This window comes from Sphingomonas rosea (assembly GCF_039538065.1).
In the GTDB taxonomy this organism is placed as follows: Bacteria; Pseudomonadota; Alphaproteobacteria; order Sphingomonadales; family Sphingomonadaceae; genus Sphingomicrobium; species Sphingomicrobium rosea.
Genome location: NZ_BAABBR010000001.1, coordinates 2621963 through 2675604, shown reverse-complemented (window position 1 = coordinate 2675604; position 53642 = coordinate 2621963). Strand labels below are relative to the sequence as shown.

Below are 53642 nucleotides of genomic sequence, written 5' to 3'. Positions count from 1 at the left end.
CTCGAGCCCGCTCGTCTACAATCCGGACTTTTCGGTCGTGAAGTCGGTGGCCTCGATCACCGGCGGCACCTATGACGCGGGGACCAAGCTGTGGACCGCCGACAGCGCGGGCGACAAGGTCAACTACACGATCGCCGTGCAGAACCTCGGCAACATCACGCTGACCGGCTTCACCTACAGCGATCCCAATGCCGACGGCGGCACGATCACCTACGTCAGCGGCGACACCGACGGCGACAATGCGCTCGACGTGGGCGAGACGTGGACCTTCTCGGCGGTGCACACCGTCACCCAAGGCGAACTCAACTCGAAGGGGACGAACGACGCGGGCGCGCTCGACACCGACGGCGACACCGACAACAAGGTCACCGTCGACTTCGCCGAGACCAGCGAGAAGAGCGCCTCGACCGTCAGCCTGCTGAGCTACGCGCCCGGCATCGACCTCGTGAAATATGTGTCGGTGACGGGCAAGGACGGAAGCTACGTCGACGCCAACACGGCCGCGCTCGGGCCGCAGAACGTCAACATCGGCGCGCCGGTGTTCTTCCAGGTGACGGTCGAGAACAAGGGCATCATCGACCTCACCAACGTCAAGATCACCGACCTCAACACGTCGAACGGGGGCAATGTCTCGGTCACCCTGTTCGAGAACAAGACCCTGCTCGCGGGCGCGATCCTCGCGGGCGATACCGACAGCGACGGCATCCTCGACGTCGGCGAGAAGTGGACGATCACCTACAGCCAGCCGTTCGACAGTGGCCAGCACGTCAACACCGCGACCGTGACCACCGCGGAAAATGTCACCGACAGCGATGCGGCCTATTACTACAGCATCGTCAACACCGGGCCGGGTGTGCGGACGCCGGGCTTCTGGGGCTCACCCAATGGCCTCGAATTCTGGGACGGGGTCGCAAACAACGAGAGCAAGGGCGGGATGACCGGCTTCGCCAAGGGCGAGCTCACCTATCTCGTCGACAGCAACAACGACGGGGTGCTCGACAGCAAGGGTCTGCTGCTCGGCGACCTCGACAAGGACGGCATCACCGACCTTGGCGAGAACACCTTCTACGTCAGCCTGTCGGACGCCAAGGCGCTCATCAATGCGTCGAGCAAGCTCGAGAACAGCGATGGCGCGGTGAAGATCGGGCGCGACGCGGTGGCGACCTGGCTCAACTATCTCGCCGGCAACAGCCTCGGCACCGACAGCGACGCCAAGAGCCCGCTCACCTACCTCAACGACGGCATCGACTTCCTGCAGGCTTGGGCCGGCAAGGCGGGGCCGGTCGGCGGGGGCGGCGAGGTCTTCGACGCGTGGGACAGCAACCACAAGGCGGTGAAGACCAACAGCAGCGCCTGGACGGGCGCGGGCGAGGGCGGCAACTACAGCGGCGACGCCATCCACAATGCGCTCGATTACTACAACAACTTCGGTCAGACCTCGTACGGCGGGTTCAAATATGCCGACGATGGGGACGATGGCGGCTTCCTCAAGGCGCTCGCCGCCTCGCAGTCGACGCTGCACATCATCTGACCCGGTAGGCGGGTAACGCGCCGCCGATCCATCAAGGTCGGCGGCGCGTCAGTCCGATCAGGCCGCTTTCTCGCGGGGGGCGGCCACCCAGATGGCACTGCGGGCGACGGTGACCGTCACCGGGGTCTTGGTCGACAGTTCACCGTCGATCGAGATCTTCTGCCGCGGCCGGGCTTCGACGTAGAGCTTGCGACCGCGATATTCGGTGTAGGTCTGGTCGCGCGAACGAAGCTTGAAGAGGGTTGCGAACCAACTCCAGCCAAGGCCGAACAGGCTCTTGCCCGTCACGGCCTGAACCACGATGTCGCCCGACTGGAGGCCGGCGTTCTCGATCAGTTCGACCCCGCCATGGTAGTTGCCGTTGGCAATCCTGACCTCGGTCGCCCATGCCTTGTGCACTGTGGTGCCGTCATCGACGCGGAGACGGAAGGGGCGGAAATTGAAGGCGACCTTCATCGCCCACATCATGTAACCGACGACCCCCAGGTAGCGCTTGAGATTGTGCGGGACGGTTTCGGCGATCATCGGCGACAGGCCCATGGCGGCGGCATTGACGAAATAGTCACCGTCGATCGCGCCGAGGTCGATCCGCAGCTTGCGTCCGTTGGCGATGGTGTCGATCGCGGCATCAAGGTCGGGGCCGAAGCCGAGGGTGCGCGAAAAGCTGTTGGCGGTGCCGAGGGGAAGGATCGCGAACACCGTCTCGGTGCCGAGGAAGTCGTCGACGGTCGACGAAAGACTCCCGTCGCCCCCGCCGACGATGATCATCGGCGGCTTCTTGGCCAGTGCATCGCGGACCTTGTCGCCCATCGTCGTCGGATCTTCGACCGCATGGGCGTCGATGAGTTCGACGCCTTTGGCGGAAAGCGTCGCACAGGCCTTTTCAAATGCGTCCGCGCCGCGCCGGCTCTTGGTGTTGACGATGAGAATGGCCTGTTTCGGCAGCGTATCGTTGGACATGGCCTCCTCAATGCTTGGAAGTCGGCTGTGGTGCCGCCATAAACCGCGCATGACCGCAACTTTTCCCGCGCTGCGCCTGCGCCGTGGCCGTTCCTCGCCTTGGATGCGGGCCATGCTCGCCGAGCACCGGCTTCATCCGAGCGACTTCATCCTGCCCCTGTTCATCTGCGAAGGGCAGGGTTGCGAGGAACCGATCAAGGCGCTTCCGGGCGTCAGCCGCTGGACGGTCGACCGGATCGGGGCGCAGGCGAGGGCCGCCGCGGCCCTCGGCATTCCCGTGGTGGCGCTGTTTCCGAACACGCCGGGACACCTGAGGACGATGGGCGCGGAGGAAGCGCTCAACCCCGACAATCTCATCTGCCGGGCGGTCAAGGCGGTGAAGGACGCCTGCCCCGAAATCGGGGTCCTCACCGACGTCGCGCTCGATCCCTATACAGAGCACGGGCATGACGGGCTGGTCGACGAGGCGGGCTATGTGCTGAACGACGACACCAGCCGGATGCTCACCCAGCAGGCGCTGGTCCAGGCCGAGGCGGGCGCAGACATCGTCGCGCCGTCGGACATGATGGATGGGCGGATCGGCGCCATCCGGGCCGCGCTCGAGGACGCGGGCAAGCACAATACCGCGATCATGGCCTATGCCGCTAAATATGCCTCGGCCTTCTACGGCCCATTCCGCGAGGCGGTCGGGAGCGGCGGACGGCTCAAGGGCGACAAGCGCACCTACCAGATGGATCCGGCCAATGCCGCCGAGGCGCTGCGCGAGGTGGCGATGGACATCGCCGAGGGCGCGGACATGGTGATGGTGAAGCCGGGACTTCCCTATCTCGACATCGTGTCGGCGGTTCGCAAGCGCTTCGAGGTGCCGACCTTCGCCTACCAGGTGAGCGGGGAATATGCGATGATCGAGCATATGGCGGCGGCCGGCGGGGGCGAGCGCGACGCGCTGATCCTCGAGACGTTGCTCGCCTTCAAGCGGGCGGGGGCGAGCGGGATCCTGACCTATCACGCGATGGATGCGGCCCGCCTGATCGGCTGACGAACACTTTTGGTTAACGGGTCGTCAGCCATGCTTGCGCGGTAAAGGTGGGGGATGAATTGGCGACGATCGCGACACAGATGACGACTGGCAGCCGGACCGCGCCGCGCTGGCTGTTCACCGCGACCATCTTTCTCGGCTCGTTCCTGCTGTTCCTCGTCCAGCCGATGCTGGCGCGGATGGCGCTGCCCAAGCTCGGCGGCGCGCCCGCGGTGTGGAACAGCGCGATGCTGGTCTATCAGGCGCTGCTGCTCGCGGGTTACGCCTACGCCCACTGGCTCGGCCGGTTCGGCTCGCGGACGCAGGTCGTGGTCCATCTCGCGGTGCTGGCGATCGCGGCGCTGACCTTGCCCCTGTCCCTGAACGGCGCGACTCCGCCCGCGACGGCCGAGCCGCTTCTGTGGGTGCCGTGGCTGCTGCTGATCTCGGTCGGGCCCCTGTTCTTCGCCGTGTCCGCGCAGGCGCCGCTGATGCAGCGCTGGCTGGGCTTGGGGGGCGGCGATCCCTATCCGCTCTACGTCGCTTCGAACCTCGGCAGCTTCTGCGGGCTGCTCGCCTATCCTCTGCTGCTCGAGCCGCTGATCGGGGTCGCGGCGAACAGCCTGTGGTGGTCGTTAGGCTATGGCGGGCTGATGCTGCTCGTCGCGGCCTGCGGGATCCCGCTCATCCGCAGCGACCTCGCGCCCATCGCCGCCGCGCCCGGCACGCGTCCAGGCTTCCGCCGCCTCGCCCGCTGGGCGCTGATCGCGGCGGTGCCCTCGGGGCTGATGCTCTCGACGACACAGCACCTGACCACCGACGTCGCGCCCATGCCCCTGCTGTGGGTCATCCCGCTCGGCCTCTACCTCCTGAGCTTCAGCATCGCCTTTTCCGAAAAGCGTGCCGGCGCCGAACTCGCCCGCATGGCGGCGCCGCTCGCGGTGGTCGCGGCGGTCAGCACCATGTTCATCTCGGGCGGCTGGCTGCTGCTCGCCTCGGTGCTGCTCGCGATCCTCGCCATGTTCATCATCGCGACCGCGCTCCACGCCCGCCTCTACGAAGAGCGGCCCGAGCCGGCGCAGCTCACCATCTTCTACCTCGCACTGTCGGTCGGCGGCGTGCTCGGCGGCCTGTTCTGCGCGCTCCTCGCGCCGCTCGTCTTCAACTGGACGTGGGAGCATCCGCTGCTGCTCCTCGCTGCTGCTTTCCTCCTCGGCAAATGGCAGCCGCTCCCGACGCTGCGCGAGAAGCTCGCCAGCCCGAAGGCCGGCAACATGATCGCCCTGCTGGCGCTTGGCCTGATGGTGGTCGCGGCGGTGCTGATCATGACCGGCAAGCCCGCGCTCCTGCCGATGGTCGCCGCGCTCCTGACCGGCGTCTCGATCCTAGCGCTTGGCCGTCGCACCCTGTTCGTCGCCGCGGTGGCGCTGACCTTCCTCGTCGCCGGCGGGCTCGAGCGATTGTCGGAGAGCTTCACCCCCGGCCGCCTGACGCGCAGCTATTTCGGAATCTACCGCGTCACCGATACGCCGGGCGCGCGGCTCATGGCGCACGGCACCACCCTCCATGGCGTCCAGCTCACCGGGTCGCGCGAGCGCGAGCGCACGCCCACCACCTACTACTGGCGCGGCTCGGGTGTCGGGCGGGTGATGGCGAACGTGCCCGCGATCGCCGGCGCCAATGCCCGCGTCGGAGTCGTCGGCGTCGGGCTCGGCACGCTCGGCTGCTATGCGACGCCGGGCCAGCGCTGGACCCTGTTCGACATCGACCCGACCGTGGTCGACATCGCCAGATCCTCCTCCTTCCGCTTCCTGTCGGACTGCCTGCCCGACGCGCCGGTGGTGATCGGCGACGCGCGACTCCGGCTCGCCACCGTCGCGCCGGCAAGCTTCGACGTGCTGGTGATCGACGCCTTCTCGTCCGACGCCATCCCGATGCACCTTCTCACCCGCGAGGCCTTCGCGGTCTATGCGCGCGCGCTCCAGCCGGGCGGGCTGCTCATGGTCCACATCTCGAACCGCCACCTCGACCTCAGGCCCGTGATACGCGGCGGCGGTGCGAGCGCGGGCATGAAGGGCATGATCGCCATCGTGCCGGGTGACCGGACCGTCTACGGCGCCAACTCGGTGTGGACCGCGCTGTCGGCCGATCCGGCGGTGCTCGAGCGGGTCAAGGCGACCGGACCCGACGTCTGGACTCCGCTTCCGACCAATCGCGACATCACCTGGACCGACGACCATGCCTCGATCCTCCCGCTCCTCGGCAAGCCGCAATGACGCAGGTCATCGCGACCACCGACCGACTGCGCCTGCGCGAATGGGGTGAGAGCGACGAAGGGCGCTTCTATGCCGTGATGAACGATCCGGCGGTGATGCGCTGGCTCGGCGGCGTGCAGACGCCCGAGCAATGGCATGCCGTCGTCGAGCGGCTGCTCGGTTACCAGCGCGAGCTCGGCTTCACCTTCTGGATCGTCGAGCGACTCGAGGACGACGCGCTGCTCGGCTGGTGCGGCTTGAAGCGGATCAACTATCCCGGCGCGCCCAATGCCGGCGAGATGGAAGTGGGCTGGCGCTACCGCGAAGACGCGTGGGGGCAGGGGATCGCCAAGGAGGCGGCCATCGCCGCGCTCGACCTCGCTTTCGGCCGTTTCGCGAGCCCGTCGGTGGTAGCGGTCACTTTCCGCGAGAACGAAGGCAGCTGGGGGCTGATGGAGCGGCTCGGCATGACCTACGAGCCGGCGCTCGACTTCGTCGACCCGCGTTACGCCAATTACGGCCCGACCAAGCAGTGGCGGATCGAAGCCGCGGACTGGCCGGCGGCGCGGGCCGCGGCCTTGGCGCCGCGCGCGGGCTAGCGCAGCCGCGCCTGGAGGACGCTCAGCTCTTCGCCCTGGCGTCGATCGAGCTCCGACAGGCTGGCGGCCGCCTCGCGCGCCGCCGCGATATCGCGCGGCACGAGCCGCCCGCCGCTAACGATCCGAGCTGAGATCAACCGATCGAAATCGCCCAGAGCGGTGGTGAAGGGCTCGCGGGCCGCGACCGCGACCGAGACCAGCTGCTGCGCCGAGATCCAGCTTTCGCTGTCCCGCGCACCGGCGCTGCCCACGGCCGAGCGCGCGGTCGCGATCGCCGGCTCGGCCCGTCCCGCCGCCGCCCGGGCGCGCGCAAGCGCGTCCTGCAACTGGGCAAGCAGCGCCGGATCGGCCGGCAGTTCACCCGACCGGTCGATGATCGGCAGGCGCGGGTCGATCGCCTCGGCCGCGCGCGGGGCCAGCGAGGGCGGGCTTCGCCCGTCGGAAGCGCAGCCGGCGAGGGCGGCGGCCAGGAGCAGGGCGGGGAGGGCAAGGCGCATCAATTCCCATTAACAGCGCCAAGCGGCTCAACAAGGGGTTGCGCGGCCGCGAACCTCTCTCTAGGAGGCCCCTCGGCAGGCGCCCGTAGCTCAGCTGGATAGAGCATCAGACTACGAATCTGAGGGTCGGACGTTCGAATCGTTCCGGGCGCGCCATTACAAAGGGGTTCTCTTCGGAGGGCCCCTTTTTCGTATCGCTTCTCTCCGTGCCCGTTCCACGTTAGCGTTTTGCAACGAAGCAGCCCGGGAGACTCGCCATGGCCGACGCCGATCCGACCAAGCCGCCTTCCGCCGAGCTGGCCGCGATGCGCGCGGCCTTCGATCGTCTTCATGCCGCGTCGCGCCGTGAACCGCCGGCCGACCTCGACCTTCGCCGCGACCGGCTCGAACGGCTGAAGATCATGGTGCGCACCCGCGCCGACCAGTTCGTTTCCGCGATTGCCGACGATTTCGGGACGCGCGCGCGGATCGAGACCGAGCTGATGGAGCTGGTGCCGACGCTCGGAGCGGTCGACCACGCGCTCAAGAATCTCGCGAAATGGATGCGCCCGGAGAAGCGCAAGGTCGGCCTCAACTTCCAGCCTGGCCGCGCCTTCATCCAATATGAGCCGCTTGGCGTCATCGGCATCATCTCGCCGTGGAATTATCCGCTGAACCTCGCGCTGTCGCCGCTGGTGGACGCGCTGGCGGCGGGCAACCGCGTGATGATCAAGCCGTCCGAACTCACCCCGGCCTTCAGCGCCGCGCTGGCCGAGGCGATCGGCGAAGCCTTCGACGCGGACGAGGTGGTGGTCGCGACCGGCGGGGTCGAGGTCGGCCGTGCCTTCGCCTCGCTGCCGTTCGACCATCTGCTCTTCACCGGCTCCACCGCGGTCGGGCGAGAGGTCTACAAGGCGGCTGCGGCCAATCTCGTGCCGGTGACGCTCGAGCTCGGCGGCAAGTCGCCGGTGATCCTCGCCGACGATTATCCGCTCACTAAGGCCGCGCGCTCGATCGCGTTCGGCAAGTTCCTCAACGCGGGCCAGACCTGCATCGCGCCCGATTATGTGCTGGTGCCCGAAGCCAAGGCGGATGCCCTGGCCGAGGCGCTGCTGGCCGAGGTCCGCAAATCCTATCCCGACCCCGCGCGCGATCCCGATTATTCCGGCGTGATCAGCAAGCGGCACCGCGACCGCCTGGTCGGCGCGATCGCCGCGGCGCGGGCCAAGGGCGCGAAGGTCATGGCGCACGGCGAGGAGGCGGCCCAGAACGCCGGCAAGGTCGCGCCGACGATCGTCATCGGTGCGCCAGAGGAGACGATCCTCGCGTCCGAGGAAATCTTCGGACCCTTGCTCCCGATCGTGCCCTATCACCGGCTCGAGGACGCCATCGCCTTCGTCAACGCGCGCGACCGGCCGCTCGCACTCTACTGCTTCAGCAAGAACCCCGAGACGCAGGCGCATGTCCTTCGCCACACCGTGTCTGGCGGCGCGACGATCAACGGGACCTTGCTCCACATCGCGCAGGAGAGCCTGCCGTTCGGCGGCGTGGGGCCAAGCGGGATCGGCGCCTATCACGGCGTGGAAGGCTTCAAGCGCTTCAGCCATGCGCGCGGCGTCTACCGGGCGGGGCCCTTCATCGCCTTCGAGCGCCTCGGGCCGCCGTGGGGCAAGCTCGCGCGGCGGATGGCCAAGGCGATGCTGAAGCGGTGAGCGGCGCGGCGTTTCGCTTTGCGCGACCGAGCGGCTATGCGGTGCGGCCATGAGCCTGATCCTCGCCGCCGCGTTTCTCGCCGCTCAGCCGCAGCCCGCCGCCGACACGCCGTCGCCCCCGGCGGCGCTGATGGTCTTCTTCGACAGCGGAAAGGCGCACTTCCGCCGCGACTCGGACAAGGCGCTCGAGGCCGCGGCGGCGGCGGCGGGCGCGGGCGCGCGGCTGCGCCTCGTCGGGCATACCGACCGGCCTGGAAGCGAGGCGGTCAATCGCCGCATGTCGCTCGCCCGGGCCAGGGCCGTCGCCGCCGCCCTTGTCGCCCGCGGCGTACCGGGCGCCAGCATCAGCACCGCGGGCGAGGGCGAGGACCGGCCCTATCTCCCGACCGCCGACGGCGTCATGGAAATCCAGAACCGCCGCGTCGACATCATCGTCGAGCGCTAGGACAAGCGCCCGGGCGATGCCCGGGACGGCATCACCGATCCCCTAGAACTTGACGCCCACCGACACGCCGTAGCGACGCGGCTCGAGTGTGAAGACGTTGGTGTAGATGCCCGAGGACTGGTCGCCGGTGTAAAGGCCGGTGACCGCGTCGCTGTTGGTCAGGTTCTGCACGAAGGCGCGCACGTTCCAGCGGTCGCCCGGCGCGTTCAACTGGACCTGCGCGTTGATCACCGTGAAGGCGTCGATGCGGTCGATCGGGTTGTTGAAGCTGCGCGCGTAATAGCGGCCGGTGTAGGCGATGTCGGCGCGGGGGACGAGCGTCCAGCGGCCGAGGCGCGCGGTATATTGCGCACCCGCCGAGAACTTCCAGTTGGGCGATTGCGGAAGTTCGTTGCCGTTGACGTTGATCGCGACGCCCTCGGTGACGGTGAAGGGCAGCGGCCCGGTCGCGACCCCGAAGGCCGCACGCAGCGCCGCGGGCGGATTGGCGATGGTGTCGGACAGCGAGCCGGCGCCGTAACAGATGCTGTAGGCGCCCGTGGCGTTGGTCCCGGGCACGGGCACCGGTGCGGCGAGGTTGTTTCCGGTCGCGGCGTTGACGCCCGCGTTGAACGCGCCGACCAGTCCCGCCGCGGCGCCGGCCGGAAGCGTCGTCGTGGGCACCACCGCGCAGTTCGATCCGTCGGTGAGGTTCTTGATGATGACCGCGTCGGCGCGTCCCCCCGAGGGATCGCGCGGATCGACCAGGCTCAGCCCCTTGATCTTGCTCTTGAGGTAGGAGCCCGAGAAATTGAGGAGGAGGTCGTTGGTCGGGCGAAGGACGCCCTCGACCTCGACCCCGTAGATCTGCGCGTCGGTGTTGTCGTTGACGCTCGTGCGCGCGACGATCCGGCTCAGCTGCAAGCCCTTGTAGTCGTAGTAGAAGGCCGAGGCGTTGAGCCGCAGCACGCCGCCGAACAATGTGTTCTTGGTGCCCACCTCGAAGGCGTTGATTGCCTCGGGCGCGAAGGTCGGCGAGATGTTGAAGGTGGGATCGATCGGCGGGTTGAGGCCGCCCGCCTTGTAGCCGCGCGAATAGGAGGCATAGACGAGGTTGTTGCGGGTCAGCTGGTAGTCGAGCACCAGCCGCCCGGTCAGCCGCGAGAAGCTGACCTTGCCGATCGCGAACACCTGGCTGCCGGCGACCGCGGGGTCGGCGTCATAGGCGGCGAGGAAGGGCGAGGTATTGGCGTCGGCCACGCCGACGATGGCGGGAAACTTGAGTAGCGGCGCGCGCGCGACCTGGCGCTTGGCGTCGTGGCTCCAGCGCAGGCCGCCCGAAATCTTGAACTTGTCGCTGACCTCGAAGGTCGCGTCGCCGAAGATGCCGCTGCTCTTCAATCGGAAGTCGGTGACTTGCGAATCGTAGAATGGGGGCGCGAGATAGACCTGCGGGAAGGTCGCGTTCCCGCCGAGGCGTTGGGCGAGCGTGGTCGCCGCGCCGAGGATTCCCGCCGCATAATCGAGCCCGCTCGAGACCACGTAATAGTTGGAGTCGGTAAAGCGGCCGTCGGTGTAGATCCCGCCGACGATGAAATTGAGCGGCCCGTCGAAGTTGCTGTCGACATGACCCTCGAGCGAATATTGCCGATAGTGTGAATTGGAGCGGTCGAACTCGCCGCCCGCCGCGGTGCATTGCGCAACATTGCCGCCGTAGATGCCGCTGAACTGCGGGTTGGGCTCGGAAATGCAGGCCGCGCCGGCCGGGCCGTTCGGAATGAAGCGCTGCGCCACCGGCGTGAAGAACTGGTAGGGATTCACACCGCCCGTCTGCGGGAAGAAGGCGCCGGGCAGGCTGGGCAGGGTGGCGAGATTCACGAGGCCGGGATTGTTGGCGAGGCTCGACCCGGCGGTGAGCGAATAATCGGTGCGGCTGTCGACGAGCGACTTGGCGTAGCCGCCGGTCAGCGTCAGGCTGAACTGCTGCCCGAGTTCCTGCTCGATCCGGGCCTGGAGGATCGTCTCCTTCGCCTTGTACGTCGGATTGAAGTCGGTGTTGACGGTGCGCAGGTCCGCCGGATTGATCGCATTGCCGAAGAAGGTGTCCGGGCCGTTCAAGTCGCTCAGTGCGAGCGGCGCGAGGACGGGGCTGTTGAGCGTGAAGAATTGCCGGGAGGTCAGGATCCCAGCGAGCGTCGCATTGGCGTTGACCGTGCCGTTTTCGAGGCGGTCGGGGCGGCAGCCGAGGATGCCCGTATTGTCGCGGGCGCAAAGCTGCTTCTGGATGCGGCTGCGGTCGTCGTCCTCGCGGAAGATGTAGCCGATGAGGTCGACCGTGGTCCCGCTGGTCGGACGAAGGCGAAGCGTTCCGCGCAGGGCGTAGAGGTCGCGCCCGTCGATCTTGCTGCCGTCGAAGAGGTTCTTGGTATAGCCGCCGCGGGTCAGCGAATAGCCGGCGAGCCGGAGCGCGGCGAAATCGGTGACCGGCACATTGAGCGCGCCGGTGAACTTGCGCGATTCGTAATTCCCGAATTCGGCGGTGGCGTTGCCGCTCCACTCGCCGATCTTGGGCCGGGCGGTGATGAAGTTGACCACGCCCGACGTCGCGTTGCGGCCATAGAGCGTGCCTTGCGGTCCGCGCAGCACCTCGACCCGCTCGAGGTCGAAATATTCGGTCTCGAACAGGCGGTTCTCGACCAGCGGCATGTCGTTGAAGTGGATGCCGGTCGCGCGGTCGCAGCTGAAGCCGACGCACAGGTCGCCGATGCCTCGGATGGTGAAGCTCGACGAGGTGAAGTTGGTCTTGGTGAAGGTGACGTTGGGCAGGCTGAGCTGCAGGTCGGTGGCGTTCGAGATCTGCTGCTTCTGAAGCGCGTCGGCGTTGAAGGCCGAGACCGAGATCGGCACCGACTGCAGCGCTTCGGCGCGGCGCTGGGCGGTGACGACGATGTCCGTTCCGTCGCCCTGCGCCGCGGCCTGCGTGGTCCCGCTCGGCGCGTCGCCGGCCTGGTCCGACGCGCCTGCACCGGTCTGGATCTTGCCGTCGTTCGCGGGCGGTGTCGGCACCGTCTGGGCGATGGCGGGCGCGGCAAGGGACATGGCCGAGAGCGAGGCTCCGGCCAGCAGCAGGCACGAACGGTTCATGAATGTCTCCCCCCTGTGGCGAGGAGCCGCCGAAACCAGGCGAACCCACGCTTCAGAAGGCGCGAGTTTCCGCTTGCTTACCGTGGCCTGTCAAGCGCAGCATGAACGTTGATGGAAAGCGGCGATGAAGCGAACGACGTCGACGTTCTGGTGATCGGCGCCGGACTGTCGGGGATCGGCACAGCCTGGCACCTTCAGCACCATTGTCCCGATCGCAGCTATGCGATCCTCGAGGCACGCGAGACGATAGGCGGGACGTGGGACCTGTTCCGCTATCCCGGGATCCGCTCCGACAGCGACATGTACACGCTCGGCTACAGCTTCGAGCCCTGGACCAGCGACAAGGCGATCGCCGACGGGCCGTCGATCCTCGCCTACGTCAACATGGTCGCGGACAAGTATGACATCCGCCGCCGGATCCGCTTCGGACAGCGGCTCGTCGCGGCAGCGTTCGACAGCGCGAGCGCGCGCTGGACGGTGACGATCGAGACCGCCGAGGGGCAAGGGACCATGACCTGCCGCTGGCTGCACATGTGCACCGGCTATTATGATTATGCGCAAGCCTATCTGCCCGACTTTCCGGGTCGCGACACCTACGCAGGCACCTTCTTCCACGCGCAATTCTGGCCCGAGCAACTCGACTATCGCGGCAAGCGGGTGGTGGTGATCGGAAGCGGCGCGACCGCGGTGACGATCGTCCCCGAGATGGTCGCGGACGGGGCGGCGCAGGTAACGATGCTGCAGCGCTCGCCGACCTACATGGTCAGTCGCCCGGCGGTCGACAAAGTCGCCAACAGCTTGCGCTGGTTGCTCGGCGACAAGGCGAGCTATTCGGTCGTGCGCTGGCGCAACGTGCTCATGCAGCAGGCCTTCTTCCAGTTCGCCCGGCGCCGGCCGCAGGCGATGAAGAAGATGATCCGCAAGGGGCTGCTCAAGGAATTGCCGCCCGACTACGAGATCGAGACGCATTTCAACCCGGCCTACAATCCCTGGGACCAGCGACTCTGCCTTGTCCCCGATGCCGACCTGTTCGCCGCCATCCGATCCGGCAAGGCGGAAGTCGTGACCGACCATGTCGAACGCTTCGAGCCCGATGGAATCCTTCTCCGCTCGGGCCGCGAGCTCAAGGCCGACGTGATCGTCGCGGCGACCGGTCTCAAGCTCCAGTTGCTCGGCGATGTCGCCTTCACCGTCGACGGCGAGACGCGCAAGCTGAGCGGCGCCATGACCTACAAGGGCATGATGTTCGGCGACGTGCCCAACCTCAGCTACAGCTTCGGCTACACCAACGCCTCGTGGACGCTGAAGGCGGACCTGACGAGCTTCTACGTTTGCCGGCTGCTCAATCATCTCGCCGTAACCGGCAAGGGCATTGCGGTGCCGCGCGTGCAGCCCGACGTCCGGCCGGTCGACTTCCTCGACTTCAGCTCGGGCTATGTGCAGCGCGCCAAGGACATCCTGCCCGTGCAGGGCGACCGCGCGCCGTGGAAGCTCCACCAGAATTACATCCGTGATCTGCGATCGCTCAAGCATGGAAAGCTCGAGGACGGGGTGATGGCGTTCAGCGGCGACACCGACTGGAAGCGGGGGCGGATGCCGCCCGCGCTCAGCCTTGCGGGGGCGGAGGCATGAAACTCGAGGGACGGGTCGCGGTCGTCACCGGCGCCGGCGGGGGGATCGGCCGGGGCATCGCGCTCGCGCTGTCACGGCGCGGCTGCAATCTCGCGCTCGCCGACAAGAATGCGCAAGGATTGAGCGAGACCAGCGGCATGATCCGCGGCGTGCAGGTCTCGCTCCACCCGCTCGACGTCACCGACAGGGCGGCCTGCGCCGCGCTCCCGGCCAAGGTGGTCGCCGAGCATGGCCGGGTCGACCTTCTCGTCAACAACGCGGGGGTCGCGATCGGGGGCACGTTCGAGCAGGTCGACGAAGCCGATTTCGACTGGCTGATGGAGGTCAATTTCCACGCCGTCGTACGCCTGACCCGCGCCTTTCTTCCGCTGCTCAAGCAAAGCGACGAGGCGCGGATCGTCAACGTATCGAGCCTGTTCGGCCTGATCGCGCCGCCGGGCCAGACGGCCTATTCGGCGGCCAAGTTCGCCGTTCGCGGGTTTTCCGAATCGCTTCGCCGCGAGCTTGAGGACGCGGGGTCGAGCGTCGGGGTCACCGTCGTCCATCCGGGCGGTATCAACACCGACATCGCCCGCAGCGCACGGCCACCGCGTCACGTCACCAACGAGGAAGCGGCGCTGATCGCCAGCGAGAAGGATCGCTTCCAGAAATTCCTGAAGATGTCGCCGGTGAAAGCGGGCGAGATCATCGTCCTTGGAATCGAAAAGGAACGGCCGCGCGTGCTCGTCGGCGGCGACGCCAAGATCGGCGCACTGATCGAGCGGCTGAGCCCGGTCGGCTACTGGAACATCCTCAAGCGGAGCATGGCATGAAGAAGTGGGCGATCGCGGGTGCCTCGCTGGTCGGCGGACTGCTTGGCGCAGGGCTCTACAGCGCCCGCGTCGCAAAGCAGGCCGAGGCGCTGGTGCCGATGGACGGCCGGCTGGTCGACGTCGGCGGCGGCGTGCAGCTTCACGTCACCGAACAGGGCAGCGGGCCGCCCCTGCTCCTCATCCACGGCCTCGGCGCACAACTCCGAAGTTTCGCCCAGCCGATGGTCGACGAGCTGGCCAAGGACTATCGCGTGATCCGCGTCGACCGGCCGGGCTCGGGCTATTCGCCGATGCTGCCCAGCCGCTCGCAGCGCCTCGTCGACCAGGCCGATGCCATGGCGGGGCTGATCGATGCGCTGGCGCTCGACCGGCCATGGCTCGTCGGCCATTCGCTCGGCGGCGCGCTCGCGCTGCAGATCGCCGAGCGGCATCCCGGCAAGGTGCGCGGCCTCGCGCTGATTGCGCCCGCGACCCAGCCGGTTCGCGACGTGCCCGAGGTGTTCAAGGGACTGATGGTGCCGCTTCCCGTTGCCGGGCTCGTCGCGCGGACCATCGCGGTGCCGCTCGGCCTCGCGACCCGCGACAAGGTCCTCGCCATGGTCTTCGCACCCGAGGCCGCGCCGGCCGACTACGTGACGGCGGGAGGCGGGGCGCTGGCGCTCCGGCCGGGCAATGTCGAGGCGGCCTGCGCCGACCTCCAGCTCGCCCGCGAGGACGCTGATGCGATGACAGGCCGATACGCGGCGCTCGACCTGCCTGTCGCCATCCTCTTTGGCCGCGGCGACGCCTTGCTGGCACCGGCCGAGCATGGCGCAAAGACCGTCGGCGAAATCCCGGGTGCCACGCTGACCGAGGTCGAGGGTGGGCACATGCTGCCTTATACCCAGCCGCTCGAAACCGCCCGGTGGGTGCGTTCGGTGGTCGCGAGCCGGTGAGCGCGCCGTTCGAAGCGGATTATGTCATCGTCGGGGCGGGATCGGCCGGCTGCGTCCTTGCCGCGCGGCTGAGCGAGGATCCCGGGACGAGCGTCATTTTGCTTGAGGCGGGCGGCGACGATCGGCCGGGCAAGGAGAAGGGACAGTTCCTCTCCAATCTCTGGATCCACGTGCCGATCGGTTATTCGCAGACGCTCAAGGATCCCAAGGTCAACTGGCTCTACCAGACCGAACCCGATCCGGGCACCGACGGGCGGACCCATGTGTGGCCGCGCGGCAAGGTGCTCGGCGGATCCTCCTCGATCAACGCCATGCTCTACGTGCGCGGGCAGCGGGCGGATTACGACGGCTGGCGGCAGCTCGGGTGCGAGGGCTGGGCGTGGGACGACGTGCTGCCCTATTTCCGCAAGGCGCAGCACCAGGCGCGCGGCGGCGACGCTCTCCACGCCACCGACGGACCCTTGCATGTCGGCGATCCGGCGGACGGCCATGTCGTCAGCGAAGCGGCGATCGAAGCGGCCGAAGCGCTCGGCCTGCCGCGGCGCGATTGCAACGGCCCCGAGCAGGAAGGGGCGAGCTGGTTCCAGGTCAACATCAAGGACGGCAAGCGTCACTCCGCGGCGGTCGCTTATCTCCATCCGGCGATGAACCGGCCCAATTTGCGCGTCCTCACCCGCTCGCTCGCGCGCCGTGTCCTGTTCGAGGGAAAACGTGCGGTCGGGGTCGAGATCGATCGAGATGGCGCAAGGCAGGAAATCCGCGCAAGACGTGAAGTGATCCTGAGCGGCGGCGCGATCAATTCGCCGCAACTGCTTGAACTGGCGGGGATCGGTGATCCGGCGCGGCTGCAAGCGCTCGGCGTCCCGGTCGTGCAGGTGTTGGCAGGCGTCGGCGAAAACCTGCAGGACCATTTCGTGGTCGGAAATACCTACCGGCTGAAGAAGGGAACGATCTCGGTCAACGAGCTGGCGCGCGGACCTCGGCTGCTGCGCGAATTCGCCCGCTATCTCGTCGCCAAGCGGGGACTACTGACCCTGTCGGCGGCACACATCGGGCTGTTCGTCCGCTCGCGGCCCGACCTCGCCGGGCCCGACCTTCAATATCACATCCTTCCCGCGACGATGGACGCCGAAAAGCTCGCCAACGAGCAGGTGATGGAGCTTGAGAAAGAGCCGGGGCTGACGATCGCGCCGTGCCAGCTGCGCCCGGAATCGCGCGGCTCGGTGCACCTCAAGTCAGCCGATCCGGCCGAGCATCCCGCGATCCGGCCCAATTATCTCGCTGATCCGCTCGACCGCGAGGTGGTGGTCGCAGGTTTGAAGTTCGGCCGGAAGCTCGCCGCGACCGACCCGCTCGCGCGCTTCATCGATCATGAGACCAATCCAGGCGTCGACGTCGCGACCGACGATGAACTCCTCGGCTTCGCCAGATCGCACGGCACGACCATCTACCATCCGGTCGGTACCTGCGCGATGGGCCGGGGAGGGGCCGCGGTGGTCGATCCCGAGCTCCGGGTGATCGGGATCAAGGGGCTGCGGGTCGTGGACGCCTCGATCATGCCGCGGCTGGTCAGCGGAAACACCAACGCACCGACGATCATGATCGCGGAAAAGGCCGCCGACCTCATCCGCGGACGGCCCGCGCTCGCCCCGCTCTCCTGACACATGAAAAGGCCGGGGAGCGGATACTCCCCGGCCTTCCTTTGTCGTCCGTCGCGCGGCTGGCTTAGCCGCGTTCGGGGGTCGCCGGCGGCGGAGGCGGCGGAGGCGGCGGCAGCGGGCAGCTGTCGGTCGCCAGGATCACCGACCCGTCGGGGCAGGTCTGGGTCGCGGGCGGGGCCGGCGGAGTCTCGATCACCGGCGGCATCGGCGGCGGCGGGGGCGGCGGCGGCGCGGCCGGCTCGGCGAAATTGTAGATGATGCTGAACAGCAGCGAGTGCGAGCTGAAGCGGCTGCGCGTATCGTAGGTGAAGCCGCTGGCGTTCAGCTCGTTGATGACGTTGTTGAAGTCGAGCCGGTGCGAGCGGAAGTAGCGATACTTTAGGCCGACATCGAGCTGCGGCGTGATCGCGTAACGCACGCCCGCAATGCCCTGGAGCGCCAGTCCGCTGTCCTTGCCTTCGATGTCGTAGGGTGCGGTGCCGGGAACGATGTTGTTCATCTTCACGCGCGCCCAGCCGATGCCGGGGCCGGCGTAGAAGCTGACGCCATCGTCGTCACCGACGTCGAGCAGCAGATTGACCATCGCCGAGGTGGTGCCGACGTTGCCCTTGCCGTTGACGGTGGTGAGGGTGCCGCCGGTCGCGGCGCGGGTACCGATGCTGTCGACGGTCGCGCGCTTGTAGCCAAGCTCGCCCTCGAGGCGGATGAGGCCGAAATCGTAGCCGAGGTTGAGGTCGAGATCGAGACCTGGCTTCTTGAACTTCATCACCACGCCGTCGTCGATGACAGTCGTGCCGGCGGGGGTCGATGTGCGGACGACGGTGAGGTTGTGCTTGAGCGTCTTGGCCCAGAGTCCACCGCCCTCGGCACCGAAATAAAGGCTCTGGTCGCGGGCGGCGGCGGGCGTCGCCAGCAAGGTCGCGGCGGCGAAGCCGAATAGGATCTTGCGCATGATGGTCTGGACACTCCCCTGTTTCGTGCGCGCCCGAATTCCCCGAGGATCGGCGCTGCGGGAGTGTTTATGGCAGATAATCCCCGTTATTGCCACAAGCGTAACGAAAAGTGACCCGATTTGGGTCAGGCGGCCGAAGCGGTCTCTTCCAGCGCGGCCGAAGCCCGGGCGGCGAACTGCATTGCGAGCTTGGCATGCCACTCGCGCGCGGCGGCGGTCATCGAGCGCTGCGCGGCCGTCCGCTCCTCGGCGGCGCGCCTGGCATAATAGCGGTGGTTCGACTCCACGGCGACGGCTCCACTGGTCTGGTCGGGCTCAAGGTGAGGGCCAATGGTGGAGGAAAGGTTAATATCCACAACCGTCCCGGCCCGGCACAACCCCGTGTCCGAAGAGTGACACCCACGATCACAAAGCAGAATATCGCTGAAACCGAACGACTCGTCGCTCGTTACAGCTTCGAACCCATTTCTTAAGAACTAGCGAGGGGGACAGCCATGCTGACTTCGAGCAATATGACCAAGGCCTTCAACCCCGCGATGCGCGGCTACCACGCCGTCTACCGCGAAAATGCCGTCAACCATTGCCCCGGTTGCGGCCGGACCCACTGGCTGATCGGCCGAATGTTGGCCGAATGCGGCTTCTGCGGAACCGCGCTGCCTTTGTCGGAAAGCTATTCGCGTAGCGCTTCGGCGCCGCTGATCCGCCACGGGCGCGGAGGTCTGCCCAAAGCGGCCTGATCCCTCGCGGCATGCCGGCTTTTCTGCTATGATGCCGGCATGCTGGGGGCAGCAATCTTCATCGCGGCTCTTTCCTCTCCGGGGCCGTTCGTCCTGGTGAATGGCAGCAGCGGCCGCCTGTCCGAAATCGCCATCCGTCAGTCGGTCGGAAGCGCTCCTTGGCGTCCGCTCGGACCCGGCACATTGTCGCCGGGTGCGCGAAGCGCGGTTCCGGCGCAGTCGGGCGACCTGTGCGCGTTCGACATCCGCGCCAAGGTCGGCACCGAGACTGCGACCTGGCTCTCCGTCAATCTCTGCGACGTCAAATCCGTGACGCTGAACCGGCGCTCCGACGGGACGCTCTGGGTCGATTACGACTGACCCCGAGGTGCCGGCGCTGCGGCGCGCGGGTGCGGATGGGGGAGGGGACGGGCTCTGCGGCCGGCCGCGTCGCGTCGAGCAGTTTGGCGCCGACCAGGAAGGTCACCGCCGAGCAGGCCGCGAAGAACATCCAACCGATCGCGCCGGGATAGAGGTCGAGATAGTGCTTGCCGCGCTCGACCCCGCCGAGCGCCACCGCCCAGGTGACGGCCCAGGCTTCCCATTTCGTCTTGACGACGAACAGGCGGCCAATCCGCCGAAGAATTCGGGGCATACGCATCGACATGGTTAAGCAACGGTCATGCCAATGGCGCAGTTCCGCCATTTTGGCGTTAACCATAGCCCTTAATTGTCAATTATCCCGACGCGGGAAGGATTGAGTCCCTTCCTCCGAGGCGGGACAGCGCCTAGATGCGAAAGCGAAAAGATGTCCCAGCCCCCCACGCCCCCGTTCGACAAGCAGAAGGTCGTCGCCGAGAACCGGCGCGCCCGTTACGATTATTTTGTCGAGGAGAGGTTCGAGGCCGGAATCGCGCTCCAGGGCACCGAGGTGAAGGCGCTTCGCAACGGCGAGGGCTCGATCGCCGAAAGCTATGCCACCGTCGAGGGCGAGGAAGTGGTGCTGATCAACAGCCACATCCCCGAATACAAGAACGGCAGCTGGATGAACCACGAGCCGCGCCGCAAGCGGCACCTGCTGCTGCGCAAGCGCGAGATCGGCAAGCTGATGGGGGCGATCCAGCGGCAGGGCCTGACGCTCGTGCCGCTGTCGATCTACTTCAACGGCAAGGGCAAGGCGAAGGTCGAGCTCGCGCTCGCCCGCGGCAAGAAGAACCACGACAAGCGCGAGACGATCAAGGAACGCGACTGGAAGCGCGAGCAGGGCCGGCTGCTGAGGTCGCATGGGTGACTCGTCGCCCGGGCATCGGTCCGGGCCCAATTGCGTCGGTCCTCGCGATGGAGCGAGCAAGGTGGGCGCGCGCATGCTAGGCTCGGCGCATGGCTGAGCGGCCCCACTTCTTCCAGCGTCTCGCGGCCAAGGCGACCCCGTCGCGCGAGGAAGTGCTCGAGAGCCGCTGGCTCAAGCCTTTCGGCACCCGCATTCGCCGCTCCGACCTGTGGCGCTTCACGCGTCGTTCGGTCCCGGCGGGTGTGTTCGCCGGCCTCTTCATCGGCATCTTCCTGATGGTGCCGGGGCTCCAGATCGTCGGTGCGGCCTTGCTCTGCGTGCCGGTGCGCGGCAACATTCCGATCGCCGCCGCCATGACCTTCCTCAGCAATCCCGCGACCACGCCGTTTTTCCTGATCGCGGCGATCGCGCTCGGCAACAAGCTCGGCTTCCACGCCGACCTCGCGGCCTTCGAGCGCCTTTATTCCAGCGGCGCGGACTTCTCGGCCTGGGGCCGGTGGCTCCTGTCCGATGCGGCGCCGTCGCTGGTAAGCGGCCTCTTCCTGATCGCGCTCGCCAGTGCGTTCGTCGGCTATGGCGTGTCGATCGTCGTCTGGCGCTGGTGGGTCCACCGCAAGTGGCGCAGGCGGACCCGACCCGAACTTTTCTCGCATCCCACGCAAACTCAAGGGTGATTGACCGCATGAAGACGCTTCTCCTGAGCCTCGTTGCAACCACCGCGCTGGCCGGTTGCGCCGCCAACACCGCGCCGGTCGAGACCGCCGCTCCTGCCGTCGAGACACCCACTGAAACCGCCGCCGCCACCCCGGCGATGCCGAAGCCGCAGATCGGCACCTTCGGCTTCGACAAGGCCGGCATGGACGAGAGCGTGCTCCCGGGCGACAACTTCTATTCCTTCGCCAACGGTACGTGGGCCAAGAACACCGCCATCCCTGCCGACAAGTCGAACTACGGCATGTTCACCGTCCTCGACGACCTGTCGCGCGAGCGCACGCGCACCCTCATCGAAGAGCAGAGCAAGGACAGCAACAGCCGCATCGGCCAGACCTTCGCGAGCTTCATGGACACTGCCTCCATCGAGGCGAAGGGCCTTGCGCCGTTCCAGCCGTGGCTCGGCCAGATCAAGGGCCTGAACTCGAAGGCCGGCCTTCCCGCGCTCTACGCCGCCGCGATGCGCAACGGCGTCGGCACCCCGTTCGCCGGCTATGTCGGCCAGGACGACAAGCAGCCCGACCAGTACATCTTCTCGATGTCGCAGTCGGGTCTCGGCATGCCGGACCGCGATTATTACCTCAAGAACGACGCCAAGCTGGCCGAGACCAAGGCCAAGTATCTTGCGCACCTGACCAACGTCCTCAATCTCGCCGGTGAGCCCAATGCCGCCGCGCGCGCCAAGGCGATCGTCGACTTCGAGACCAAGATCGCCGACGCGAGCTGGACCCGCGTCGACAGCCGCGACGCCACCAAGACCTACAACAAGATGAGCCTCGCCCAGCTGTCGAAGATGGCACCCGGGTTCGACTTCGCCGCGCTGGTCCGCGGCACCGGCGCGCAGAACGTCAGCGACGTGCTCGTCGCCCAGCCCTCGGCCTTCACCAAGATCGCCGGCCTCATCCGCTCCGCGCCGCTCGGCGTCCTCAAGGACCAGCTGATGGTCCGCAGCCTCGACGCCTACGCGCCGTTCCTGCCCTCGGCTTTCGACAAGGAGCAGTTCAGCTTCTATGGCACCACGCTCGGCGGCACCCCGCAGCAGGAAGAGCGCTGGAAGCGCGGCGTCGACTTCACCGTCGGCGTGCTCGGTGACGATGTCAGCCAGCTTTACGTCCAGCGTTATTTCCCGCCCGAGACCAAGGCCGCGGCCGACCAGCTGGTGAAGAACGTCATCGCGGCGATGGATCGCCGGATCGACACGCTGCAGTGGATGGCACCCGAGACCAAGGTCAAGGCGCACGCCAAGCTCGCCGCCTTCACGCCAAAGATCGGCTATCCCGACCGCTGGCGCGACATGAGCGGGCTGCAGATCGATCGTTCGGACCTGCTTGGCAACGCGATGCGGTCGAACAACTTCGACTATGCCTACAACATCAACAAGCTCGGCAAGCCGCTCTACAAGTGGGAGTGGGGGATGACCCCGATGACGGTCAACGCCTATGCCAATTTCGGCATGGTCGAGATCGTCTTCCCGGCCGCCATCCTGCAGCCGCCCTTCTTCGATCCCAACGCCGATCCGGCGGTCAACTATGGCGGCATCGGCGCGGTGATCGGGCACGAGCTCAGCCACCACTTCGACGATCAGGGCGCCAAGTACGACCGCGACGGCCGCCTGACCGACTGGTGGACCACCGCCGACGTCGCCGCCTTCAACAGCCGCCTCGACGCGCTCGGCAAGCAGTATGACGCCTACGAGCCGCTTCCGGGCATGCACGTGCAGGGCAAGCTGACGATGGGCGAGAACGTCGCCGATCTCGCCGGCCTGTCGGTCGCGCACGACGCCTATCTCGCCAGCCTTGGCGGGCAGCCGGCGCCGACCATCGACGGCACCACCGGCGACCAGCGCTTCTATCTCGGCTGGGCGCAGGTCTGGCGGCGCAACTATCGCGAGGCGAACCTGCGCCAGCGGCTGCTGACCGATCCGCACAGCCCGTCCGAGCAGCGCGGCAACATCGTGCGCAACATGGATCCCTGGTATCCGGCGTTCAACGTGCAGCCCGGCCAGAAGCTGTACCTGACGCCGACCCAGCGGGTCCGCATCTGGTAAGCTGAATGCTCCACGCCCGGCTCGCTGCGATCGACGCTGAACCCGTCCCTCGGGGCGAGCCGTGGCTGGTGCCCTTGCTCCTCGCGCTGGCTCTTGCCAGCATGGCGGTCATCGCCGTGGCGGTCGGCCATCCGTCGGTCGCGCTCGCCTTCGCCGTCGGCGGGGTGGTTGCGGTGCTGCTCGGCTGGCGGCGCCGGGCGGTGCCCGACCTCATCGGCCTGCCGGTCGAGAGCCCGCCCGACTATGGGCTCGTCGCGGCGGGTCTCGACCTCTGCCCCGATCCGGCGGCGCTGACCGATGGTACCGGCCGCCTGCTCGCGATCAACGCCGCCTATCGCGATCGCTTTCCGGCGCTTACGCAACCCACCTTGCTCGGCGGCGATGACTCCCACGCCATCGCACAGGCGCTCGAGACCGCGGCCCGCGACGGGCAGGGGAGCGCGCCCGCCGTCATGACCGAAGAGGGCTCGATCGCGGTCGAGATCGCGCGCGTCGGTCACGGCAACGACCGCTTCCTGTGGCGCATCCCGCGGCCCCGCCGCTCGCCGCTCGGCGTGCTCGTCCGCCGCCTCCAGAGCGCCGAAGGCGCGGTCCTCGGCGAAGCGGGCGTGCTCGCCGCCGCGGTCGACGGCGATGGCCGGGTGATCGCCGCCAACGACATGTTCGCACGCCGCGCGCGCCTCGAGGGCGAGGACGACCGGCTCGACAATCTGCTCGAGGGCGCAGGCGAGGGCCGGGTACGCCTTCGCGGCGAAGGACCGGAAGGCCCCATCCTGCGCCTCCTGCACATCCCTGCCGAACCGGGCTCGGGCCATGCCGCCGGCATCACCATGCTGTTCGCAACGGGCGAAGGGCCGAGCCCGTCCGAACCCGCCAGTCTCCAGGCGCTGCTCGACCTGCTGCCGCTCGGCCTCGCGCTCGTCGACCGCGACGGCCGCTTCCTCACCAGCAATCGCGCCTTCCGCAACGCCGCTGCGCTCGCCGAGGGGCCGCTCCCCGCTTTCCCGAGCGACCTCGTGGTCAAGGAGGACAAGGCCGCCGTCGCCGATGCCGTCCGCCGCAACAGCCGCGGACCCGCCATGTCGGGCGACCTCGCGGTCCGCCTCACCCACCAGCCGACCGAGCCCGTCGCGCTGACCATCGCGGGCCTGCGCAACCTTGGCGATGCCAGCGTCCTCCTGCTGCTCAAGGACAATAGCGAGGAAGCCAAGCTGAAGCGGCAGGTCGCGCAGGCGACGAAGATGCAGGCGGTCGGCCAGCTCGCCGGCGGCGTCGCGCACGACTTCAACAACATCCTGACCGCCATCATCGGCCACTGCGACCTGATGCTGCTGCGCCATACGCCCGGCGACAGCGACTATGACGACATCCAGCAGATCAAGTCGAACTCGAACCGCGCGGCGGGCCTGACCCGTCAGCTGCTCGCCTTCTCGCGCCAGCAGACGCTGCGCCCGCAGGTGCTCCAGCTCCCCGACGTGGTGAGCGAGGTCAGCCATCTTCTCAAGCGCCTGCTCGGTGAGACCGTCGTCCTGCAGGTCAAGCACGGGCGCGAACTGGGCGCGGTGCGGGCCGATCCGGGCCAGCTCGAGCAGGTCATCGTCAATCTCGCGGTCAATGCCCGCGACGCCATGGCGGGCACCGGCGGCGGGACCGTCACCATCCAGACCTATGCCGTGCGCGCCGACCAGGTCGCCGAACTCGGCTCCGACATCCTGCCGGTCGACGATTACACCGCCCTCAGCATCTCCGACACCGGCTGCGGAATCCCGCCGTCGGTCCTCGGCAAGATCTTCGAGCCCTTCTTCACCACCAAGGAAGTCGGCAAGGGCACCGGGCTTGGGCTCTCCACCGTCTACGGCATCGTCAAGCAGTCGGGCGGCTTCATCTTCGCCGCGAGCAAGGTGGGCGAGGGGACGAGCTTCGTCATCTACCTTCCGGTCCATCAGGAAGAGCAAGTCCGCAAGATCCGCGCGCCCGCCGCGCCGCCGCCCAAGGCCGAGGAGACCTGGGGCACCGGTACCGTTCTCCTCGTCGAGGACGAGCCAATGGTCCGCACCGTTGCCGAGCGCGCGCTCACCCGCCAGGGCTACAAGGTACTCACCGCCGACAATGGCGAGGAGGCGCTTGAGATCGTCAATCGCGGCGAGGTCATCGACCTGCTCATCACCGACGTCGTCATGCCGGTGATGGACGGCCCCACCATGGTCCGCGAAGCCCGCAAGACGCGGCCCGAACTGCCGATCCTCTTCATGTCGGGCTATGCCGAGGAGCAACTCCGCAAATCGATCGACATCGACAACGTCGCCTTCCTCCCCAAGCCCTTCTCGGTGCAGGAATTGTCGGAGGCCGCACGTAAGGTTTTGGCATCGCGCTGAAACTGGTTGCGCAGGCGGAGCGAAGTCGCGATAGGCGGAGTGTGCAACAAGGTCGTGACATCCTCGTCGTCGAAGACGAGCCGCTTATCGCAATGATGCTCGAGGATTTCCTCGAGACCCTTGGACATCGTATTCACGCCAGCTGCGACAATCTTTCGGATGCGCTCGCCAAGTGCACCGAAGGCGGGTTCGACCTCGCCATCCTCGACGTGAACCTCAAGGGCGAACTGGTGTGGCCGGCCGCTGCTGCGCTCCGCGAGCGCGGCGTTCCGTTCGTCATCGCGAGTGGCGGTCACGTCGAACCTCCGCCCGCGGACTTTGCCGATGCCCCGCTGCTCGAGAAGCCGTACACGATCGACCGCATCGGTCCGGTGCTCGACAAGGCCGCCGCTGCAGCCGCCTGAACGGACCTGAGCGGCGCACCGCCGTCGCTTTTTCGCCGCACCTGCAGGCCATTAACAAAAAATAGCCTCGCGACGACTCGGTTCGTCGCGGTTCACTTGCCCGTCAGTCGCTGGCGGGTAAGGGTCAGGCGACATCATCGTTAATGGGGGTCCAACCCACGTGAAGAAGCTGCTGCTCGCCACCACCATGCTCGGTCTGATCGTCGGGGCTGCCCCGGCCGAGGCCAAGAAGAAGAAGCCGCTTCCGCCGCCGCCCGCGCCGGTTGTCCGGGTCGCCCCGACCGATCCGGTCGAGCTTTACTACTACCAGCATGCCGATGCCCCGATCTGGTTCCGCAGTGACGCGACCCGCGCTGCCGCTACGCGCCTGTCGGCGATCCTGAAGCGCGCGCCGATCGACGGCTTCACCGCCGGCCCGGGTCTCGCCGCGCAGGTCGATGCCGCGATCGCTGCGGCGACGCCGGGCAATGCCGCCGCGACCAAGGCCGCCGAATTCGCGCTGTCCAAGGCATGGGTCAGCTACATGCAGTTCCTGCGGACCCCGCCCAAGGGCGTCGTCTACGGCTACCCGATCCTCCAGCCGCAGGCCCGGCCGGACCAGATCCTGCTGACCACCGCGGCCTCGGCCGACCTCGCGGCGCAGCTCGACAAGATGGCTGACGTCAATCCGACCTACCGCGGACTGCGCGAAGCCGCGCTGGCGAGCGGCATGACCGCCGCCGACACGAGCCTCGCCTCGAACCTTGAGCGGGCGCGCTTCCTGCCCTCGACCGGCCGCTTCGTGATGGTCGACATCGGCAATGCGACGTTGACGATGTACGAAGGCGGGCAGCCGGTCGACAAGATGAAGGTCGTTGTCGGCACCCCGGCGCTGCAGACCCCGATGATCGCCAGCATCATCCATTACGTCACGCTCAATCCCTATTGGAACGTGCCACCGAACCTCATTCACAAGGTGGTCGCCCCTGGTGCGCTCAAGGGCGGTGACGGCTATTTGAAGCCACGCGGCTATGAGGTGATGAGCGGCTGGGGTCCTGACGCGACCGTGCTTCCGGCGAGCTCGGTCGACTGGCAGAAGGTCATCGACAATCCCGAGAGCATCCGCGTCCGCCAGAAACCGGGCCTCGCCAACAGCATGGGCCGGCTGAAGGTGCCGTTCCCGAGCGGGCAGGACATCTATCTCCACGACACGCCGTCGAAGGACAAGTTCAAGGAGACCGACCGCCACCTTTCGAACGGCTGCATCCGGCTTGAGGACGCGCGACGCTTCGCCCGCTGGCTGATGGGCCGCGAGCCCGCGATGAGCGGCAGCGATCCCGAGCAGATGGTCCAGCTGACGCAGGGCGTGCCGGTCTACCTGACTTATCTCACCGCCGAGCCGGGCCCTGACGGCAAGCTGGTCATGCGCAAGGACGCGTATGGCTGGGACGGTCGTCCGGACCTCCAGCTGGCGGCCTCGACCGCCTACACCAGCGTCGCACGGCCCGCGCCGTAAGGGGCTTAACAGCCACGACATGAAGGCCGGGGGAGCGATCCCCCGGCCTTTCTTTTTGCGTGCGGATCTCGAGGGCAAAAGAAAACGGGGCGGAGCCGAAGCTCCACCCCGCAATCTTTTGCCAGTGGCCGGAGCAGGGCCGAAGCCCTGCTCGCAACCGCTTAGCCGCGCTCCGGAGCGGGCGGCGGCGGCGGCGGCGGCGGCGGCGGGGCCGGGCACACGTCGGTCGCCAGGATCACCGAGCCATCCGGGCACGTCTGCGTGGCAGGCGGCGGCGGGGGCGGCGGCGGAGCAGGCTCGGCCGGCGGCGGCGGGGGCGGCGGCGGCGGAGCGGCACCGAAGTTGTAGGTCAGGCTCGCGAGGAGCGAGTGCGACCGGAAGCGGCTGTCGGCATCGCCGGCGACCGTCGTCAGCGGCGCAAAGCTGACCGCATCGTCGATGTCGTGGTTGTAGAAGCGATACTTCAGGCCGAAGTCGACGTTGGTCGCGACCGGGTGACGCACGCCGGCGAGCACTTGGTAGGCGAAACCGCTGTCCTTGAGGAAGCGGCCGCTGAAGCCGGCGGCGCTGAGGTTGACCTTGGTGCGGGCGAGACCGACGCCGCCACCGAGGAAGCCCTGCCAGCCGTCATCGTCACCGAAGTCGAGCAGCGCATTGGCCATGATCGACAGCGACTTGGTGCTGCCGTCGCCCGGGACGCGCGAACCGTTGATGGTGTAGGCTTCGTGGGCAGCGCGCTTGTAGGCCACTTCGAGCTCGGCGCGGATCGCACCGAAGTCGTAGCCGGCGTTGGCGTCCACGTCATAGCCGACCTTGTGGTCGCCCATGGCATAGTCCTTGAACAGCGTGCCGTTCGAGGTGACGTCGAGGCTGATGTCCTCGGCGATCATCGGACCGGCGCTGATGCCGACATAGCCCGTCTTGTCACGGGCCATCGCCGGCGAGGCAATGGCTGCCACCGCGGCGGCGGCCAGGAGGTATTTGCGCATGCTTTCCCCTTCTCGCTCTGTGTTAATGTTAATGGCGCTCCGAACCTCTAGAGCAGGCAGATAGTTGCGCTCAAGAGAAAGCTTGTGACGGAACGATCCATTGTTGTTGCATTGTCGCAACAGGGGCTTGCAGGGCAGGGGCAGCGGCCAACCTCCCAAGTTGCGGAGGGACAACGACTATTTGCCGGTAAGCCTCACCATCTCTTTGATGCACGAGGCAGAAAAGCGGCAACCCTCTAAGAAGAGACACGTTACGCGAGCGGCTTCGCTGTGTCGGCAGGCGGCATGCGCCACCTTGGGCGCAGTGCTGTAGACGGTGAGGAACAATGCAGGTACGGAGGAAGCATGTTGGCTTCGCTGGATGAGGACAAGCTGGTCGAATCGGTGGGCTACAGCCCGATTGCGACGGTGCTCAGCAATCCGCGCAAACCCGACAATCCCCTCGAAGTCGCCAACAGCGCCTTCTGCGCGCTGACCGGTTATCCCGAGAACGAGATCCTTGGCCGCAATTGCCGTTTTCTTTCTGGCATCGCGACCGAGCCGTGGCTGACCGAGCGGATCCGACAGGGCGTCCGCACCCGTCGTCCGGTGCTCGTCGACATCCTCAACTACAAGCGCGACGGAACCCCGTTCCGTAACGCGGTACTGGTGACGCCGTTGTTCGACACCGATGGCGAGCTCGCCTGGTTCCTCGGCAGCCAGGTCGAACTCGGCGACGAGAGCAGCGCGGTCTTCGCCGGCCGCCGCGAGCGCGCGGTCCTGGCGGTGAAGACCCTCCCACCGCGCCAGCGCCAGGTCCTCGAACTCATCGCTAAGGGCCTGCTCAACAAGCAGATCGCGTGGGAGCTCAAGATCAGCGAGAAGACGGTGAAGATGCACCGCGCCCTGCTGATGGAGCGGCTCGGCGTGCCGACGAGTGCCGACCTCATCCGGCTCGCGGTCGAAGCGGGGCTCTGACGCTCCGTCCGCGGGCTTACCGCCCTAAGCCTAGCTGGTGGCCGGCGCCGCCTTGCGCCATTTTCCGATCATCCTAGTCGTCCGGTCCGCTTCCCCTAGAGGATCGTCGGCTAGTCCGAGCCGAGCTTCCCCGCTGCTCGGAAGAACAGTGCCGGCCGCAATCCCGCCTGCGGCCGGCACATTTCCGCTTTATCAGCCGGCATCCGCCAAAGCGGCATCGACCAGCTCGGCCAGCCGCGCCTCGTCGGGAAAATCTTCCGCGACCCAGCGCGCCTCGATGGCCTTGAGCATCCGTGCGACGTTCGGCCCCGGGGTCAGGCCGCGCGCGATGAGCTGCCCGCCGCCGATCGGCATCCGCGGCACCGACCAGCCCTCGAGGCTCGCCGCCGCGTCGGGCTGCCCGGCGAGGAGCAGGCGATCCTGTGCTTCCTCGCGGCCGATTCCATAAGCCAGGGCCCGGGGCGGCGCGGAGACGTCGCCGTCCGCCGCGAGCGCAATGCGCTTGCGCGCGCGGTTGCTGAGCTTGAGCCGCGCCGCCACCTTGTCGGCGAGCGCGGGGTCGGAAGGGAGGAGGGCGGCGAAGCGGCGAAGCGGCTCGGGCTCGAGGTCTGCCGCATTCTCGGCGGCGACCAGTTGCTCCAAGCGGCGGACGTCCGCCACCTCGGGCAGCACCGGGGCAAGCACGCCATGCTCGAGCATCAGCCGGATCGTGGGCGCCGGATCGGGGAGGGCGAGCAGCTTCAGCCATTCGTCCGCGATCCGCTCGCGCGACAAGGCCATCAAGTCGTTCGCGCGCGCCGCGCAGGCCGCCAGTCCTTGCGCATCGGGCGCCCCGGCGAAGCGCGCGGTGAAGCGGAAGAAGCGCATGATCCGCAGGTGGTCTTCGGCGATGCGCTTCAGCGGCTCGCCGATGAAGCGGACGCGCCGGGCGGCGAGATCCTCGAGGCCGCCGAAATAGTCGTGCAGTTCGCCGCTGTCGGGATCGAAATAGAGCGCGTTGATGGTGAAGTCGCGCCGCGCGGCATCCTCGCGCCAGTCGTCGGTGAAGGCGACGGTCGCGTGGCGTCCGTCGGTCGCGAGATCGGCGCGCAGGGTCGTGACCTCGGCATGCTCGCCGCCGCTGATCGCGGTGACGGTGCCGTGGCTGATCCCGGTGGGAATCGTCTTGATCCCCGCCTGACCGCATCGGCGCATGACCTCGTAGGGCGAGAGCGATGTGGCGAGGTCGACATCGGCGACCTCTTCGCCGAGAAGGCCGTCGCGCACCGCGCCGCCGACCAGCCGGGCACTGCCCGGCCCGAGCGCACGCAGCAGCGCCGCGATCCCCGGCCGCTCGGCCATGGCGACGAGGCGGCTCAGCTCCATGCGTGCAGCCGCCGGCTCAGATTGACGATCATGGCCGCGGTCGCGCCCCAGATGCGCCGCCCCTCCCAGGGGATTTCGTAATAAGTTCGCATTCGTCCCCGGAATTCCGCTTCGACCGCGCGCTGATTGGCGGGATCGAGCAGGAAGGCAAGCGGCGCCTCGAACCAGTCGGCGACTTCGGCCTCGTGCGGGACGAGCGGCAGGTCGGGCGCGACCGAGCCCAGGATCGGGGTCACGCGGTAGCCGGTGATGGTCCGATAGGGGTCCGCCTCGCCCCACAGCCGAACCGCGGCCGGGGGCAGGCCGATCTCTTCTTCCGCCTCGCGCAGGGCGGCGGCGGCCGGATCGGCGTCCTCGGCGTCGATCCGCCCGCCGGGGAAGGCGACTTGGCCGGCATGGGTCCGCATGTGCTCGCGCCGGACGGTGAGGAGGACACCGGGCTCGGCGCGCTCGGTGATGGCGACCAGAACCGCGGCGGGAACGGGGGCGGTGATATGCTCCTCGCCGTCGACCAGATCGCCGGCCAGCAGTCCTTTGGGCGCGGGCCGGTCGAGCGCACGGCGGAGCCGGTCGGTCAGGCTCACGAGGCGGAAAGCAGGAAGAAGGTGCCGGCGCTCCAGATGCCGGGCGGGTCGTTCGCCAGCGCCAGCTCGGCAAGCTCGTAATAGACCGGCCGCTCGAAACTCGCCTCGAGCCCACCGCGGAGCGCAATAACGGGCAGGTCCTCGCGCATCAGGAGCGGTGTCTCCGGTCCGATCACCGCCGCCTCGCCGCTGTTGAGTTGTACTGCGATACGCTGTCCTTCGCCGTCGCCCTCGATCGCCAGTGCGGTGACGCGCAGCGCGGCGAATTCGACCTCGATGTCGAGCTTCTCGGCCGGCGTCACCAGCACGTGGCTGCCGTCGGGCTCGCGCCGCAGCACGCTAGCGAAGAGCCGCACCAAGGCGTCGCGCTCAATTCTCCGGCCTGCGTGCCACCAGCGACCCTCGCGGTCGATGCGCATGTCGCTGTGGCCGCAATGCGCGGGGTTCCAGCGCTCGACCGGCGGCCGCCGCCGCTCGGCGATCGCCGCCTCGATCTCGGCGAGGGGAAGGCGGCTGACATCGATCGGGGGCTGGGTTTCGGGCATGGGCCAAAGCAGATGTGCCGCACGCCTTGTTTCCGCAAGGGTGGCCGCTAGACCCTCATGCCCATGAACAGGGTCGCAATCGTCACCGGAGCCGGCAAACGCGTCGGCCGGGTGCTGGCCGAAGGCCTCCTCCACGACGGCTGGCAGGTCGTCGCGCATGTCCGCGACAAGGCCGATGCGGTCCCGGAGAGGGCCATTCCCGTCGTCGCCGACCTTGCCGATCCCGTGGCCGCCGCCACCATCCTCGCCGCCTGCCCGCAGCCGCCCAGCCTCCTCGTCAACAATGCCGCGCGCTTTGCCGCCGACAGCTTCGCCGATTTCTCGGCCGAGGAGCTTGGCCGGCACATGGCGGTCAACGTCGCTGCGCCCGCCCTGCTCACCTCGGCCTTCGCCGCCGCCGGCGGGGCAGGGGACCGGCTGGTGGTCAACATCCTTGACGCCAAGCTCGTCGCGCCCAATCCCGATTATCTCAGCTACACGCTGTCCAAGGCCGCGCTCGCCGCGTTGACGACGCTCTCGGCACAAGCGCTGGCGGAGCAGGGGATTCGCGTGAACGGCATCGCGCCCGCGCTGATGCTGCTCTCGCCCGGCCAGACCGAGGCCAATTTCCAGGCCATGCACCGGTTCAATCCGCTGCGGCATGGGGTCGAGCCAGAGGACGTGCTGTGGACCCTGCGCTTTCTGGTGGACTCTCCGGCGATCACCGGCGAAACGCTCACGCTCGACGCCGGCCAGCGCTTCTGGCGCCTGCCGCGCGATGTGCAGTTTCTGCAAACGGACAGCGAATGAGCGACATTCTTCCCTTCACGCCACGTCTCGACGGGATGGTTCCGGCCAACCTTGCGGTCCGCTCGGCGCGAATCTTCCTCGATTCGCTAGAGGTCATGACCGACATCGGCTTTCACGATTTCGAGGTCGGAGCGCCCCAGCGGCTGCTGATCACGGTCGAAGTCTGGCTGTCGAACGTCGAAACCCCGGCCGACGATGCCGCCGCCAATGCCTGGAATTACGATCACCTGCGCCTCGAGATCGAGCGAATCGCCGCGTCGCGCCGGTTCAATCTGCAGGAAACCCTGGCGCGAGAAGTCTATGACTGGATTGCTTCGCGCGACGGAGTGAGTGCTTTGCGGGTGGCCACGAGCAAGCCTGATGTCTACCCGAATGCGCGAGCGGTCGGTGTTGAAATCGCCAGCTTTTCCGGAACGGCCCCGTAACGGGATCGTCAAGCAGTTGCAGTGACGGAACAATATGATTGCGCCGCCATTGAGGCCACATTAAGGAAACGCGCCGACCCGCCGATGATATGTTGATACGTCGTCGGCCAGCCAGCTTGAAACCGAGGCACCAGCCAGTGGTTTTGAATTGGTGGAACAGTCCACCCTGAGGAGATTTGCGGCAGGATGTCATACGCCACTCGCAGGAAGATGAGCGGGAACAGGACGGTCGCGATCGTCTTCGTAGCCTTGCTGCATGTACTGCTCGGATATGCGATCATCACGGGCCTGGCGTATAAAGTCGTCAAGAAGGCCACTGAGGATCTGAAGACCTTCGACGTGGAGGAGGAGCCACCGCCCCCGCCCGAGGAACCGCCACCCCCGCCGCCCGAAAAGCAGGTCGAAACGCCGCCGCCGCCGGTGGTGTCTCCGCCGCCGCTGGTGCGGACCAACACGCCGCCTCCGCCGGTCGCCACGGTCAACACGCCGCCGCCGTTCACTCCGGTGACGACGGTTGCGACCCCGGCTCCCCCGGCGCCGCCCGCGCCGCCGCCTCCGCCGCCCCCTGCGCCCGTCAAGGTGCAGCCGGCCAAGGCGCGCGCCAACCTCGCGTCCTACATTTCGGATGATGACTATCCGCAGGACGCGATCCGTAACGAGCAGCAGGGCACGACCCGGTTCCGCCTGGACATCGGTCCGGACGGTCGCGTGGCCAACTGCACGGTGACGGGTTCGTCGGGTTCGAGCTCGCTCGATGCCGCGACCTGTCGGATCCTGCGGAGCCGTGCGCGGTTCACGCCGGCCACCGACAGCAGCGGCAAGCCCACGGGCGATAGCGTGTCGCAGAGCATTCGCTGGGTCCTCCCGGCCGAGTAACAGCTGCACTGAACAAGCGAATTCAGATCTTCACTTAAGGAAGCGCACTATGACTTTGGTTTCTCTGATGGCTGCAGCCGCCGCCGCTCCGGCCGGGGATAACCCGTACGGTCTCGTCCAGGCCCTCGAAGAGGGTGGTGTCATCTCGATCACCGTGTTCTGCATTCTGGTGATCATGTCGGTCGGCACCTTCTACATCCTGTTCACCAAGTTCTTCGAGCAGCAGAAGATCATCAAGCAGGGCAACAGCGTCCGCGCGAGCTTCTGGAATTCGCCGAACCTGCGTGACGCCTCGGGCAAGCTCGACGCCAAGAGCGCCTACCGCGCGATCGTCGACGACGCGCTCGTCGCCCAGGACCAGCACGGCAAGCTGACCAACCCGATCGACCAGCACGACTGGATGGCCAACAGCCTACAGCGTTCGCAGGGCGGCATCGGCGCCCGTCTCGGTGAAGGCCTCGCCTTCCTCGCGACCGTCGGTTCGACCTCGCCGTTCATCGGTCTGTTCGGTACCGTCGTCGGCATCTACCGCGCGCTGATCAAGATCGGCTCGTCGGGCCAGGCCTCGATCTCGGCCGTCGCCGGCCCGGTCGGTGAGGCGCTCATCATGACCGCCCTCGGCCTCGTCGTCGCGGTTCCGGCCGTGCTCGCCTACAACTGGCTGATCCGCCGCAACAAGTCGATCATGGAAGACCTCGCGGCCTTCACCAACGACCTTCACGGCTACATCATGTCGGAAGGCAAGGTTAAGCCGCAGATGGTCACCGCCGCCGCCAACGCCGGTTCGTCGAAGGTGACTGCCAACGCCCAGACCCGCTCGGCCGCCGCGCCGACCCCGGCTGGCACCCAGCCGCTCACCACCGGCCAGACCTCGACGGGTCAGCAGGCGGGCGGCATCGGCACGACCACGACCGACCGCCGCTAAGCCATCGTTCAGGGGGCCGGGCGTCTGATGATGCCCGGCCCGTCCGAACCGATGAATCGAATTGAAGAGGGAAGACTGATCCCATGGCAATGAGTGTCGGCAAGGAAGACGGCGACGACGTCCCGATGTCGGACATCAACACCACGCCCCTCGTGGACGTGATGCTGGTGCTCCTGATCATCTTCCTCATCGCCGTCCCGGTGGTGGTGGAAAGCGTTCCGATCGCCCTCCCCAAGACTGCCTATGAAGTGCGCGAAACCAAGCCCGAGAACGTCGAACTGACCGTGCGCGGTGGTCCCGGCGGCTCGTGCGAAGTCTACAACGGCATGACCCCGATCGGGTCGGACGCCCTGCTCGACATGGCGGTGAAGAAGCTTGAGGATGCCGTGGCCAAGGCCGGCGGTGCCGAGAACCTCACCGACGAGACCATGCCGGAAGTGCACATCCGCGGCGACGTGAACACGCCGTACAAGTGCATCGGGGGCACGATTTACCAGATGCAGCGCGCCGGCTTCGCCCGCGTCGGCTTCGTTTCCGAGCCGCCGCCGGGTGCGACCGTCAGCCGTCTGTAAGAAAAGGAACACGCCTCATGGCGATGCAGACGACTTCGAATAACTCCGAAGGCGAGCCGATGATGGAGATCAACACGACTCCGTTGATCGACGTCATGCTGGTGCTGATCATCATGCTGATCATCACCATCCCGCCGCAGACTCACGCCGTGAAGCTCGACCTGCCGCAGGGCAATCCGCCCAACGAGCAGGTGATCGACCCGGTCAAGAACAAGATCGTCGTGACCCAGGCGGGCGCGATCCTGTGGAACGGCGCGCCCGTGAACCAGGTCCAGCTCCGCCAGTATCTCGACATCACGCAGCAGATGAACCCCGTTCCGGAGCTTCACCTGCAGCCGGAAGCCGATGCGGCCTACGACCTCGTCGACCAGGTGCTGGTCGTGACCAAGCAGGCGAATGTCTCGAAGATGGGCTTCGTCGGCAACGAGGCCTACGCCAAGTCCTTCTAAGACCAAGGTTCGGGAACCATCCCGAATGATCCTGGGCGGCTTTCCTTCACCGGAGAGCCGCCCTTTTTTCGTTGTCGGACGTTAGCGCCGCGAGGAGAATCAGATCATGACCATTCGCCAGTTCGTCTTTCCTGCCGCCGCCGCCAGCCTGCTCGCCGCCTGCGCCACCCCGATGGACGCCCCCTCCAACGCCATGGCCGTGCCGCTGATCGGCGCGAGCGGCCAGTCGGTCGGCACCGTTCGCATGTGGGAGACGCCAGGCGCGGTCAGCTTCCGGATCGAGGGCAATGGCATGAGCGTCGGCCGCCATGGCCTCCATGTCCACGCCGTTGGCCGCTGCGACGCGCCGGCCTTCACCACCGCGGGCGGACACTGGAACCCGGCGATGCGCAAGCACGGCACGATGAATCCCGCTGGCCCGCACGCGGGTGACCTTCCCAATGTCCCCGTCGCCGCCAACGGCACCTTGCGCGAGACGGTGGTCCTGACCGGCGCGACGCTCGCGCAGCTGCGCGACGCGGACGGCTCGGCGCTGGTCATCCATGCGGGCGAGGACGACAACATGACCGACCCCAGCGGCAATAGCGGCGACCGCGTCGCCTGCGCGGTCCTCAGCCCCGCCGGCTGATCGTTGCAGCTCCGGCCCCGCCGATAAGCCGTAGCGGCGATCGGCGGGTCGCTTCGTTGGATGGGTGGCGGCCGTTTCGTCGCCCAGTCACCCAGGAGCCGATCATGCCGCAGCGTTTTGTCGCCACCGAAAATGCCTTCGACAAGGGAATCGAGAACACCAGCCCCAAGCAGGGCGCCAAGCTTGCCGGTGAATGGGTCGAAGCCCTTCGCAAGGCCGATTTCACCGGCGCCAAGGGCCTCGCTTCGGAACTCGAGCGGCTCGAGAAACTGCTCAATGCCGACGAGCCCGACACGGGCAAGCTGCAGGATCTCCTGCAGAAGATCGGGGAGGCGACGGCCAAGGCCGCCGACCGCGCCGACGATCCCAAGGTTGCCGAGAAGGTCCGCAAACTTGCCGACGCGATGGGCGCCAAGCAGAGCGTCTGAAGTCTCGCTCTGAAGACGAAAGGGCTCGTGCCGCTGTGGCGCGAGCCCTTTTCGTTTGGCTTTCGACGATCTCAGGGAAGGCCGAGTTCGTCCCGGAAGTGCGCGAGCAGCTGGCGATAGAGGTCGCGCTTGAAGGGCACGATCATGTCAGGCAGCTCGCTCGCCTCAACCCACTTCCATGCGTCGAATTCGGGATGCTTGGTGGCGATGTCGACGTCGCTCTCGCGGCCGAGGAAGCGGCACAGGAACCAGTCCTGCTCCTGCCCCTTCCACTTGCCGCCCCACAATTTGGCGCGCAGCTCCTCGGGGAGGTCGTAGCGCAGCCGCTCGGGGGCGTCGGAAATGCGCTCGACGAGATGCGGGGGAATGCCCGTCTCCTCTTCGAGTTCGCGCAGCGCGGTTTCCCACGGCTCCTCGCCCGGATCGATCCCGCCCTGCGGCATCTGCCAGGCTTCGTCGGTCCGGTCGATCCGCCGCCCGACCCAGACCTCGCGATTGGCGTTGAGGAGCATGATGCCGACTCCGCGGCGATATTCCTGAGTCTTGGTCATGGTTGCGGGGAAAGGCCGAAGGCCGGCCCGGGGTCAAGTCCGGGCCGGCCCGAGGGTCAGTAGCTTGCGGTGCCGGTGGTCGCGTCGCCGGTCATGCGGGCGCGAGCGCTGCTGTGACCGCCGGCATTGGTGAGGATGTCTTCCGCCTGCAGGCGCGACAGGCCGCTGCGCTCGGTATCGACCGAGACGAACACGCCGCCGTTGCTCACCCGCTCGCCATAATAATCGGCATCCTCGCGGCTGACGCCGTGGCTGCTGAAGAGATCGCTGAGGCCGCCGGCGGCCGCACCGAGTGCGGTGCCGGTGAGGGCCGCACCGGGAATGGCGGCGGCTGCGATCGCACCAGCGGCGGCGAGCGGACCGACGCCCGGAATGGCGAGGGCGGCGACGCCGAGCAGCGCGCCGATACCCGAACCGGCGGCGGCCTTGGCGATGAAGCTGGTGGGCTCGTCGCCGTCGCGCACGGTCCCGTCGGTCGCACCGGCTTCTTCCGCGTCATGCTGGCCGACGATCGAGATGCTGTTGTGGTCCGCGCCCGCGCTCTGCAGCTGCTGGATCGCGCGTTCCGCTTCGCTGCGGCTGTCGAACACGGCCGATACGATGTTGGTCTGCATGGTAAAATCCTCCTGTACCCGGCGTACTTGCCGGGCAGAGGACCAGCGAAGGGGAGGGGCAGCGGTTCCTGTCGGTCCGGTTCGGTTCGTTCCGGCGATGCCCCTAGCGGGCGATGAGCAGCTTCAGGTGCATGACGCAGCGCTCGAGGTCGGTTTGCGCGCTCGGCAAGGCCTTGCGAAGATTGAGGAAGCCGTGGATCGTGCCGGCGCATTCGAGGTAAACCGTCTCGACCCCGGCGGCGGCGCAGGCGGCGGCATAGGCGCGGCCCTGGTCGCGGATCGGATCGAGCCCTGCGGTCACGACCAGCGTCGGCGGCAGGCCCGCCTGGTCCTTCGCCAGCGGGTCGTAGCGCCAGTCCTTCGAATCGGGCCGATAGCATAGGTCGAACCAGCCCATGCTCGCGCGGCTGAGGAGATAGCCTTCGCCAAAGGCATCGAGGCTCGGATAATGTTTCGTCGGATTGCCCGCCGGATACATCGGCCATTGCGCGAGCACCGGCACGGCGGCGGGCGCGTCGCGCAGGGCAAGCGCGGTCACGATGGTGAAATTGCCGCCCGCGCTGTCGCCCGCGAGGATCAGGCCCGTCACCCCAAGTCCGAGCTCGCCGGGCGATCCGGCGATCCAGCGCGCGGCGGCGATCGCGTCTTCGACTCCGGCGGGGAAGGGATGCTCGGGAGCCAGCGCATAGTCGACGCTCACCACCGGCAGGTCCATGAGCCGCGCGATCTCGGCGCAGAGCGGCTCGTGCGTGTCGAGGTCGCCGAGCACGAACCCGCCGCCATGATAGAAGACGAGGCACGGTCCCGGCGCGCGATCCTCCCGCGCATCGTAGAGCCGCATCGGGCAGGGGCCGCCCGCCACGTCGCGTTTCACCGCCAGAGGGCCCGTCTCGGCATCGAACAGGTGCCGGCTGGCATGAAGCATGCCGCGCGCCGCCTCGAGGCCGACATCGACCGCCCTTTTGGCGCCCGGCCGGTTGGCGACCTCGAGCAGCGCGGCGACGTCGGGGCGGACGAAAGGCGTGGTCATGCGATCGCCTTAACGTGGTGACGTTCGCACTTCCACGCGCTAAAGCGCGTCCAACCCCAAAGACCCGCAGGATTTGTCATGGCCACGGCCACCCATTTGCTCACCCCCGAAGAGGCGCACAGCGATGCGCCGCCCGAGAATGTCGTCGTCCGGTTCGCGGGCGATTCCGGCGATGGCATGCAGCTGACCGGCGGTCAGTTCACGCTCTCGACCGCGCTCGCCGGCAACGACCTCGCGACCTTCCCCGACTTCCCCGCCGAAATCCGCGCGCCGCAGGGGACGACCTTCGGCGTCTCGGCCTTCCAGATCAATTTCGGCTCGGCCTCGATCGAGACCGCAGGCGACCAGCCCGACGTGCTCGTGGCGATGAACCCGGCTGCCTTGAAGGTGAACGTGGCCGCGCTTCGCGACGGCGGCATGATCATCGCCGACGAGGGCGAGTTCTCGGCCCGCAACCTCGCCAAGGCCGGCTACGAGCAGAACCCGCTCGAGGATGGCAGCCTCGCGCGCTGGCAGCTCGTCAAGTTCAACATCAGCCAGCTCACCCTCGATGCCGTGAAGCCGTTCGGCCTCGGCAACAAGGAAGCGCTGCGCTGCAAGAACATGTGGACGCTCGGCCTCGCGCTATGGATGTTCGACCGTGACCGCGGCCCGATCGTCGACTGGCTTAAGACCAAGTTCGCCAAGGCGCCGGTGCTGGCCGAAGCCAATATCGCGGCGCTCAACGCCGGCCATGCCTATGGTGACACGATCGAGATGGGCGCGGCCTTCCGCCCGCATCACATCGAAGCCGCCCCGGCCGAGCCGGGCCTCTACCGCACCGTCACCGGCGCCGAGGCGCTCGGCCTCGGGCTGGTTGCGGGCGCCCAGCTCGCCGACCTGCCGATGTTCTTCGGCGGCTATCCCATCACGCCGGCGTCGGCGCTGCTGCACCACCTGTCGCGCCTCAAGGAATATGGGATCACCACCTTCCAGGCCGAGGACGAAATCGCCGCCATCTGCGCCGCGATCGGCGCCAGCTATGCCGGCAGCCTCGGCGTGACCTCGTCGTCGGGCCCCGGCATCGCGCTCAAGACCGAGGCGATGGGCCTGGCGATCATGACCGAGCTTCCGCTCGTCATCGTCAACTCGCAGCGCGGCGGCCCCTCGACCGGTCTTCCGACCAAGACCGAGCAGAGCGATCTCTATCAGGCGGTCTACGGCCGCAACGGCGACGCGCCCATGCCGGTGATCGCCGCCCGATCGCCCGCCGACGCCTTCGACTGCGCGATCGAAGCCTGCCGTATCGCGGTCCACTACATGACGCCCGTCATGCTGCTGACCGACGGCTACATCGCCAATGCCGCCGAGCCGTGGAAGGTGCCCGACATGAGCGGCTATGCGCCCTTCCCGAAGGCGCATGCGACGACCGAGGGCGCGCCGCGCGACGAGAGCGGCAAGTTGCTTCCCTTCGCCCGTGACGAGCGGCTCGCCCGGCCGTGGATCAAGCCCGGCACCCCCGGCCTCCTCCACCGCATCGGCGGGATCGAGAAGCGCCCCGGCACCGGCGACATCGACTATTCGCCCCAGGCCCATGCCGAGATGACCAAGGTCCGGCACGACAAGGTGCTGGGCGTCGCCGACGACATCCCCGACCAGGACGTCTGCCTCGGCCGCGCGGGCGCCCGGCTCGCGGTGGTCGGCTGGGGTTCGACCTTCGGCCCAATCCACCAGGCCGTGAAGCGCCTTCTCGACAAGGGCGAGGACGTCGCCCACGTCCACGTCCGCCACATCTGGCCGCTGCCGAAGAACCTCGGCGAGCTTCTCCGCAGCTTCGATGCCGTCATCGTGCCCGAGATGAATTCGGGCCAGTTCAAGACGGTGCTTCGCGACCAGTATCTCGTCGACGCCAAGAGCGTCACCAAGATCAGCGGCCAGCCCTTCAAGATCGCCGAGATCGAGGCCGCCGCCCGCGAGGCGCTCGCCGGCTGTCCGCCGCGCGACCTCGGACCCGACACAACCCAATTGCCCGAGCCTGGGAGCGGCCACGACGCCGGCCACCCCCACGCCGCACAGGTGCGCTGACCCATGAACGACCTCACCACCATCGAGAAGACCACCGCCAAGGACTGGGCGAGCGACCAGGAAGTGCGCTGGTGCCCGGGCTGCGGCGACTATGCGGTGCTCAAGGCCGTCCAGCGGACCATGCCCGACCTCGGGGTCGCGCGGGAGAAGACCGTGTTCGTGAGCGGCATCGGCTGCTCGAGCCGCTTTCCCTATTACATGGAGACCTACGGCTTCCACACCATCCACGGCCGCGCGCCGGCGGTGGCAACGGGGGTCAAGCTCGCCAATCCCGACCTTGACGTGTGGATCATCACCGGTGACGGCGACGCCTTGAGCATCGGCGGCAACCACACGATGCACCTGCTGCGCCGCAACCTCGACTGCCAGCTGCTGCTCTTCAACAACGAAATCTACGGCCTGACCAAGGGGCAGTATTCGCCGACCAGCCGGATCGGCACCCGCTCGCCCTCGACCCCGTTCGGCTCGGTCGACCGGCCGGCACGGCCCTGCGCCTTCGCGCTCGGTGCCGGCGCCCGCTTCGTCGCGCGCGGGATCGACGTCCACAAGAGCCTCCCCGATGTCCTCAAGGCGGCGCACGCGCACAAGGGCACCGCGTTCGTCGAGATCTTCCAGAATTGCGTCGTATACAACGACGACGTCTTTGCGCCCTTCACCGCGCGCGATGTCGCCGCCGAGATGCAGCTCTGGCTCAAGCACGGCGAGAAGATGCTCTTTGCCAATGGCACCAAGGGCATCGCGCTCGACATCGACACCCTCACCCTCAAGGTCGTCGACGGCGACGATCCTGCCGTCATCGTCCACAACGTCCGCAATCGCAGCGTCGCCCACATGCTGGTCGAGATGCCGATGGTCGGGTTCCCGGTCGCTTTGGGCGTCCTCTACGACGACCCCGCCTCGACCTTCGAGGCCGCCGTCCACGAGCAGAACGAGGCCGCGGCCAAGGGCAAGAAGCCCGACCTCCAGTCGCTCGTCGCCAAGGGGCAGAGCTGGATGGTCGAGAAGGAGCCGCGGGCGGAATAGGCGGGGACCCGCCATGATCCCCCGCACTCTCCTCGCCACCGCGCGCATTCCCGGCGGACCCGAGATGCGGCTCTATTCGCGCGGCGTCGACCACATGATCCTCGTCGAGCGCGAGGAGCTGATGAGCACGCGGATGAGCGGCTCGGAGGAAGCGCTCGCGACCCTCACCGCCGAGCGGTTGCAGGGCCGCAAGGCCCAGCGCTGGCTGATCGGCGGCTACGGCATGGGCTTTACCTTGCGCGCGGCGCTGGCGGTGCTCCCGAAGGATGCCGAGATCACCATCGCCGAACTGGTGCCCGAGATCATCGACTGGGCCAAGGGACCGATGGCCGCGCTTACCGGGACCTGCCTCGAGGACAAGCGCGTGACGATCGCGATCGGCGATGTCGCGCACCAGATCTCGCGCGGCGGCTGGGACGCGATCCTCCTCGACGTCGACAACGGCCCCGACGCCCTCGTCCGCGCCGCCAATGACGGACTCTACGGAGCAGGGGGCCTTGCCGCGGCGAGACAAGCGCTCAACACCGGCGGCCTTCTCGCCATCTGGTCGGCCGGGCCCGACCCGCGCTTCGCCAGGACGCTCCAGGCGGCGCGCTTCAAGGTCGAGGAAATCGCGGTCCGCGCCCGGCAGAACGGCAAGGGCCCGCGCCACGTCATCTGGTTCGCCCGCGCCTAGATGGACAATATCACCCACAGCCTGGCCGGCGCGCTGCTCGGCCAGATGGGCCTCAAGAAATCGAGCCGGTTCGGCCTCCTTGGCTGCATCCTCGGCGCCAATGCGCCCGACATTGACGTGTTCGCGCCTTTGTTCCTGCCGGTCGACAACATCGCCTTCCACCGCGGGCCGACGCATGCCTTGCTGTTCATTCCGCTCATGTCCGGCGCGACCGTCGGGCTACTGTGGCTGCTCGACCGGTTCTGGCGCAGGCCCGGGGCCGAGCCGTTCCGCGCCTGGCCCCTATTCCTCGCGGTGCTGCTCGCGACCTTCAGCCACCCGTTCCTCGACTGGCTGACGACCTATGCGGTGAACCTCTACCTGCCGTTCGACCGCGGCTGGTATTCGGGCAATGCGATCTTCATCATCGACCTCGTCTACTGGGTGCTGCTGGTCGCGGGCGTCACCTGGTCGTCGCGCCGCTGGCGGAAGGGGCAGGCCCATCCCGGTCGGCCGGCGATCGTCGCGGGGCTGCTGATGCTCGGCTATATCGCCGGCAACCTCGTCTGGAGCATGCGTGCCGAACGCCTGACCCGCGACGCCTTGATCGCGCAGGGCATCACGCCGACCCTCGTCGTCGCCAGCCCGCCCCCGATCGCGTTCTGGGAGCGGACCATGGCGTGGCGCAGCGCAACCGAATGGGGCGGGGGACGCTTCGGTCCCTCGGGCCTCGCGCTCGATCCCGCGCGCGCCCCGCTCGGCCTCGACAATTCCGTCTTCCTCGGGGCGAAAGCGGCGCGGCGAGGCGTCCGCTCGTTCCTCTACTGGTCGCGCATGCCGATCGTCGTGCGCCGCCCGAACGGACTCTTCCTCACCGACCAGCGTTACTATCGCGCGTTCGAGGACGACCGCGTCCCCGCCGCCATTCGCTCGCGCGCGCCGACGAGCTTCATGGTCCCGCTCGATACCCCCTGAAGGGCATAGTGACCTCGGGCCCCGTCCCGCGTTCAAGCGGGCATGGCTTCCCCGCAACTCGTCTGGTTCCGCCAAGACCTCCGCACCGCTGACCACCCCGCGCTCACCGCCGCCGCAGCCTGTGGGCCCGTCGTCGGCCTCTACGTCCTCGATGACGAAACCCCTGGCGAGTGGAAGCTCGGCGGCGCCTCGCGCTGGTGGCTCCACCACAGCCTCGCCGCGCTATCCGCCGAGCTGGAAGCCCTGGGCTCGGTCCTGATCCTTCGCCGTGGCCGCGCCTCGCGCGTCGTCCCCGAGGTCGCCAAGGAGATGGGCGCCGGCGGCATCCATGCGAACCGCCACTACGAGCCATGGTGGCGCGAAGCGGAATGCGAAAAGGGTGATTTCGCCATTCTCCACGAGGGCGACGTCCTTCACGAACCCGACGACATCCGCTCGGGCAGCGGCAAGCCGTTCAAGATTTACGGCCCCTTTTACCGCGCGCTTCACCCGCATTTCCCGCCCGCCGCGCCGCTTCCCGCACCGAAGCTCGAGAAGCCCGCCAAGCTGCCGAAGAGCGACAGGCTGGCCGACTGGGACCTGCTCCCGAGCAAGCCCGACTGGTCGGGGGGCTTTTCCGACTGGCAGCCCGGGACGAAGGGGGCGCACAAGCAACTCGACCGCTTCGTCGTCCACGCGGGCGACTATGGCGCCAAGCGCGACCTTCCCGCGATCGACGCCACCAGCCGCCTGTCGCCGCATCTCCACCACGGCGAAGTCACCCCGCGCCAGGTGTGGCACGCGCTCGGCCGCAAGGGCGGCGACAAATTCCACCGCGAGCTCGCCTGGCGCGACTTCAGCCGCTCGATGACGCTCGCCGATCCCGATATCGGTTCCAAGTCGCAGCGACCGCTTGGGCTGAAGACCCGCCACGGCAAGGCCGCCGACGCCGACTTCATCGCCTGGACGAAGGGGCAGACCGGCTATCCGCTGGTCGACGCGGGGATGCGCCAGCTGTGGCAGAGCGGCTGGATGCACAACCGCGCGCGGCTCGTGACCTCGAGCTTCCTTGTCAAGCACCTGCTGATCGACTGGTGGCGCGGGGCGCAATGGTTCTGGGACTGCCTGGTCGATGCCGATTACGCCAACAACAGCCAGAACTGGCAGTGGATCGCGGGCACCGGATTCGACAGCCAGCCCTTCTACCGGATCATGGCCCCGCTGGCGCAGAGCGAGAAATTCGATGCCGCCGACTACATCCGCCAGTGGGTGCCGGAGCTCGCGCATCTGTCCGACGCCGACATCCACGATCCCTGGGGCCGCGGCGTCGCGCCCAAGGGCTATGCGCAGCCGCTGATCGGCCATAAGGAGGCGCGCGAGCGGGCGCTGCAGGCGTTCAAGGAGCGCTCGACCGCCGCCTGATCACACCCTCGACGGTCGGGAGGCCAGGCGGCTAGGGTAGGGAATGCCCTTCACGCTTCTCGCCGCCGCCGCGCTCCTCGTCGCCGCGCCCGCTCCCGCCCAGACCCCGGTCGATCCCGCCACCGCCGAGCGCCTGCGCGCCGCCGGCGCCGAGGTGTTGTTCTGGAACCAGGCCCAGCGCGACCGCAATTTCCGCGCGATGGAGCAGGTTTTCCCGACCGCCACGGTCGAGGCCGGAAGCAAGGTCCGCCTCCTTCCCAAGGGCAAGCCGCTTCCGCTGCCCGCCGCCGACGTCACCCGCTTCATGGCCACCACCAACGCCGCCGGGCTCCTCGTCCTGCAGGACGGCAAGGTCCGGCTCGAACGCTATGCGCGGGGCTTCGGCCCGACCGGCCGCTGGACCAGCTTCTCGGTGGCAAAGTCGCTTACCTCGACCCTTTTCGGAGCGGCGATCGCCGACGGCAAGCTCGCGCTCACTGATCCCGTCACCCGCTTCGTCCCCGAGCTCAAGGGCAGCGCCTATGACGGCGTGACGGTTCAGCAGCTCCTCACCATGTCCTCGGGCGCGAAATGGAATGAAGACTACACCGACCCCAAGAGCGACGTCGCCCGCATGTTCTCGCTCCGCACCCCGCTGGGCGAGGACGTGATCGCCGATTACATGAAGCGCCTGCCGCGCGCCGCCGCGCCGGGTTCGACCTTCCACTACAACACGGGCGAGACCAACCTCGCCGGGACGGTCCTCGCCCGCGCGGTGGGCGAGCCGATCAACCGCTACGCCAGCCGCCGCATCTGGCAGCGCTTCGGCATGGAGGCCGACGCCGCCTGGCAGGTCGACGCGCATGGCGCGCCCATCGCCGGCTGCTGCATTGCGATGCGCCTCAAGGATTATGGCCGACTCGGCCAGCTGATGCTCGAGGACGGTCACGGCCTGCTCGCGCCCGGCTGGGTCCGCGACGCAACCGCCATCCACCAGCGCTTCGAGCGGCCGGGCAGCGGCTACGGCTATTTCTGGTGGATCGAACCCAATGGCTATCGCGCGAGCGGCATCTTCGGCCAGTCGATCTGGGTTCGCCCCAAGGACCGGCTGGTGATCGTCGCGCTGAGCGCCTGGCCGAGCGCGCTCAGCGACAAGCTCGGGTCACAGCGCGCGGCCTTCTTCGACCAGATCGCCGCTGCCGCGCGGCGTTAGTCGACGCGGACCTTCGCGCCGCTCTCGCGCTCTTCGCCGAGAAGGTGGACCAGCCGCTCCGCGACCACCTCGGGCGGCTTCACCGTCGCTTCGTCTTCGCCCGGGAAGGCGAGCGCGCGCATCCGCGTGCGGGTCGCGCCGGGGTCGAGGATCGTGACCCGCAGCTTGCCCGTATAGGCCGTCTCGTCGGCATAAGCGGCGAGCAGGGTCTCGAGCGCCGCCTTGCTCGACCCATAGGCGCCCCAGAAGGCGCGCGGCGAGGCGCCGACGCTGCTGGTCAACGCAACCAGCTCGGCCTTGTCCGCCGCCTTGAGCATCGGGTCGAAGGCCGCGACCAGCGCCTGGTTGGCGAGCAGGTTCAGGTTGATCAGGCGGGTGTATTCCTTGACGTCGATATGCTCGACCGGGGTCAGCGTGCCGAGCATCGCGGCGTTGAGCACGAGCAGGTCGAGCTTCTGCCAGCGCCCCGAAATCGCGGTCGCCAGCTTGCCGATGTCCTCCGCCTTGCCGAGGTCGAGTGGGGCGATGGTGGCCGATCCGCCCGCCGCGTGGATCCGTTCCTCGACCTGCTCCAGCCCCGCGGCCGAGCGCGCGACGAGGATGACGTGCGCACCTTCCCTGGCCAGCGCTTCGGCGATGGCGGCGCCGATCCCGCGGCTGGCTCCGGTGACGAGGGCGAGGCGATCCTGCAACATGCTCATGGCCGCGCGCCCTAGCGGGGAAGGAGCGGGCGGCCAAGTCGTTGTGTCGGACGCCCGAACAGGCTAGTTCTTGCTCTGTTCTGTTTAAGGTCGGGGGCGGTTGTGGACGCGTGGATGGTGGCAGTGCTGGTCGGGATCATCGCCGTGGCGGGCGTGCTGCTCGGCTGGTTCCTCGGCAGCCGGCCCGGCGCCGCCCACGCCGCCGAAGCCGCGCAATTGCGCGAACAGGTGGCAACGCTCGGCCGTGACCAGGCGGTGGCGGCCGAACAGCTTCGCCGCGCCGTCCAGACCGAGGAATCGCTCAAGTCGGTGACCGAGGAGCGCGATTCGCTGGCGGGCGAACTGGCCGCCTCCCGAGTCGTCTCCCAGCGCTATGCCGAGCTCGAGGAGCGGCACCGCGCCCTTCAGGACGATGCGGGGAATCTTCGCGGCGACATCGCCAGTGCCGCCGAGCGACTCCAGCGTCTCGCCGAGGTGGAGCGCCTGCTCGAGCAGCGCACCGCCGAGCGCGACGAGGCGCTGCGCCTCAAGGCCGGGCTCGAGACCGAAGTGAAGAGCTTCGAGGAGCGCCTCTCCGACCTGCGCAAGTCGCGCGACGAGCTGGTGGTCCAGTTCCGCGAGGTCGGCGACAAGCTGCTCGAGAAAGCGCAGACCGACTTCCTCGCCAAGGCCGACGAGCGGCTGAGCAAGGCCGACCTCGAAAGCCAGGCCAAGCTCCAGACCCTGCTTCAGCCGGTCTCCGACACGCTCAAGCGCTACGAGGAGGGCCTCCAGCGCGTCGAGGCCGAGCGCAAGGACAGCTATGGCGAATTGCGCGGCGTGCTCGGCGAATTGCGCAAGGACAATGGGCAGGTCCGCGACGAGACCCGCAATCTCGTCAACGCGCTGCGATCAAGCCCCAAGGCGCGCGGCCGGTGGGGCGAGCAGAGCCTGCGCAACGTGCTGGTCCAGGCCGGCCTCACCGAAGGCATCGACTTCGAGATGGAAGTCAGCCTCGAGACCGCCGACGGGCGCCTCCGCCCCGACGTCGTGGTCAACCTCCCCAGCAACCGCAAGCTGGTGATCGACGCGAAATGCTCGCTGAACGCCTTCCTCGACGCCTGCGACGAGGTCGACGAGGAGCGCAAGCAGGCCTGCTTCAAGCTCCACGTCGCCTCGATGCGCAACCATGCGCAGGCCCTGGGCTCGAAGGACTATTGGGCGCAGTTCGGCGAGGCGGCCGACTATGTCATCATGTATATTCCGGGCGAGCATTTCCTCACCGCCGCGCTCGAGCAGGACCCGCAATTGTGGGACTGGGCGTTCGAGCGGCGCGTGCTGCTCGCCACCCCGACCAACCTCGTCGCGATCGCGCGCACCGTCGCCAGTGTCTGGCGTCAGGAGAAGATCACCGAGCAGGCCGAGGTGATCGCCGCGCTCGGAAAGGAACTTCACTCGCGCATCGCGACCATGGCCGAGCATGTGGTCCGCATGGGCCGCAACCTCGCGACCGCCAACGACGCCTACAACAAGATGGTCGGAAGCCTCGAAACGCAGGTCTTCACGCAGGCCAAGCGCTTCGAGACGCTCGGTGCGGGTAGCAGCAAGGAGGTCGCCTCACCGCCGATGATCGAGACCGCGCCGCGTCCGCTGACCAAGCTCGCCGCGCCGGCGGCGAACGAGGACGTCGCCGCCGCCCAATAAGCTTATCGCGACAGGCGGATTTCGCCGGCCTCGTTCGACAGGATGAGGTCGCCACGCTCCGTCCAGGCCATGCGCATCGGCTGCATCAGGATCCGGCCGGCTTCCGTCTCGGCGCGCATGTCGGCGCAGGCCATCCGGGTCGCAACCACCGGGCCCGCGACGAGCGTCTGGCGCTCGATCCGGTAGGGGCCGCTCATCCGGTTGCAGCCGAATTGCCCGCTCAGCCGACCGCCGGCGAGCGACAGCTTGTAAGTGTCGCCCGAGACGAGCTGCTTGCCGACCGCGAGCACGTTCCAGTCGCCTTCGACCGATCCGACCGCACCCATTTCCACGCCTCCGCCGCAGCCCTCGTAGCGTCGGCCGTCGACCGACACCTGCACCTTGTCGGGATAGGTCCGGTCGCTCATCCCGTCGCTGCAGCGCTGGCCGTGGATGATGTTGAGGTTGATCCGGCGACCCTGATAGATGTCGCCCGCAAAACCGTGGATCGCGCGCGGCTGGGCTTCCGCGACGCGCTGGCCGTCGACATCTGTGAACACCATCTGCCGCCCGTCGAGCGTCAGCCCCCAGAAGGGCTCGGTCCCGCTCGCGCGATAGGTCGCGGCCATTTCACCGCCCATCGGAGGCGGGGCGGCAGGGGGCATCATCGTCTCGCAGGCGGAGAGGGAGACGGCGGCGACGGCGAGGAGAGCGAATCGTTTCATGGGCGCAGACTAGCGCCCTTCACCTGAACGCGGAAAATCTAGCGCCAGCTCGCGCGGATCTGGAAGGCCATGATCGCGGTCGCGACCGCGGCGTTGAGGCTGTCGGCGCGGCCATGCATCGGGATCTTCACGAGGAGGTCGCACTCGGCCTCGTAATCCTCGGGCAGGCCCGCCTGCTCGTTCCCGACCATCAGGAAGCAGGGCTTGTCGTAGGTCGGCGCGAGATAGTCGTGGTCGGTCTGGAGGCTGGTTCCGACCAGCTGTCCCGGCCCCGCGCGCAGCCAGGCGAGGAATTCGGTCCACGGCACATGCACGATCTTCTGGGTGAAGATCGCGCCCATGCTCGCCCGCACTGCCTCGACGCTGAACGGGTCGGCGCTATCGTCGACGAGGATCAGCCCGCCCGCGCCGACCGCGTCGCCGGTGCGCAGGATGGTGCCGATGTTGCCGGGATCGCGCAGCTTCTCCGCCACGATCCACAGGTCGGACGCCGATCGGTCGAGGTCGGCGAGCCCGAGCCGCGGCTGGCGATAGGCGCCGAGCAGGAGCGGCGGGTTGTCCTTGCCGCTCATTTTGGCGAGGATCTCGTCGGGAACGCTGATCGCCTCCGCGCCCGCGGCCTCGGCCTGTTCGACGATCTCGGCGGCGAGCGGGTGAAGCTCGCCCTCCGCGCAGGCGACGACCGCGGGCAGGATCCCGGCATCGCGCGCTTCGGCCATGATCCGCAGGCCCTCGGCCAGGAACAGCCCGGCCTGCCGCCGCGCCTTCTTGTCACGCAGCGAGCGGAGGAACTTGACCGTGTCGTTCGAAAAGGAGGTGATGTGGCGGGGCATGGGCGCCCCCTAGCAGCAAGCGGCGGGAGAGGGCTATTCCTCCCCGAACTTGTCCTCGACCAGCTGGCTGAGCTTCGCCACGGCTTCGTCCGCGCCGTCGCCCGCGGCGCTGATCTCGATCGTGTCGCCGCGCGCGGCGCCGAGCATCATCAGCCCCATGATCGAGGTGCCGCAGACCTTGTTGCCGTCCTTGGCGACCTCGACCGGGCAGGCGAGGCCGCTTGCCATGGTGACGAACTTGGCGCTCGCCCGGGCGTGGAGCCCGCGCTTGTTCTCGATCCGGACGGACCGGCTGACCGCGCTCAAGCCGCGGCCTCGCCGAGGATCTCGGAGGCGACCGAGATGTATTTGCGTCCCGCCTCGCGCGCGGCGGCGACCGCGGCGCGAACGTTCATCGCCTTGCGCGCGCCCTCGAGCCGGATCAGCATCGGCAGGTTGACCCCCGCGATCACCTCGATGTCGCCCGACTTCATCAGGCTGATCGCGAGGTTCGAGGGGGTCCCGCCGAACAGGTCGGTGAGAATGATCACGCCCTCGCCGCCGTCGACGCGCGCAATCGCCTCCGCAATGTCCTTGCGGCGCACTTCCATGTCGTCGTCAGGGCCGATGCAGATGCCGGCAATGGCTTCCTGCGGTCCAACCACATGCTCCATGGCGACGATGAACTCGGCCGCAAGCCGGCCGTGGGTCACCAGCACTAATCCGATCATTCTACTGGTCTCTTGGTCCTTGATTGCGCTCCTGACCCTGCTCGAGAGAATCATTGGGGCGGAGGCCTAGGTCTCGGTGACGGATATTCGGCGAAAAGCCACGGTTCCGCAACCGTTCCGCCATGGCGATCGCCGCGGCGACCGACCGGTGTCGCCCTCCGGTACAGCCGAAACCGATCCCGACATAGGTCTTGCCTGCTTCCCAATAGCGCGGGAGCAGCATCGCGAGCATCTCCTCGGTCCGGTCCATGAAGTCGTCCCAGCCGTCCTGCGCCGCGACATATTCGGAGACGGGCGCATCGGCCCCGGTCAGCGGGCGAAGCTCCTCGATCCAGTGGGGATTGGGAAGGAATCGCAGGTCGAAGACGAGGTCGCTTGTCCGGCTGATCCCGCGAGCGAAGCCGAAGCTGGTGATGGTGACGACGAGGTCGTCGCCCTCGTCGCCGTAGCGCTGGCGGAGGTGATCGCGCAGGTCCGCCGGCTTGAGGTCGGTCGTGTCGAGCACCGCGTCGGCGGCGAGGCGCAGCGCGGCGGTGAGGTCACGCTCGCGCCCGATCCCGTCCTCGGCCGGCCGGTCGGGGCTGAGCGGATGGCGCCGCCTGGTCTCGCCATAGCGGCGGATGAGTTCGGCCCCGGTGGCGTCGAGATAGAGGATTTCGGGCCGGACCCCGGGGATTGAGCGGAGCAGGGCCGGGAGGGCGGCCGGATCGAAGCCGCGGCTTCGCGCATCCATGCCGACCGCGACATGCGCGTTGCTGCGCGGCCGGTCGGCGCCATGGACGAAATCGTGGAGCAGGCTGGTCGGGAGGTTGTCGACCGTGTCCCAGCCCATGTCCTCGAGCGCGTCGAGCACGGTCGACTTGCCCGCGCCCGACATGCCGGTGACGAGAAGCAGGCGCGGCACCCGCGGTAAGGGGCGCCGCGCGACGCTCACTTGAGGCCGAAGCGATCGAGCGCGAGCGCGACCTTGGAGGGCGCCGAGGCGGTCAGCGCGTCGACGCTGATCAGCGGGACCTTGAGGCCGCAGATCATCCGCTCGCGCGAATCGTCGGGAAGGCGCTGGAGATCGCTCGTCAGGTCGACCGCGAGCGCCAGCGGCACGTCCTCGGTCACGGGCATGGGGACGATCCCGATCCCGCGGATCTCGAGCTTGCCGCGGATGCTTGCGGGGGCGCTGACGAACAGGCGGTCGCCGCGCTTCTGGACGATCGTCTGGTCATCGGCGACCAGCGTGAAGCCGCGGTCGATCAGGCGCAGCGCAAGGTCGCTCTTGCCCGCCCCCGAAATGCCCGAGATGAGCACCGCGCGGCCGTCGATCGCCACCGTGCTGGCGTGGAGCGTCTCGCTCGAGAGGCGGATGCTCATTGTTCGCCCCCTTCCGCCGGCGCGGCCGGCAGGCGGATGGTGAAGCGGGCGCCTGAAGGCGCGTCGTCGCGGTCGGCCACGTCAATCTCCCCGTCATGGCCCTTCACGATCGCACGCGCGATCGCAAGGCCGAGCCCCGAGTGACGGCCGAAACCGTCGCCCTCGGGCCTTACTGAGACGAAGCGGTTAAAGATGGCTTCACGCACGCTCGCCGGCACGCCGGGGCCTTCGTCGTCGATCCGGATCCGGACTTCGTCGCCGACCCGGGCTACCGCCACCTCGACGAGGGAGCCGGCGGGCGAAAAGCTGATTGCATTGTCGACGAGGTTGTCGATCGCGCGCGCCAGCCGGCTCGGCTCGCCCATGACGATCGCGGAGGCGGCGCGGGGACGGGCGAAGGCGATTCGCACGTCACCGGTCATGCGGCGCTGTTCCCAGCCCTCGCACAGGTGGCCGACGAGCTTGCCGACATCGACTTCCTCGAAGGCCGCACGGGCAAGCTCGGCATCGGTCCGGGCCGCTTCGCCGATGTCGCCGATCAGCCGGTCGAGGCGCAGCACGTCCTGCCGCACCACGTCGAGCAACTGCTTGCGCAGCGCAGGGTCCTCGATCCGGTCGAGCCCGTCGACCGCGCTTCGGAGCGAGGCGAGGGGGTTCTTGAGTTCGTGCGTCACGTCGGCCGCGAAGGCCTCGATATTGTCGATCCGGATCCGCAGCGCCTGGCTCATGTCGCTCACCGCGCGGGCGAGAAGGCCGATCTCGTCGCGCCGCTTGTTGAAGCGCGGCACGTTGACCTCGCGCGAGCGGCCGAGCCGGACGCGGTAGGCGGCGAGCGCGAGCCGGTGGAGCGGACGGGCGATGGTCCGCGCGAGGAAGAAGGACAGGAGCAGCGACAGCAGCGCGGCGACCAGAAGACCGGTGGCGAGCTTGCCGCGCTCGTCGCGCACCCGCCGGGTGAAGTTGCGGTCGTTGGCGGTGACCAGCAGCACCTGCTGGTTGCCGACCACCGGCGCGGCCGAGGACAGCACCGGAGTGAGGTCGGGCGCGTTGCGGATCGCCCCGGCGGGCTGGCCGGTGCGCAGCGCCTCGCGGGCTTCGGGCCAAGCCTGCAGGCGGTCGGCGGCGGGCTCGGTGAAATCGTCGAGATTGGGCTGGCCGACGATGGTGTTGAACCCGCGGTCGAGCGCGCGGGCCATGCGTTTGGCGATCCCGCCCTCACTCGGATCGCGAAGGCGATAGGTCGGCCCGGTCATCGACCAGCTGTCGACGATCTTCGCCCCGTCGGCGCGGTAGACTCGGATGCGGGTCCCGGTCTCCTGGCCCACCTTGGTGAAATAGGCGGCATTCTCGTCGGCGCTGATCGTCGGCAGGGTCGCGGCGGCGATCACCGCGACGTTGCGGGTCTGCGTCTCGCGCTCGTCGCGCAGCTGGTTGCGGAAGCTGTCGAGAAACAGCAGCG

The 53642-nt window shown here is 67.9% G+C and carries 55 protein-coding genes and 1 tRNA gene (1 of these 56 cut by a window edge); 35 read left to right on the top strand and 21 right to left on the bottom strand.

The window, feature by feature from the left end; genetic code table 11:
• The coding region (locus tag ABD693_RS13210; protein ID WP_344697541.1) for a DUF7507 domain-containing protein at positions 1-1531 on the top strand (1531 nt) is incomplete at its 5' end.
• Positions 1532-1588: 57 nt separating this feature from the next.
• Here ABD693_RS13210 and ABD693_RS13205 read toward each other — a convergent pair.
• A complete protein-coding gene (locus tag ABD693_RS13205) occupies positions 1589-2491 on the bottom strand; it encodes a diacylglycerol/lipid kinase family protein (protein ID WP_344697540.1) in 903 nt (300 codons plus the stop codon).
• A 49-nt stretch (positions 2492-2540) separates the two neighbouring features.
• On the opposite strand from ABD693_RS13205, the gene hemB reads away from it, so the two are divergent.
• The 3 genes from hemB to ABD693_RS13190 are packed head-to-tail and all read left to right on the top strand — an operon-like array spanning position 2541 to position 6363.
• Entirely contained in the window at positions 2541-3530 is a 990-nt protein-coding gene (hemB, locus tag ABD693_RS13200; RefSeq protein WP_344697539.1) for a porphobilinogen synthase, read from the top strand.
• Positions 3531-3577: 47 nt separating this feature from the next.
• Positions 3578-5785 (top strand): fused MFS/spermidine synthase, encoded by a 2208-nt coding sequence (locus tag ABD693_RS13195; RefSeq protein ID WP_344697538.1) that lies wholly within the window; start codon positions 3578-3580, stop codon positions 5783-5785.
• Positions 5782-6363, top strand: coding sequence for a GNAT family N-acetyltransferase (locus ABD693_RS13190; protein ID WP_344697537.1), 582 nt, complete (start codon positions 5782-5784; stop codon positions 6361-6363). The genes ABD693_RS13195 and ABD693_RS13190 overlap by 4 nt, the downstream gene beginning before the upstream one ends.
• Here the strand turns inward: ABD693_RS13190 and ABD693_RS13185 are convergent.
• Positions 6360-6860 carry a hypothetical protein gene (locus ABD693_RS13185; protein WP_344697536.1) on the bottom strand — a complete coding sequence of 167 codons (501 nt, stop codon included), beginning with the start codon at positions 6858-6860 and terminating at the stop codon, positions 6360-6362. The genes ABD693_RS13190 and ABD693_RS13185 overlap by 4 nt on opposite strands.
• A gap of 79 nt (positions 6861-6939) precedes the next feature.
• On the opposite strand from ABD693_RS13185, the gene ABD693_RS13180 reads away from it, so the two are divergent.
• From ABD693_RS13180 to ABD693_RS13170, 3 genes are all read left to right on the top strand, one after another.
• Positions 6940-7016 (top strand) — tRNA-Arg (locus tag ABD693_RS13180).
• A gap of 101 nt (positions 7017-7117) precedes the next feature.
• On the top strand, positions 7118-8551 hold the full coding sequence (locus tag ABD693_RS13175; RefSeq protein WP_344697535.1) for a coniferyl aldehyde dehydrogenase: 1434 nt from the start codon (positions 7118-7120) through the stop codon (positions 8549-8551).
• Positions 8552-8600: 49 nt separating this feature from the next.
• The gene (locus ABD693_RS13170; protein WP_344697534.1) at positions 8601-8996 is read left to right on the top strand and encodes an OmpA family protein; all 396 of its coding nucleotides are present in this window, start codon (positions 8601-8603) and stop codon (positions 8994-8996) included.
• A 42-nt stretch (positions 8997-9038) separates the two neighbouring features.
• Here ABD693_RS13170 and ABD693_RS13165 read toward each other — a convergent pair whose 3' ends face one another.
• On the bottom strand, positions 9039-12119 hold the full coding sequence (locus ABD693_RS13165) for a TonB-dependent receptor (RefSeq protein ID WP_344697533.1): 3081 nt from the start codon (positions 12117-12119) through the stop codon (positions 9039-9041).
• A 111-nt stretch (positions 12120-12230) separates the two neighbouring features.
• On the opposite strand from ABD693_RS13165, the gene ABD693_RS13160 reads away from it, so the two are divergent.
• The 4 genes from ABD693_RS13160 to ABD693_RS13145 are packed head-to-tail and all read left to right on the top strand — an operon-like array spanning position 12231 to position 17159.
• Entirely contained in the window at positions 12231-13751 is a 1521-nt protein-coding gene (locus tag ABD693_RS13160; protein WP_344697532.1) for a flavin-containing monooxygenase, read from the top strand.
• Entirely contained in the window at positions 13748-14563 is an 816-nt protein-coding gene (locus tag ABD693_RS13155) for an SDR family NAD(P)-dependent oxidoreductase (protein ID WP_344697531.1), read from the top strand. The genes ABD693_RS13160 and ABD693_RS13155 overlap by 4 nt, the downstream gene beginning before the upstream one ends.
• Positions 14560-15498 carry an alpha/beta fold hydrolase gene (locus tag ABD693_RS13150; protein WP_344697530.1) on the top strand — a complete coding sequence of 313 codons (939 nt, stop codon included), beginning with the start codon at positions 14560-14562 and terminating at the stop codon, positions 15496-15498. Before ABD693_RS13155 ends, ABD693_RS13150 begins: the two co-directional genes overlap by 4 nt.
• Positions 15468-17159 (top strand): GMC family oxidoreductase, encoded by a 1692-nt coding sequence (locus ABD693_RS13145; protein ID WP_344697529.1) that lies wholly within the window; start codon positions 15468-15470, stop codon positions 17157-17159. Before ABD693_RS13150 ends, ABD693_RS13145 begins: the two co-directional genes overlap by 31 nt.
• A 64-nt stretch (positions 17160-17223) precedes the next feature.
• Here ABD693_RS13145 and ABD693_RS13140 read toward each other — a convergent pair whose 3' ends face one another.
• Positions 17224-18111, bottom strand: a complete 888-nt coding sequence (locus ABD693_RS13140) for an outer membrane protein (protein ID WP_344697528.1) — start codon at positions 18109-18111, stop codon at positions 17224-17226.
• Positions 18112-18236: 125 nt separating this feature from the next.
• Complete coding sequence (locus tag ABD693_RS13135) at positions 18237-18398, bottom strand: hypothetical protein (protein ID WP_344697527.1); 162 nt, start codon at positions 18396-18398, stop codon at positions 18237-18239.
• Positions 18399-18623: 225 nt separating this feature from the next.
• On the opposite strand from ABD693_RS13135, the gene ABD693_RS13130 reads away from it, so the two are divergent.
• Positions 18624-18848 (top strand): hypothetical protein, encoded by a 225-nt coding sequence (locus ABD693_RS13130; RefSeq protein WP_344697526.1) that lies wholly within the window; start codon positions 18624-18626, stop codon positions 18846-18848.
• 39 nt (positions 18849-18887) lie between these two features.
• The gene (locus ABD693_RS13125) at positions 18888-19208 is read left to right on the top strand and encodes a hypothetical protein (RefSeq protein ID WP_344697525.1); all 321 of its coding nucleotides are present in this window, start codon (positions 18888-18890) and stop codon (positions 19206-19208) included.
• On the opposite strand, the gene ABD693_RS13120 is transcribed toward ABD693_RS13125, so the two are convergent.
• Entirely contained in the window at positions 19150-19548 is a 399-nt protein-coding gene (locus tag ABD693_RS13120; RefSeq protein ID WP_344697524.1) for a hypothetical protein, read from the bottom strand. The genes ABD693_RS13125 and ABD693_RS13120 overlap by 59 nt on opposite strands.
• 87 nt (positions 19549-19635) lie before the next feature.
• On the opposite strand from ABD693_RS13120, the gene smpB reads away from it, so the two are divergent.
• From smpB to ABD693_RS13090, 6 genes are all read left to right on the top strand, one after another.
• The gene (gene smpB / locus ABD693_RS13115; protein ID WP_344697523.1) at positions 19636-20118 is read left to right on the top strand and encodes an SsrA-binding protein SmpB; all 483 of its coding nucleotides are present in this window, start codon (positions 19636-19638) and stop codon (positions 20116-20118) included.
• An 89-nt stretch (positions 20119-20207) separates the two neighbouring features.
• Complete coding sequence (locus tag ABD693_RS13110) at positions 20208-20792, top strand: DUF2062 domain-containing protein (protein ID WP_344697522.1); 585 nt, start codon at positions 20208-20210, stop codon at positions 20790-20792.
• Positions 20793-20800: 8 nt separating this feature from the next.
• Positions 20801-22876 carry a M13 family metallopeptidase gene (locus ABD693_RS13105; protein ID WP_344697521.1) on the top strand — a complete coding sequence of 692 codons (2076 nt, stop codon included), beginning with the start codon at positions 20801-20803 and terminating at the stop codon, positions 22874-22876.
• Between the two features lie 5 nt (positions 22877-22881).
• On the top strand, positions 22882-25251 hold the full coding sequence (locus ABD693_RS13100) for a hybrid sensor histidine kinase/response regulator (RefSeq protein WP_425567285.1): 2370 nt from the start codon (positions 22882-22884) through the stop codon (positions 25249-25251).
• Between the two features lie 41 nt (positions 25252-25292).
• Positions 25293-25655, top strand: coding sequence for a response regulator (locus ABD693_RS13095; protein ID WP_344697520.1), 363 nt, complete (start codon positions 25293-25295; stop codon positions 25653-25655).
• Between the two features lie 160 nt (positions 25656-25815).
• Positions 25816-27150 carry a L,D-transpeptidase family protein gene (locus ABD693_RS13090; RefSeq protein WP_344697519.1) on the top strand — a complete coding sequence of 445 codons (1335 nt, stop codon included), beginning with the start codon at positions 25816-25818 and terminating at the stop codon, positions 27148-27150.
• A 161-nt stretch (positions 27151-27311) separates the two neighbouring features.
• On the opposite strand, the gene ABD693_RS13085 is transcribed toward ABD693_RS13090, so the two are convergent.
• Positions 27312-28139, bottom strand: coding sequence for an outer membrane protein (locus ABD693_RS13085; protein ID WP_344697518.1), 828 nt, complete (start codon positions 28137-28139; stop codon positions 27312-27314).
• Positions 28140-28484: 345 nt separating this feature from the next.
• Between ABD693_RS13085 and ABD693_RS13080 the strand changes: the two genes are divergently transcribed.
• Positions 28485-29096: a LuxR C-terminal-related transcriptional regulator gene (locus tag ABD693_RS13080; protein WP_344697517.1), complete on the top strand. Its 612-nt coding sequence runs from the start codon at positions 28485-28487 to the stop codon at positions 29094-29096.
• A 192-nt stretch (positions 29097-29288) separates the two neighbouring features.
• Here the strand turns inward: ABD693_RS13080 and ABD693_RS13075 are convergent, their stop codons facing one another.
• Genes ABD693_RS13075 through ABD693_RS13065 form a run of 3 tightly spaced genes read right to left on the bottom strand, consistent with a single transcriptional unit; the run spans position 29289 to position 31590 of the window.
• Positions 29289-30461 carry a CCA tRNA nucleotidyltransferase gene (locus ABD693_RS13075; protein ID WP_344697516.1) on the bottom strand — a complete coding sequence of 391 codons (1173 nt, stop codon included), beginning with the start codon at positions 30459-30461 and terminating at the stop codon, positions 29289-29291.
• Entirely contained in the window at positions 30452-31045 is a 594-nt protein-coding gene (locus ABD693_RS13070; RefSeq protein WP_344697515.1) for a CoA pyrophosphatase, read from the bottom strand. Before ABD693_RS13070 ends, ABD693_RS13075 begins: the two co-directional genes overlap by 10 nt.
• On the bottom strand, positions 31042-31590 hold the full coding sequence (locus tag ABD693_RS13065; protein WP_344697514.1) for a DUF1285 domain-containing protein: 549 nt from the start codon (positions 31588-31590) through the stop codon (positions 31042-31044). Before ABD693_RS13065 ends, ABD693_RS13070 begins: the two co-directional genes overlap by 4 nt.
• 63 nt (positions 31591-31653) lie before the next feature.
• Here ABD693_RS13065 and ABD693_RS13060 point away from each other — a divergent pair, with 63 nt between their 5' ends.
• The 8 genes from ABD693_RS13060 (at position 31654) to ABD693_RS13025 (ending at position 36682) form a co-directional block, all read left to right on the top strand.
• Positions 31654-32379 (top strand): SDR family oxidoreductase, encoded by a 726-nt coding sequence (locus ABD693_RS13060; protein WP_344697513.1) that lies wholly within the window; start codon positions 31654-31656, stop codon positions 32377-32379.
• A complete protein-coding gene (locus tag ABD693_RS13055) occupies positions 32376-32804 on the top strand; it encodes a dihydroneopterin aldolase (RefSeq protein WP_344697512.1) in 429 nt (142 codons plus the stop codon). The genes ABD693_RS13060 and ABD693_RS13055 overlap by 4 nt, the downstream gene beginning before the upstream one ends.
• Before the next feature lie 186 nt (positions 32805-32990).
• Positions 32991-33680, top strand: a complete 690-nt coding sequence (locus ABD693_RS13050) for an energy transducer TonB (RefSeq protein WP_344697511.1) — start codon at positions 32991-32993, stop codon at positions 33678-33680.
• Between the two features lie 67 nt (positions 33681-33747).
• Positions 33748-34605, top strand: coding sequence for a MotA/TolQ/ExbB proton channel family protein (locus tag ABD693_RS13045; protein ID WP_344697510.1), 858 nt, complete (start codon positions 33748-33750; stop codon positions 34603-34605).
• Between the two features lie 83 nt (positions 34606-34688).
• Positions 34689-35177, top strand: a complete 489-nt coding sequence (locus ABD693_RS13040; protein ID WP_344697509.1) for an ExbD/TolR family protein — start codon at positions 34689-34691, stop codon at positions 35175-35177.
• Positions 35178-35200: 23 nt separating this feature from the next.
• Positions 35201-35626: an ExbD/TolR family protein gene (locus tag ABD693_RS13035; protein ID WP_344697634.1), complete on the top strand. Its 426-nt coding sequence runs from the start codon at positions 35201-35203 to the stop codon at positions 35624-35626.
• Between the two features lie 106 nt (positions 35627-35732).
• Positions 35733-36254: a superoxide dismutase family protein gene (locus tag ABD693_RS13030; protein ID WP_344697508.1), complete on the top strand. Its 522-nt coding sequence runs from the start codon at positions 35733-35735 to the stop codon at positions 36252-36254.
• A gap of 104 nt (positions 36255-36358) precedes the next feature.
• A complete protein-coding gene (locus tag ABD693_RS13025; protein ID WP_344697507.1) occupies positions 36359-36682 on the top strand; it encodes a hypothetical protein in 324 nt (107 codons plus the stop codon).
• Positions 36683-36753: 71 nt separating this feature from the next.
• On the opposite strand, the gene ABD693_RS13020 is transcribed toward ABD693_RS13025, so the two are convergent.
• The 3 genes from ABD693_RS13020 to ABD693_RS13010 all read right to left on the bottom strand — a co-directional run bounded on the left by ABD693_RS13020 (position 36754) and on the right by ABD693_RS13010 (position 38877).
• Positions 36754-37233, bottom strand: coding sequence for an RNA pyrophosphohydrolase (locus tag ABD693_RS13020; protein WP_344697506.1), 480 nt, complete (start codon positions 37231-37233; stop codon positions 36754-36756).
• Positions 37234-37289: 56 nt separating this feature from the next.
• Positions 37290-37847, bottom strand: a complete 558-nt coding sequence (locus tag ABD693_RS13015) for a hypothetical protein (protein WP_344697505.1) — start codon at positions 37845-37847, stop codon at positions 37290-37292.
• Between the two features lie 103 nt (positions 37848-37950).
• Complete coding sequence (locus ABD693_RS13010) at positions 37951-38877, bottom strand: alpha/beta hydrolase (RefSeq protein ID WP_344697504.1); 927 nt, start codon at positions 38875-38877, stop codon at positions 37951-37953.
• A 78-nt stretch (positions 38878-38955) separates the two neighbouring features.
• Between ABD693_RS13010 and ABD693_RS13005 the strand changes: the two genes are divergently transcribed.
• Genes ABD693_RS13005 through ABD693_RS12980 form a run of 6 tightly spaced genes read left to right on the top strand, consistent with a single transcriptional unit; the run spans position 38956 to position 46187 of the window.
• Positions 38956-40941, top strand: coding sequence for a 2-oxoacid:acceptor oxidoreductase subunit alpha (locus tag ABD693_RS13005; protein ID WP_344697503.1), 1986 nt, complete (start codon positions 38956-38958; stop codon positions 40939-40941).
• Positions 40942-40944: 3 nt separating this feature from the next.
• Positions 40945-41964: a 2-oxoacid:ferredoxin oxidoreductase subunit beta gene (locus ABD693_RS13000; RefSeq protein ID WP_344697502.1), complete on the top strand. Its 1020-nt coding sequence runs from the start codon at positions 40945-40947 to the stop codon at positions 41962-41964.
• Positions 41965-41977: 13 nt separating this feature from the next.
• Positions 41978-42640, top strand: coding sequence for a polyamine aminopropyltransferase (locus ABD693_RS12995; RefSeq protein ID WP_344697501.1), 663 nt, complete (start codon positions 41978-41980; stop codon positions 42638-42640).
• Positions 42641-43594, top strand: a complete 954-nt coding sequence (locus tag ABD693_RS12990; protein WP_344697500.1) for a metal-dependent hydrolase — start codon at positions 42641-42643, stop codon at positions 43592-43594.
• A gap of 42 nt (positions 43595-43636) precedes the next feature.
• On the top strand, positions 43637-44995 hold the full coding sequence (locus tag ABD693_RS12985; RefSeq protein WP_344697499.1) for a cryptochrome/photolyase family protein: 1359 nt from the start codon (positions 43637-43639) through the stop codon (positions 44993-44995).
• Between the two features lie 43 nt (positions 44996-45038).
• Positions 45039-46187: a serine hydrolase domain-containing protein gene (locus ABD693_RS12980; RefSeq protein ID WP_344697498.1), complete on the top strand. Its 1149-nt coding sequence runs from the start codon at positions 45039-45041 to the stop codon at positions 46185-46187.
• Here the strand turns inward: ABD693_RS12980 and ABD693_RS12975 are convergent.
• Positions 46184-46888, bottom strand: a complete 705-nt coding sequence (locus ABD693_RS12975) for an SDR family NAD(P)-dependent oxidoreductase (RefSeq protein ID WP_344697497.1) — start codon at positions 46886-46888, stop codon at positions 46184-46186. The two genes, ABD693_RS12980 and ABD693_RS12975, sit on opposite strands and share 4 nt — an antisense overlap.
• Positions 46889-46990: 102 nt before the next feature.
• On the opposite strand from ABD693_RS12975, the gene ABD693_RS12970 reads away from it, so the two are divergent.
• Positions 46991-48571, top strand: a complete 1581-nt coding sequence (locus ABD693_RS12970; protein WP_344697496.1) for a DNA recombination protein RmuC — start codon at positions 46991-46993, stop codon at positions 48569-48571.
• Between the two features lie 2 nt (positions 48572-48573).
• Here ABD693_RS12970 and ABD693_RS12965 read toward each other — a convergent pair whose 3' ends face one another.
• The 7 genes in view from ABD693_RS12965 to ABD693_RS12935 are tightly spaced (at most 38 nt apart) and all read right to left on the bottom strand, a layout consistent with a single transcriptional unit that may run on beyond the window.
• Entirely contained in the window at positions 48574-49275 is a 702-nt protein-coding gene (locus tag ABD693_RS12965) for an META domain-containing protein (RefSeq protein WP_344697494.1), read from the bottom strand.
• Between the two features lie 38 nt (positions 49276-49313).
• Positions 49314-50108 carry a TrmH family RNA methyltransferase gene (locus tag ABD693_RS12960; RefSeq protein ID WP_344697493.1) on the bottom strand — a complete coding sequence of 265 codons (795 nt, stop codon included), beginning with the start codon at positions 50106-50108 and terminating at the stop codon, positions 49314-49316.
• 33 nt (positions 50109-50141) lie between these two features.
• The gene (locus ABD693_RS12955) at positions 50142-50414 is read right to left on the bottom strand and encodes an HPr family phosphocarrier protein (RefSeq protein ID WP_344697491.1); all 273 of its coding nucleotides are present in this window, start codon (positions 50412-50414) and stop codon (positions 50142-50144) included.
• Positions 50411-50818 carry a PTS sugar transporter subunit IIA gene (locus tag ABD693_RS12950; RefSeq protein ID WP_344697490.1) on the bottom strand — a complete coding sequence of 136 codons (408 nt, stop codon included), beginning with the start codon at positions 50816-50818 and terminating at the stop codon, positions 50411-50413. Before ABD693_RS12950 ends, ABD693_RS12955 begins: the two co-directional genes overlap by 4 nt.
• Before the next feature lies 1 nt (position 50819).
• On the bottom strand, positions 50820-51722 hold the full coding sequence (gene rapZ / locus ABD693_RS12945; protein WP_344697488.1) for an RNase adapter RapZ: 903 nt from the start codon (positions 51720-51722) through the stop codon (positions 50820-50822).
• 26 nt (positions 51723-51748) lie between these two features.
• Positions 51749-52183, bottom strand: a complete 435-nt coding sequence (locus tag ABD693_RS12940) for an HPr kinase/phosphorylase (protein ID WP_344697487.1) — start codon at positions 52181-52183, stop codon at positions 51749-51751.
• Positions 52180-53642, bottom strand: the 3' portion of a protein-coding gene (locus tag ABD693_RS12935) for a sensor histidine kinase (RefSeq protein ID WP_344697486.1). The gene runs 106 nt beyond the window's last position; the window shows 1463 of its 1569 coding nt (coding positions 107-1569); the start codon falls outside the window, past its right edge; its stop codon occupies positions 52180-52182. The genes ABD693_RS12940 and ABD693_RS12935 overlap by 4 nt, the downstream gene beginning before the upstream one ends.

Coding starts and splice junctions, on each gene's coding strand:
- ABD693_RS13110 (WP_344697522.1), top strand. CDS start 20,208: ATGGCTGAGCGGCCCCACTTCTTCCAGCGTCTCGCGGCCAAGGCGACC.
- ABD693_RS12940 (WP_344697487.1), bottom strand. CDS start 52,183: ATGAGCATCCGCCTCTCGAGCGAGACGCTCCACGCCAGCACGGTGGCG.
- ABD693_RS13105 (WP_344697521.1), top strand. CDS start 20,801: ATGAAGACGCTTCTCCTGAGCCTCGTTGCAACCACCGCGCTGGCCGGT.
- ABD693_RS13005 (WP_344697503.1), top strand. CDS start 38,956: ATGGCCACGGCCACCCATTTGCTCACCCCCGAAGAGGCGCACAGCGAT.
- ABD693_RS13100 (WP_425567285.1), top strand. CDS start 22,882: ATGCTCCACGCCCGGCTCGCTGCGATCGACGCTGAACCCGTCCCTCGG.
- ABD693_RS12995 (WP_344697501.1), top strand. CDS start 41,978: ATGATCCCCCGCACTCTCCTCGCCACCGCGCGCATTCCCGGCGGACCC.
- ABD693_RS13050 (WP_344697511.1), top strand. CDS start 32,991: ATGTCATACGCCACTCGCAGGAAGATGAGCGGGAACAGGACGGTCGCG.
- ABD693_RS13075 (WP_344697516.1), bottom strand. CDS start 30,461: ATGGAGCTGAGCCGCCTCGTCGCCATGGCCGAGCGGCCGGGGATCGCG.
- ABD693_RS12965 (WP_344697494.1), bottom strand. CDS start 49,275: ATGAAACGATTCGCTCTCCTCGCCGTCGCCGCCGTCTCCCTCTCCGCC.
- ABD693_RS13015 (WP_344697505.1), bottom strand. CDS start 37,847: ATGCAGACCAACATCGTATCGGCCGTGTTCGACAGCCGCAGCGAAGCG.
- ABD693_RS13030 (WP_344697508.1), top strand. CDS start 35,733: ATGACCATTCGCCAGTTCGTCTTTCCTGCCGCCGCCGCCAGCCTGCTC.
- ABD693_RS13120 (WP_344697524.1), bottom strand. CDS start 19,548: ATGGTTAACGCCAAAATGGCGGAACTGCGCCATTGGCATGACCGTTGC.
- ABD693_RS13205 (WP_344697540.1), bottom strand. CDS start 2,491: ATGTCCAACGATACGCTGCCGAAACAGGCCATTCTCATCGTCAACACC.
- ABD693_RS12985 (WP_344697499.1), top strand. CDS start 43,637: ATGGCTTCCCCGCAACTCGTCTGGTTCCGCCAAGACCTCCGCACCGCT.
- ABD693_RS13065 (WP_344697514.1), bottom strand. CDS start 31,590: ATGCCCGAAACCCAGCCCCCGATCGATGTCAGCCGCCTTCCCCTCGCC.
- ABD693_RS13060 (WP_344697513.1), top strand. CDS start 31,654: ATGAACAGGGTCGCAATCGTCACCGGAGCCGGCAAACGCGTCGGCCGG.
- ABD693_RS12990 (WP_344697500.1), top strand. CDS start 42,641: ATGGACAATATCACCCACAGCCTGGCCGGCGCGCTGCTCGGCCAGATG.
- ABD693_RS13020 (WP_344697506.1), bottom strand. CDS start 37,233: ATGACCAAGACTCAGGAATATCGCCGCGGAGTCGGCATCATGCTCCTC.
- ABD693_RS13160 (WP_344697532.1), top strand. CDS start 12,231: ATGGAAAGCGGCGATGAAGCGAACGACGTCGACGTTCTGGTGATCGGC.
- ABD693_RS12960 (WP_344697493.1), bottom strand. CDS start 50,108: ATGCCCCGCCACATCACCTCCTTTTCGAACGACACGGTCAAGTTCCTC.
- ABD693_RS13045 (WP_344697510.1), top strand. CDS start 33,748: ATGGCTGCAGCCGCCGCCGCTCCGGCCGGGGATAACCCGTACGGTCTC.
- hemB (WP_344697539.1), top strand. CDS start 2,541: ATGACCGCAACTTTTCCCGCGCTGCGCCTGCGCCGTGGCCGTTCCTCG.
- ABD693_RS13010 (WP_344697504.1), bottom strand. CDS start 38,877: ATGACCACGCCTTTCGTCCGCCCCGACGTCGCCGCGCTGCTCGAGGTC.
- ABD693_RS13150 (WP_344697530.1), top strand. CDS start 14,560: ATGAAGAAGTGGGCGATCGCGGGTGCCTCGCTGGTCGGCGGACTGCTT.
- ABD693_RS13175 (WP_344697535.1), top strand. CDS start 7,118: ATGGCCGACGCCGATCCGACCAAGCCGCCTTCCGCCGAGCTGGCCGCG.
- ABD693_RS13190 (WP_344697537.1), top strand. CDS start 5,782: ATGACGCAGGTCATCGCGACCACCGACCGACTGCGCCTGCGCGAATGG.
- ABD693_RS13055 (WP_344697512.1), top strand. CDS start 32,376: ATGAGCGACATTCTTCCCTTCACGCCACGTCTCGACGGGATGGTTCCG.
- ABD693_RS13000 (WP_344697502.1), top strand. CDS start 40,945: ATGAACGACCTCACCACCATCGAGAAGACCACCGCCAAGGACTGGGCG.
- ABD693_RS13035 (WP_344697634.1), top strand. CDS start 35,201: ATGCAGACGACTTCGAATAACTCCGAAGGCGAGCCGATGATGGAGATC.
- ABD693_RS13025 (WP_344697507.1), top strand. CDS start 36,359: ATGCCGCAGCGTTTTGTCGCCACCGAAAATGCCTTCGACAAGGGAATC.
- ABD693_RS13165 (WP_344697533.1), bottom strand. CDS start 12,119: ATGAACCGTTCGTGCCTGCTGCTGGCCGGAGCCTCGCTCTCGGCCATG.
- ABD693_RS12980 (WP_344697498.1), top strand. CDS start 45,039: ATGCCCTTCACGCTTCTCGCCGCCGCCGCGCTCCTCGTCGCCGCGCCC.
- ABD693_RS13140 (WP_344697528.1), bottom strand. CDS start 18,111: ATGCGCAAGATCCTATTCGGCTTCGCCGCCGCGACCTTGCTGGCGACG.
- ABD693_RS12975 (WP_344697497.1), bottom strand. CDS start 46,888: ATGAGCATGTTGCAGGATCGCCTCGCCCTCGTCACCGGAGCCAGCCGC.
- ABD693_RS13185 (WP_344697536.1), bottom strand. CDS start 6,860: ATGCGCCTTGCCCTCCCCGCCCTGCTCCTGGCCGCCGCCCTCGCCGGC.
- ABD693_RS12950 (WP_344697490.1), bottom strand. CDS start 50,818: ATGATCGGATTAGTGCTGGTGACCCACGGCCGGCTTGCGGCCGAGTTC.
- ABD693_RS13155 (WP_344697531.1), top strand. CDS start 13,748: ATGAAACTCGAGGGACGGGTCGCGGTCGTCACCGGCGCCGGCGGGGGG.
- ABD693_RS13080 (WP_344697517.1), top strand. CDS start 28,485: ATGTTGGCTTCGCTGGATGAGGACAAGCTGGTCGAATCGGTGGGCTAC.
- smpB (WP_344697523.1), top strand. CDS start 19,636: ATGTCCCAGCCCCCCACGCCCCCGTTCGACAAGCAGAAGGTCGTCGCC.
- ABD693_RS13170 (WP_344697534.1), top strand. CDS start 8,601: ATGAGCCTGATCCTCGCCGCCGCGTTTCTCGCCGCTCAGCCGCAGCCC.
- ABD693_RS13040 (WP_344697509.1), top strand. CDS start 34,689: ATGGCAATGAGTGTCGGCAAGGAAGACGGCGACGACGTCCCGATGTCG.
- ABD693_RS13125 (WP_344697525.1), top strand. CDS start 18,888: ATGCTGGGGGCAGCAATCTTCATCGCGGCTCTTTCCTCTCCGGGGCCG.
- ABD693_RS13085 (WP_344697518.1), bottom strand. CDS start 28,139: ATGCGCAAATACCTCCTGGCCGCCGCCGCGGTGGCAGCCATTGCCTCG.
- ABD693_RS13130 (WP_344697526.1), top strand. CDS start 18,624: ATGACCAAGGCCTTCAACCCCGCGATGCGCGGCTACCACGCCGTCTAC.